Source organism: Brachybacterium sp. SW0106-09 (assembly GCF_001293905.1).
GTDB lineage: Bacteria > Actinomycetota > Actinomycetes > Actinomycetales > Dermabacteraceae > Brachybacterium > Brachybacterium conglomeratum.
Genome location: NZ_BCAK01000001.1, coordinates 169,068 through 226,502, shown reverse-complemented (window position 1 = coordinate 226,502; position 57,435 = coordinate 169,068). Strand labels below are relative to the sequence as shown.

General features: G+C 72.4%; 50 protein-coding genes (2 of these 50 running past the window's edge). 24 read left to right on the top strand and 26 right to left on the bottom strand.

Translation table 11 applies throughout. From position 1 onward, the window contains the following. On the bottom strand, positions 1–690 hold the 5' portion of the coding sequence (locus Y09_RS01015) for a PAC2 family protein (RefSeq protein ID WP_234695590.1). It extends 366 nt beyond the left edge of the window; 690 of the gene's 1,056 nt are visible here — the first part of the coding sequence; its start codon is at positions 688–690; its stop codon lies beyond the left edge, outside the window. A gap of 116 nt (positions 691–806) precedes the next feature. After that, positions 807–1,610 (bottom strand): TSUP family transporter, encoded by an 804-nt coding sequence (locus tag Y09_RS01010; protein WP_053915801.1) that lies wholly within the window; start codon positions 1,608–1,610, stop codon positions 807–809. A gap of 54 nt (positions 1,611–1,664) precedes the next feature. Here Y09_RS01010 and Y09_RS01005 point away from each other — a divergent pair, with 54 nt between their 5' ends. Further along, on the top strand, positions 1,665–2,279 hold the full coding sequence (locus Y09_RS01005) for an HAD-IA family hydrolase (protein WP_053915800.1): 615 nt from the start codon (positions 1,665–1,667) through the stop codon (positions 2,277–2,279). Positions 2,280–2,334: 55 nt separating this feature from the next. On the opposite strand, the gene Y09_RS01000 is transcribed toward Y09_RS01005, so the two are convergent. Beyond that, the gene (locus Y09_RS01000; RefSeq protein ID WP_053915799.1) at positions 2,335–3,138 is read right to left on the bottom strand and encodes a hypothetical protein; all 804 of its coding nucleotides are present in this window, start codon (positions 3,136–3,138) and stop codon (positions 2,335–2,337) included. 96 nt (positions 3,139–3,234) lie between these two features. Here Y09_RS01000 and Y09_RS00995 point away from each other — a divergent pair, with 96 nt between their 5' ends. Then, a complete protein-coding gene (locus Y09_RS00995; RefSeq protein WP_053915798.1) occupies positions 3,235–3,807 on the top strand; it encodes a hypothetical protein in 573 nt (190 codons plus the stop codon). A gap of 89 nt (positions 3,808–3,896) precedes the next feature. On the opposite strand, the gene Y09_RS00990 is transcribed toward Y09_RS00995, so the two are convergent. Then, on the bottom strand, positions 3,897–4,832 hold the full coding sequence (locus Y09_RS00990) for a LysR family transcriptional regulator (protein WP_053915879.1): 936 nt from the start codon (positions 4,830–4,832) through the stop codon (positions 3,897–3,899). Positions 4,833–4,938: 106 nt separating this feature from the next. Between Y09_RS00990 and Y09_RS00985 the strand changes: the two genes are divergently transcribed. The 6 genes from Y09_RS00985 to Y09_RS00960 all read left to right on the top strand — a co-directional run bounded on the left by Y09_RS00985 (position 4,939) and on the right by Y09_RS00960 (position 13,843). Next, entirely contained in the window at positions 4,939–6,237 is a 1,299-nt protein-coding gene (locus Y09_RS00985) for an SRPBCC family protein (RefSeq protein ID WP_053915797.1), read from the top strand. Beyond that, entirely contained in the window at positions 6,234–7,613 is a 1,380-nt protein-coding gene (locus tag Y09_RS00980; protein WP_200716736.1) for a flavin reductase family protein, read from the top strand. Before Y09_RS00985 ends, Y09_RS00980 begins: the two co-directional genes overlap by 4 nt. A 19-nt stretch (positions 7,614–7,632) precedes the next feature. Then, positions 7,633–10,167, top strand: coding sequence for an FAD-dependent oxidoreductase (locus tag Y09_RS00975; protein ID WP_053915796.1), 2,535 nt, complete (start codon positions 7,633–7,635; stop codon positions 10,165–10,167). Positions 10,168–10,536: 369 nt separating this feature from the next. Then, positions 10,537–11,469: a carbohydrate ABC transporter permease gene (locus tag Y09_RS00970; RefSeq protein ID WP_148639473.1), complete on the top strand. Its 933-nt coding sequence runs from the start codon at positions 10,537–10,539 to the stop codon at positions 11,467–11,469. Continuing rightward, on the top strand, positions 11,466–12,401 hold the full coding sequence (locus Y09_RS00965; protein WP_053915795.1) for a carbohydrate ABC transporter permease: 936 nt from the start codon (positions 11,466–11,468) through the stop codon (positions 12,399–12,401). Before Y09_RS00970 ends, Y09_RS00965 begins: the two co-directional genes overlap by 4 nt. A 74-nt stretch (positions 12,402–12,475) precedes the next feature. Beyond that, positions 12,476–13,843 (top strand): ABC transporter substrate-binding protein, encoded by a 1,368-nt coding sequence (locus Y09_RS00960; RefSeq protein WP_053915794.1) that lies wholly within the window; start codon positions 12,476–12,478, stop codon positions 13,841–13,843. Positions 13,844–14,019: 176 nt separating this feature from the next. Here Y09_RS00960 and Y09_RS00955 read toward each other — a convergent pair whose 3' ends face one another. The 6 genes from Y09_RS00955 to Y09_RS00935 form a co-directional block, all read right to left on the bottom strand. After that, positions 14,020–15,447: a multidrug effflux MFS transporter gene (locus tag Y09_RS00955; protein ID WP_053915793.1), complete on the bottom strand. Its 1,428-nt coding sequence runs from the start codon at positions 15,445–15,447 to the stop codon at positions 14,020–14,022. Between the two features lie 77 nt (positions 15,448–15,524). Beyond that, positions 15,525–16,352 (bottom strand): CPBP family intramembrane glutamic endopeptidase, encoded by an 828-nt coding sequence (locus Y09_RS00950; RefSeq protein ID WP_053915792.1) that lies wholly within the window; start codon positions 16,350–16,352, stop codon positions 15,525–15,527. A gap of 49 nt (positions 16,353–16,401) precedes the next feature. Then, positions 16,402–16,584 (bottom strand): hypothetical protein, encoded by a 183-nt coding sequence (locus Y09_RS17025; RefSeq protein WP_148639472.1) that lies wholly within the window; start codon positions 16,582–16,584, stop codon positions 16,402–16,404. Positions 16,585–16,806: 222 nt separating this feature from the next. After that, on the bottom strand, positions 16,807–17,577 hold the full coding sequence (locus Y09_RS00945) for a queuosine precursor transporter (protein WP_053915791.1): 771 nt from the start codon (positions 17,575–17,577) through the stop codon (positions 16,807–16,809). A 105-nt stretch (positions 17,578–17,682) separates the two neighbouring features. Continuing rightward, entirely contained in the window at positions 17,683–18,486 is an 804-nt protein-coding gene (locus Y09_RS00940) for a GH25 family lysozyme (protein WP_053915790.1), read from the bottom strand. 163 nt (positions 18,487–18,649) lie between these two features. Beyond that, entirely contained in the window at positions 18,650–19,315 is a 666-nt protein-coding gene (locus Y09_RS00935) for a TetR/AcrR family transcriptional regulator (protein ID WP_053915789.1), read from the bottom strand. 165 nt (positions 19,316–19,480) lie between these two features. On the opposite strand from Y09_RS00935, the gene Y09_RS00930 reads away from it, so the two are divergent. Next, positions 19,481–22,246, top strand: a complete 2,766-nt coding sequence (locus tag Y09_RS00930; RefSeq protein ID WP_053915788.1) for an MMPL family transporter — start codon at positions 19,481–19,483, stop codon at positions 22,244–22,246. After that, positions 22,243–24,915 (top strand): YhgE/Pip domain-containing protein, encoded by a 2,673-nt coding sequence (locus tag Y09_RS00925; protein WP_053915787.1) that lies wholly within the window; start codon positions 22,243–22,245, stop codon positions 24,913–24,915. The genes Y09_RS00930 and Y09_RS00925 overlap by 4 nt, the downstream gene beginning before the upstream one ends. Before the next feature lie 6 nt (positions 24,916–24,921). Here the strand turns inward: Y09_RS00925 and Y09_RS00920 are convergent, their stop codons facing one another. From Y09_RS00920 to Y09_RS00905, 4 genes are all read right to left on the bottom strand, one after another. Beyond that, positions 24,922–28,347 (bottom strand): error-prone DNA polymerase, encoded by a 3,426-nt coding sequence (locus tag Y09_RS00920; RefSeq protein WP_053915786.1) that lies wholly within the window; start codon positions 28,345–28,347, stop codon positions 24,922–24,924. 108 nt (positions 28,348–28,455) lie between these two features. Further along, entirely contained in the window at positions 28,456–30,237 is a 1,782-nt protein-coding gene (locus tag Y09_RS00915; protein WP_053915785.1) for a DNA polymerase Y family protein, read from the bottom strand. After that, positions 30,237–31,064 (bottom strand): hypothetical protein, encoded by an 828-nt coding sequence (locus Y09_RS00910; protein WP_053915784.1) that lies wholly within the window; start codon positions 31,062–31,064, stop codon positions 30,237–30,239. The genes Y09_RS00915 and Y09_RS00910 overlap by 1 nt, the downstream gene beginning before the upstream one ends. 176 nt (positions 31,065–31,240) lie before the next feature. Next, entirely contained in the window at positions 31,241–32,758 is a 1,518-nt protein-coding gene (locus Y09_RS00905; protein WP_234695589.1) for an HNH endonuclease signature motif containing protein, read from the bottom strand. Between the two features lie 234 nt (positions 32,759–32,992). Between Y09_RS00905 and Y09_RS00900 the strand changes: the two genes are divergently transcribed. Together Y09_RS00900 and Y09_RS00895 are read left to right on the top strand one after the other, a co-directional pair. Further along, the gene (locus Y09_RS00900; protein WP_053915782.1) at positions 32,993–34,024 is read left to right on the top strand and encodes an NAD(P)-dependent alcohol dehydrogenase; all 1,032 of its coding nucleotides are present in this window, start codon (positions 32,993–32,995) and stop codon (positions 34,022–34,024) included. Then, positions 34,021–34,773, top strand: coding sequence for an HAD family hydrolase (locus Y09_RS00895; RefSeq protein ID WP_053915781.1), 753 nt, complete (start codon positions 34,021–34,023; stop codon positions 34,771–34,773). The genes Y09_RS00900 and Y09_RS00895 overlap by 4 nt, the downstream gene beginning before the upstream one ends. Here Y09_RS00895 and Y09_RS00890 read toward each other — a convergent pair. Next, positions 34,712–35,137: a hemerythrin domain-containing protein gene (locus Y09_RS00890; RefSeq protein ID WP_148639471.1), complete on the bottom strand. Its 426-nt coding sequence runs from the start codon at positions 35,135–35,137 to the stop codon at positions 34,712–34,714. The genes Y09_RS00895 and Y09_RS00890 overlap by 62 nt on opposite strands. 203 nt (positions 35,138–35,340) lie before the next feature. On the opposite strand from Y09_RS00890, the gene Y09_RS00885 reads away from it, so the two are divergent. Beyond that, positions 35,341–36,084, top strand: coding sequence for a class I SAM-dependent methyltransferase (locus Y09_RS00885; RefSeq protein WP_053915779.1), 744 nt, complete (start codon positions 35,341–35,343; stop codon positions 36,082–36,084). A gap of 84 nt (positions 36,085–36,168) precedes the next feature. After that, complete coding sequence (locus Y09_RS00880; RefSeq protein ID WP_053915778.1) at positions 36,169–37,365, top strand: MFS transporter; 1,197 nt, start codon at positions 36,169–36,171, stop codon at positions 37,363–37,365. A 90-nt stretch (positions 37,366–37,455) separates the two neighbouring features. On the opposite strand, the gene Y09_RS00875 is transcribed toward Y09_RS00880, so the two are convergent. After that, positions 37,456–38,343, bottom strand: coding sequence for a helix-turn-helix domain-containing protein (locus Y09_RS00875; protein ID WP_053915876.1), 888 nt, complete (start codon positions 38,341–38,343; stop codon positions 37,456–37,458). A 23-nt stretch (positions 38,344–38,366) separates the two neighbouring features. Continuing rightward, positions 38,367–39,269, bottom strand: coding sequence for an aldo/keto reductase (locus Y09_RS00870; RefSeq protein WP_053915777.1), 903 nt, complete (start codon positions 39,267–39,269; stop codon positions 38,367–38,369). 226 nt (positions 39,270–39,495) lie between these two features. On the opposite strand from Y09_RS00870, the gene Y09_RS00865 reads away from it, so the two are divergent. Then, positions 39,496–40,503, top strand: coding sequence for an Abi family protein (locus Y09_RS00865; protein WP_053915776.1), 1,008 nt, complete (start codon positions 39,496–39,498; stop codon positions 40,501–40,503). A 32-nt stretch (positions 40,504–40,535) separates the two neighbouring features. Here Y09_RS00865 and Y09_RS00860 read toward each other — a convergent pair whose 3' ends face one another. Both Y09_RS00860 and Y09_RS00855 read right to left on the bottom strand, forming a co-directional pair. Then, positions 40,536–41,366 carry an RNA methyltransferase gene (locus Y09_RS00860; RefSeq protein WP_053915775.1) on the bottom strand — a complete coding sequence of 277 codons (831 nt, stop codon included), beginning with the start codon at positions 41,364–41,366 and terminating at the stop codon, positions 40,536–40,538. 4 nt (positions 41,367–41,370) lie between these two features. Beyond that, positions 41,371–42,165 carry an ABC transporter ATP-binding protein gene (locus Y09_RS00855; protein WP_053915774.1) on the bottom strand — a complete coding sequence of 265 codons (795 nt, stop codon included), beginning with the start codon at positions 42,163–42,165 and terminating at the stop codon, positions 41,371–41,373. A 106-nt stretch (positions 42,166–42,271) separates the two neighbouring features. Between Y09_RS00855 and Y09_RS00850 the strand changes: the two genes are divergently transcribed. Together Y09_RS00850 and Y09_RS00845 are read left to right on the top strand one after the other, a co-directional pair. Continuing rightward, entirely contained in the window at positions 42,272–43,819 is a 1,548-nt protein-coding gene (locus Y09_RS00850) for an RNB domain-containing ribonuclease (RefSeq protein ID WP_053915773.1), read from the top strand. Then, positions 43,816–44,601, top strand: a complete 786-nt coding sequence (locus tag Y09_RS00845) for a hypothetical protein (RefSeq protein WP_053915772.1) — start codon at positions 43,816–43,818, stop codon at positions 44,599–44,601. Before Y09_RS00850 ends, Y09_RS00845 begins: the two co-directional genes overlap by 4 nt. Before the next feature lie 45 nt (positions 44,602–44,646). Here the strand turns inward: Y09_RS00845 and glgA are convergent, their stop codons facing one another. Beyond that, complete coding sequence (gene glgA / locus Y09_RS00840; protein ID WP_053915771.1) at positions 44,647–45,840, bottom strand: glycogen synthase; 1,194 nt, start codon at positions 45,838–45,840, stop codon at positions 44,647–44,649. Positions 45,841–45,967: 127 nt separating this feature from the next. Here glgA and glgC point away from each other — a divergent pair, with 127 nt between their 5' ends. Together glgC and serB are read left to right on the top strand one after the other, a co-directional pair. Continuing rightward, complete coding sequence (gene glgC / locus Y09_RS00835; protein WP_053915770.1) at positions 45,968–47,209, top strand: glucose-1-phosphate adenylyltransferase; 1,242 nt, start codon at positions 45,968–45,970, stop codon at positions 47,207–47,209. Then, positions 47,206–47,886, top strand: a complete 681-nt coding sequence (gene serB / locus Y09_RS00830; RefSeq protein WP_053915769.1) for a phosphoserine phosphatase SerB — start codon at positions 47,206–47,208, stop codon at positions 47,884–47,886. The genes glgC and serB overlap by 4 nt, the downstream gene beginning before the upstream one ends. 64 nt (positions 47,887–47,950) lie before the next feature. Here serB and Y09_RS00825 read toward each other — a convergent pair whose 3' ends face one another. Both Y09_RS00825 and Y09_RS00820 read right to left on the bottom strand, forming a co-directional pair. Beyond that, positions 47,951–48,478 carry a histidine phosphatase family protein gene (locus tag Y09_RS00825; protein ID WP_053915768.1) on the bottom strand — a complete coding sequence of 176 codons (528 nt, stop codon included), beginning with the start codon at positions 48,476–48,478 and terminating at the stop codon, positions 47,951–47,953. A gap of 45 nt (positions 48,479–48,523) precedes the next feature. After that, on the bottom strand, positions 48,524–49,249 hold the full coding sequence (locus Y09_RS00820; RefSeq protein ID WP_053915767.1) for a beta-ketoacyl-ACP reductase: 726 nt from the start codon (positions 49,247–49,249) through the stop codon (positions 48,524–48,526). Between the two features lie 167 nt (positions 49,250–49,416). Here Y09_RS00820 and Y09_RS00815 point away from each other — a divergent pair, with 167 nt between their 5' ends. From Y09_RS00815 to Y09_RS00795, 5 genes are all read left to right on the top strand, one after another. Further along, positions 49,417–51,351, top strand: a complete 1,935-nt coding sequence (locus Y09_RS00815) for a hypothetical protein (protein ID WP_053915766.1) — start codon at positions 49,417–49,419, stop codon at positions 51,349–51,351. Beyond that, a complete protein-coding gene (locus Y09_RS00810; protein WP_053915765.1) occupies positions 51,348–51,878 on the top strand; it encodes a hypothetical protein in 531 nt (176 codons plus the stop codon). The genes Y09_RS00815 and Y09_RS00810 overlap by 4 nt, the downstream gene beginning before the upstream one ends. Next, positions 51,875–52,861, top strand: a complete 987-nt coding sequence (locus tag Y09_RS00805; RefSeq protein WP_053915764.1) for an SURF1 family protein — start codon at positions 51,875–51,877, stop codon at positions 52,859–52,861. The genes Y09_RS00810 and Y09_RS00805 overlap by 4 nt, the downstream gene beginning before the upstream one ends. Beyond that, positions 52,833–53,645 carry a glycerophosphodiester phosphodiesterase gene (locus Y09_RS00800; protein WP_053915763.1) on the top strand — a complete coding sequence of 271 codons (813 nt, stop codon included), beginning with the start codon at positions 52,833–52,835 and terminating at the stop codon, positions 53,643–53,645. The genes Y09_RS00805 and Y09_RS00800 overlap by 29 nt, the downstream gene beginning before the upstream one ends. 142 nt (positions 53,646–53,787) lie before the next feature. Then, a complete protein-coding gene (locus tag Y09_RS00795; protein ID WP_010551569.1) occupies positions 53,788–54,138 on the top strand; it encodes an RNA polymerase-binding protein RbpA in 351 nt (116 codons plus the stop codon). 84 nt (positions 54,139–54,222) lie between these two features. Here the strand turns inward: Y09_RS00795 and Y09_RS00790 are convergent, their stop codons facing one another. The 4 genes in view from Y09_RS00790 to Y09_RS00775 are tightly spaced (at most 55 nt apart) and all read right to left on the bottom strand, a layout consistent with a single transcriptional unit that may run on beyond the window. Beyond that, a complete protein-coding gene (locus Y09_RS00790; RefSeq protein ID WP_053915762.1) occupies positions 54,223–54,828 on the bottom strand; it encodes an FxsA family protein in 606 nt (201 codons plus the stop codon). A gap of 34 nt (positions 54,829–54,862) precedes the next feature. Continuing rightward, positions 54,863–55,621 (bottom strand): polyprenol monophosphomannose synthase, encoded by a 759-nt coding sequence (locus Y09_RS00785; protein ID WP_053915761.1) that lies wholly within the window; start codon positions 55,619–55,621, stop codon positions 54,863–54,865. 55 nt (positions 55,622–55,676) lie between these two features. After that, a complete protein-coding gene (gene lnt, locus Y09_RS00780; RefSeq protein WP_053915760.1) occupies positions 55,677–57,314 on the bottom strand; it encodes an apolipoprotein N-acyltransferase in 1,638 nt (545 codons plus the stop codon). Next, positions 57,311–57,435, bottom strand: the 3' end of a protein-coding gene (locus tag Y09_RS00775; protein ID WP_053915759.1) for a hypothetical protein. The gene runs 658 nt beyond the window's last position; the window shows 125 of its 783 coding nt (coding positions 659–783); its start codon lies off the right edge, out of view; it ends in the stop codon at positions 57,311–57,313. Before Y09_RS00775 ends, lnt begins: the two co-directional genes overlap by 4 nt.

Below are 57,435 nucleotides of genomic sequence, written 5' to 3'. Positions count from 1 at the left end.
GAGCGCGTCGGCCCCGATCCGGGGCCCCCGCTCCTCGCCGACCGCGGTCAGCAGCGCGATCGCGGCATCGGGGAAGGACATCTCGTGGAGGTACTGGGGCACGTGCACGGTCAGGCCCACCACGTCGTGCCCGCCCTCGTCCAGCCGCATCGTCAGCAGCGCCGTGAACGGGGCGCGGAGACGGAAGGTGCCCGGCATGGTGCGGCGCACCGCGATCGACTCCGGATCGCCGGCGAAGCGGGTCACGGGCAGCTCGCGAGTGTGGGGCACCGGAGCGGGGAAGCCCTGCAGCAGTAGGGTCCGCTCGATGCCGAGCTGCTCGACCACGATCCGCAGCGCGCTCGCGACGCGCTCCCACTGGAAGGACGGCTCCGGACCGGTCAGCAGGAAGAAGGTCTCCCCCTCCTCGTCGGTCACCTCGTGCAGCAGGATCTCGGGCTTCTCGTAGTCGTCGAAGTGGTCCAGCTGCAGCGTGACCTCGGGGCGGCGCCCGGCGTAGTCGTGGACCTGGTCCATGTCCAGCCGTCCCACGACACGGCTGGAGAGCGTGTTGAGCAGGTGGTCGTCCAGGAGCCGCTGCGCATCGCCCGCATCGGTGAAGGCGCCGAGGGTGACCAGCAGCGTGCTGCCGTGGAGGGCGCGCGAGTCGACATGGCGCTCGTAGCTGAACAGGGTCGTCGGATCCATCATGACCTCCAGGGCGACAGGACGGCCTCGGCGGGCCGCGGGTGGGTGACCTCCTGGTCAACGGCCCCTCCGTCGGAACTATTCCGCCCTCGGCACAGACGGACCGGAGTTGGCGCACCTCACAGCAGCATCAGGGCCGTGTCCACGGCGAGCCGCGCCGCGAACGCCCCGGTCACCACCAGGAACACGATCCGCACGAAGCGCGATCCCAGGCGCAGCGCGAGCCTCGCGCCGAGGAAGCCGCCGCTGAGGTTCGCCAGCGCCAGCACGCCGCCCAGCAGCCACCACACCTGGCCCTGCAACCCGAAGACCAGCAGCGCCCCGACGTTGGTGGTGAGGTTCGCGAGCTTCGCGTGGACGCTCGCCTCGAGGAAGCCGTAGCCCAGCAGGGAGACCATCAGGATGATGAAGAAGCTGCCGGTGCCGGGGCCGAGGATCCCGTCGTACACGCCGACGCCCGCCCCGATCCCGCCCGCGCGCAGCAGATGGGAGCGGCCCTGGTGGCGCGGGGCGTGCTCGAGCCCCATCGACGGCTTCAGCAGGGTGTACGCGCCGACGGCGAGCAGGGCGACCAGCACGATCGGGGTCAGCCACGGCTTGGGGATCAGGCTCGCCATCGCCGCTCCGGCCGCGCTCCCGCCCAGCGCGCACACCACCAGCGGCCCCGCGGTCGCGGCGACCGGGGTGATCCGTCGGACGTAGGTCCAGGAGGACACCGCCGTCCCCGCCGCGGAGGCGATCTTGTTCGTGCCGAGCACGGCGCCGCTGGAGGCGTCGGACGGCATGGCGGTCAGCAGCGCGGGCAGCTGGATCAGACCGCCGCCGCCGACGACCGCATCCACCCAGCCGGCCACGAAGGCGGCCCCGATGAGCAGGACGAGGGTCAGGGCGGAGAGCTGGGTGAGCTCGGCGAGCAGAGGCACCGCACCAGTGAACCACCGCCCCGGCCCGGCGTGCCGGGCTGACACACTGGGGCCATGCGCGCGCTCATCTGGGACCTCGGCGGCACGCTCGTGGACACCTATCCGGACGTCGACCGGGCGCTCGCCGAGGCGCTGCGCGCGGAGCCGGACCAGGAGCTGCTGCACGAGGTCGCGGTGCTGACCCGGCGCTCCAGCTCCGAGGCGATCACCGAGCTCGCCGCCCGCCATGAGGTGCCCGAGGCGCGCCTGCGCGCCGCCTACGAGGCGACGAAGGAGCAGTGGGCGCGCAGGCCGCCGCCGCTGAAGGACGGCGCCCGGGAGGTGCTGGCGGCCGTGCGCGAGCGCGGCGGTCCGAACCTCGTGGCAACCCATCGCGATCGCGAGAGCGCCGCCGCCCTGCTCGACTCGCTCGGTCTGGAGGTCGACGACATGGTGTGCGCGCCCGACGGCCACCCCCGCAAGCCCGCCCCCGACATGGTGCTCGCCCTGCTGGTCCGGCACGAGCTGACGGCGGGGGAGTGCCTCGCGGTGGGGGACCGGCCGGCCGACGTCGAGGCCGCGCGGGCGGCCGGGGTCGAGGGCGTGCTGCTGGAGACCCCCGGGATCCCGCTCGAGGCGCCGGGGGCGCGCCGCATCCACTCGCTGCGCGACCTGATCCCGATGCTCTGACCGCCGGCGACCCGGACGGCCCACGTGGTGCTGCTCGCCCGCACCGGCGCGGCACTCATGGCGCGCCTGGCCGGCGCGGAGCCCTCCGCTGCACCGCCGGATCCAGCCGGTAGTGACCGCTGGCCGGATCGTGCTGGAAGAGGCTGATCAGCGCCGCCAGCGCGAGGGCGATCCCGCTCGTCTCCAGCAGCTCCTCGATCATCGTGCCGTAGATGTAGCGGTTGTCGACGATCCAGTCCGATGCCGCCAGATGACGGCCGTTCAGGCTCTCCACCCCGACCGCGCCCACCAGGAACAGCGCCCCGCCCAGCAGGATCCCGATCAGCGCCCGGCGGGGGAGCGAGAGCACCAGGCGCAGCAGGAGCAGCCCGATCACCAGCGCGATCGGCGCGCCGACGAGGACCCAGGTGAACCCGACGTCGAACGGCAGCAGCGCCGCGAGCCGGTCGCCAGGCACGTCGAAGCGCTCGTGGATCTCGAGGTACTCGTCGACCGAGGCGAGCAGCGCCACCACCGCCAGCAGCCACCAGGAGCGACGGAAGGACGGCCCGGCCAGGGCGATCATCGCCGCGAGCCCGCCCAGCAGCAGCCAGAGGCCGGAGTTGTACCAGGTCGCCATGTTGTACTCGCGCCCCACGTCGAAGTACCAGAACACGGTGTGGAAGTTCTGCGAGGTGACGCCGGTGGTGCGCTGATGGGCCAGCAGCGTCACGAGCGCGACGAGGATGATCAGGACGGCGACGAGGATCAGCCGTGCGGCGATGCGGGGGAGCGGGAGCGGGCGGAAGCCGGCCCCGTCGGGAGCGGCGGCGTCGATGGCGCGCTCGTCTGCGGCGTGCTCGGCGTTGGGAACGGTCATGTCGACACCCTATGAACTCCCGATGAGATCTCGGTGAACCCCGGATGTGGACGCTCTCATGCGTGTCGCGGCACGTCGGGGGACTACGTTGGGGACATGGCGATCATCTACAAGGCAGAGCTCAGCCCGACGAAGCCCGAGGTGCTGCGAGAGCTGCTCACCTCCCGCCCCTGGGGCGAGGACGGGGCGCTCCAGGTGCTCGGCGCGTACCGCTTCGACGACCCGTCCGGCGAGGTCGGCGTCGAGTGCCACCTCGTGCGTGTGGGGGAGAGCATCTACCACCTGCCGCTGAGCTACCGCGGCGCGCCGCTCGAGGACCCCGCGGCGCAGCTGGTGACCACGATGGACCACTCGGTGCTGGGCACCCGCTACGTCTACGACGGCCTCGAGGACGAGCTCGCGATCGAATGCTTCGCCCGGGCGCTCGCCGGCGAGCAGCAGCAGGCGGTGCAGGAGATCTTCGCGCCCGACGGCACGCCCGCCGGGACGCGTCCGCAGTCGGTGGAGCTGACGCTCGAAGTCGACGAGGGCGAGGTCGCGCCGACCCTCGAGGAGCTGCTCGACGGCGACGAGACGTTCACGATCGCGCGCACGGTCGACGGGCTCGACGGCGCAGTCCGTCTCGTCGCCGCCTGGGACGGCGGGCGCGGGGTCGTCGCGGCCTGCTGAGGGCACGAGGCGACCGCTCCCGGTCCGGGCGACGGGGGAGCAGTGCCGCGGGCTCCCCGTGATCCCGCCGCACGGCAGGGCCCGCCGTTCTAGTCGCCCTCCCCGGCGAGGTGGGTGTCGAGGACGTCCTGGGCGATCTCGCGCAGCAGCTGGATCGAGTCGCGGGGGAGCTGGGCCTCGGCGCTGCCGGCACGCATCGCCGCGATGATGCGCCGGCTCAGACGGCCCGGGCCCGCCAGGCGCACACGACGGACGCCGGGGGAGTCCGAGAGGCTCACCAGGCGGGGGAGCAGGCCGACCCCCGCCCCGGCGCCGACGAGGGCGATGGCCGTCCCCCACTCCGTGGCCTCGTGGGCGATCCTCGGCGTGAGGCCTGCCGCCGTGAAAGCCGCCGTGAACATCGCGCGATAGGCGGAGCCGGGCTGGTCGGTCACCCACGGATCGGCGACGAGCTCGTCCAGCGACACGCGCTCCTGCGCCCCGAGCGGGTGGTCCGCCGGCACCATGACGTCCAGGGGGTCGTCGAGCAGGGTGATCTTCTCGAACCGGGGATCGGCCTCGAGCAGCACCTCGCCCTGCATCGAGACGACCACCGCCACGTCGATGCGCTCGGCCACCAGCAGGTCGAAGCAGCGTGCCGGGCTCGCCTCCATCACCTGGACCTCGACGGAGGGGTGCAGGTCGCGCAGGCGGGGCAGGAGAGGGGCGATGAGGTGCGAGGCCGCGGTCGAGAAGCCTCCGATGCCGAACTGCCCCGGTACCTGACCGTCCGCGCTCGCGCTCGCGGCCCGGATCTGCTCCCACTGCGCGAACAGCGCGTCGCTGCGGCGCACGAGCTCCTTCCCCGCGGCGGTCAGGCGCAGCCCTCGGCCGTCGCGCGTGAGCAGCGTCAGCCCCAGGGACTGCTGCAGCTCTCTCAGCTGCGCCGACACCGCCGAGGGGGAGTAGCCCATCAGCTCCGCGGTGGCCGCGACGGTGCCGCATCGGGCGAAGGTGCGCAGGGTGACGAGGCGAGGATCGATCATGCGGAGATTCTGCACTGCACTCGTCGACGATTCGCGCTTATCGTGCATGATCCGCGGCGCTAGCCTTCTGCGTATCCGCTGTCATCCCCCGACGATGAGTGAGAGCATGTCCACGATCGACGCACGACGCGCAGCACCCTTCGCGACGGCCGCCATCGCGCCCGAGAAGCGCTCCGAGCTCCAGGCGCTCGTCGACTCCCGTCGGCCCGGCTTCTCGCTGACGGCCCCGTTCTACACCGACAGGCAGCTGTTCGACCTCGACATGCGCGCCGTCTTCGGACGGCACTGGCTGTTCGCGGGGAGCATCGCCGAGCTGCCCGAGCCGGGCGCCTACATCACCGTCGACTTCGGCCCCTATGCGCTCATCCTGCTGCACCACGACGACGGCTCCGTCAGGGCCCTGCACAACGTGTGCCGCCACCGCGGAGCCCGGATCCTCACGGAGGACTCCGGGACGACGGGGAACCTCGTGTGCGGGTACCACTCGTGGACGTACGCCCCGGACGGTGCGCTGATCCACGCCTCCGCGCCCGGCGAGATCGACTTCGACGCCGGCTGCTTCGCGCTCAAGCGCGCGCACTGCAGGGTGGTGGGCGGCCTGATCTTCGTGTGCATCGCGGCGAAGCCGCCGGGGGACTTCGACGAGGTCGCCGAGATCTTCCGTCCGTACATCGAGCCGCACGAGCTCGGCGCGACGAAGGTCGCGCACCAGCAGGACATCGTGGAGCAGGGCAACTGGAAGCTCGTGATGGAGAACAACCGCGAGTGCTACCACTGCGACGGCCACCCCGAGCTGGCGTGCTCGCTGTTCCCCACCTGGGGCCTCACCGACGAGACGGTGCCGTCCCACCTCGCCGACGTGTGGAGCCGCAACCTCTCGGCGAGCGCCGCCCTCGAACAGCGGTGCCGTCGGTACGGCCTGCCGTTCGAGGTGGTCGAGGAGCTCGACACCCGCGTGGCCGGCATCCGCATCTCGCGAGAGCCGCTCGACGGCGAGGGGGAGTCGTTCTCGGCCGACGGCCGTCGGCTGTCGAAGAAGCTGCTGGGGGACCTGCCCGACTTCCGGCTGGGCCGCTGCTCCATGCACCTGCAGCCCAACAGCTGGTTCCACCTCCTCGGCGATCACGTCATCACCTTCGCGGCGTTCCCCCTCGACGAGGGGCGCACGCTGGTGCGCACCACCTGGCTGGTCGCCGACGACGCCGTCGAGGGCGTCGACTACGACCTCGAGACGCTGACCCACACGTGGAAGCAGACCAACCTGCAGGACAAGGCGTTCGTCGAGCTTTGCCAGCGCGGCGCCGCCAGCCCTGCCTACGAGCCCGGCCCCTACATGAAGAGCGAGTACCAGGTCGAAGCGTTCGTGAACTGGTACATCACCCGCCTGCGGGAGGCGCTGCAGTGAGCTTCGAGGTCGACGTGGACAGGGGAGCGGTCTCGCTCGCCCTGCGCACCCGCGGCCTCGAGATGCCGTGGAACCGTGTGCTCGCGGCGGTGGCGGGGCCGGCGCACGCCGCGACGGCGCTCGGCCCCTGGTACCCGGAGGAGTTCCAGTCCGAGTGCGTCGAGACCATCCCCGAGTCCCAGGACTGCACGACCTTCGTGTTCCGACGGCTCGACGGCGCGCCGCTGGCGTTCCGTGCGGGCCAGTACCTCAACATCGACTTCCCCGTGGACGGGGAGGAAGCCGAGCCGGTCAGCCGCAGCTACTCGCTCTCCAGCGCTCCGACCTCTCCCTGGACCTTCGCCGTGACGGTGCGCCGCGACCCGGCGGGTCTGGTGTCCTCGTGGGTTCATGCCAACATGCGTCCGGGCATGATCCTCGACATGCTGGGCCCGGTCGGCGCGTTCCACCTGCCCGACTACGACCGCCGGGCGCGCTACCTGTTCCTCGCCGCCGGATCGGGCATCACCCCCCTCATGTCGATGATCCGCACGATCCACTCCCTGCCGGGACAGGCCGACGTCTGCCTGCTGTACCACGGCTCGTCCCCGGATCGCTTCGCCTTCGTCGACGAGCTCGACTTCCTCGAGAAGGCCGACTTCCGCATCCGCGTGGTCTACTCGCTCGGCGACCGCGAGCGGCCCGAGGGGTGGGGCGCCCGCGTGGGACGCATCTCGGCGGAGATGATCGACGCCGTCGCGCCCGACGCCAACGGTCGCCAGGTGTACGCCTGCGGCCCGCAGGGATACCTCGAGCAGGTCCTCGACTGCCTGCCCGCGGTCGGCGTGGACGACACCTCGGTGTTCGTCGAGAGCTTCACCGGAGACTCCGCCACACGGCGCGAGTACGCGGCCGAGCTCGCGGCCGCCACGGGGTTCGCCGAGGACCTGCAGGTCGCCGCCGAGGAGAGCACGGAGCACCAGAGCGCGGTCCTGGACGTCTACGACCTGACGGCGGCAGACCTCCCTGCGCTGGCGCACGTGGAGCCCACCGTGGCGGTCGACGCCGAGGCGAGCGCGCCCGTTCCTCGCACCCCGGTCGCGCCGGAGGGGGAGCGCCAGGTGGTCGGTGCCGGCGCGCTCACGATGTCCTTCGTCCGCAGCGGGCTCGACGTGCGCATCGACCCCGAGCAGAACATCCTCCAGGCGGCACGGGCCTCCGGCGTGCGCATCGGCGCCAACTGCCAGGAGGGCATGTGCGGCTCCTGCAAGATCGTGAAGCTGGAGGGCGACGTCGACATGCACCACCAGGGCGGCATCCGCGCACGCGAGATCGCCGCCGGGAAGTTCCTGCCCTGCTGCTCCACCGCCGTGACCGATCTCGTCATCGACGCCTGACCCCTCGAGAGAGAGCCCCATGTGCACCGCACCCCGCATCGTCATCATCGGCGCCGGCATCGTCGGCGCGAACCTCGCCGACGAGCTCGCCCAGCGCGGCGCCACGAACACGCTCGTGCTCGAGCAGGGCCCGCTCGAGACGCCGGGCGGGTCCACCTCGCACGCTCCCGGCCTCGTCTTCTCGACGAACCCCTCGAAGTCGATGACCGCGTTCGCGCGGCAGACCATCGAGAAGTACACGCACCTGAGGGGACCGGACGGCACTGGGTCGTACCTGGCCGTCGGCGGGCTCGAGCTCGCGACCACCCCCGAGCGGCTGCAGGACCTGCATCGTCGTGCCGGCTGGAACCGGTCCTGGGGAGTCGAGGCGCAGGTGGTCGACACCGACGAGTGCCGGCGACTGTTCCCGATGGTCGATCCCGAGCCCGTCCTCGGCGGCCTCTGGACGCCAGGGGACGGCCTCGCGCTCGCGCTGAAGGGAACGCGCCTCGTCATCGAGCGCGCTCGGAGGGCCGGGGTCGAGTTCCGCGACCGCACCACCGTGACGGGGATCGACACCTCGGGCGGCCGCGTGCGCGCCGTGCTCGTGGGGGAGGAGCGCATCCCGGCCGACATCGTCGTCTCCTGCGCCGGATTCTGGGGCCCGAGGATCGGCGAGATGGCCGGGGTCGACGTGCCGCTGCTTCCGCTCGGCCACCAGTTCGCGATCACCTCGCCCGTGCCGAGCCTGCGGGGGAAGAACGAGCTGCCCAAGGGCGCCTCCGCCCCGATCCTGCGCCATCAGGACCACGATCTCTACTTCCGCGAGTGGGGCGACCGGATCGGGATCGGCTCGTACGCGCACCGCCCCATGCCCGTCGCCCTCGACGACCTGCCGCAGTACCGCGCCGAGGAGATCACCGACGAGGCGATGCCCTCGAGCCTCCCGTTCACGCCGGAGGACTTCGCGGCCGAGTGGGAGGAGTCGCAGAGTCTGCTGCCCGAGCTGCGGCAGACCTCGGTCGATCGTGCCTTCAACGGCGTCTTCTCCTTCACGCCGGACGGCGGATCGCTGGTGGGGGAGTCCGCCGGGGTCAACGGGTTCTTCATGGCCGAGGCCGTGTGGGTGACCCACTCGGTCGGCATCTCGCGAGCCCTCGCCGAGGTGATCACGACGGGATCCTCGGAGACCGACCTGTCGGGCCTCGACGTCAACCGGTTCGAGAAGATCCAGACCACGCGCGCCTACGTGGACGAGACGAGCCAGCAGAACTTCGTCGAGATCTACGACATCCTGCATCCCCGCCAGCCGCGGGTCTCGCCGCGCGACCTCCGGCTCAGCCCGTTCCACCGACGCCAGGTCGAGCTGGGCGCCTTCTTCCTGGAGGCGCACTCCTGGGAGCGGCCGCACTGGTACGAGGCCAACGTCCCTCTGCTGGACGAGATGCCCCCCGAGTGGGCGGCTCCGGCGCGCGACGACTGGTCGGCGCAGTTCCACTCGCCCGTCGCGGCGTGCGAGGCATGGAGGACGCGCACCGCGGTCGCTATGTACGACATGACGGCGCTGACGCGCTTCTCGGTGACGGGGCCTGGTGCCGCCGACCTGCTCGACCGTCTGACCACGTCGTCGATGCGGCGCAGGCCCGGCGCGGTCAGCTACACGCTCCTGCTGGACCGGGCGGGCGGCATCACGAGCGACATCACCGTCGCGATCCTCGGCGAGAACGACTACCAGGTGGGCGCCAACGGCAGCATCGATCTCGCCTATCTCGCCCGCGAGGCCAGGCACCAGTCGCAGGAGGACCCCGCGAAGTGGGTCGAGGTGCGCGACATCACGCCCGGGACGTGCTGCATCGGGCTGTGGGGCCCGCTCGCGGGCGAGGTGGCGGCGCGGCTGACGGACGAGGACCTCGGCGCCGAGGAGCTCGGCTACTTCCGCACCCGCAGCGTCACGCTGGCGGGGATCCCGGTGACGGCCATGCGGCTGTCGTACGTCGGCGAGTTCGGCTGGGAGCTGTACACCTCGGCGGACCTGGGGGAGAGGCTGTGGGATGCGATCTTCGCGGCGGGGCAGGAGTCCGGCATCGTCGCGGCGGGGCGCGAGGCGTTCGAGTCCCTGCGCCTGGAGAAGGGCTTCCGCTCCTTCGGGACGGACATGACCACGGAGCACGAGCCCGTCCAGGCCGGGATCGGCTTCGCGGTGAAGGCCTCGAAGACGGCGGACTTCGTGGGCAAGGACGCGCTGGCCGCGCGTGCCGCCGCGGCGACGACACGACTGACGTGCCTGACCTTCGACGAGCCGACATCGATCGCACTCGGCCTCGAGCCGGTGTTCCTGCCCGGGTCCGAGACCGCCGCCGGGCACGTCACCAGCGCCGCCTACGGCTACACGCTCCGTCGTGCGATCGCGTACGCCTGGCTGCCCGACCACCTGACGGTCGGTGACGGCGTCGAGGTCGAGTACCTCGGCACGCGCTTCGCGGCGACCGTGTCGGAGGAGCCGCTCTACGATCCCGCCATGGACAGGATCCGTCCCGAGAAGGCGGCACAGGTGCCCGCGGGCCGGTCAGCGTGAGGGGGAGGGCAAGCAGCCCGGGCCTCTCACCGTACTTTACATAACGTGCATTATCGGCGGTGCCAATGGGGTGGCGGTGCGGAGTCGCGGAGGGTCTGGGTGGTGGGCTTCCGGGCGGTGTCCGCGGAACGTCCGGCGAACCGCATCGACTCCGGACGTTCGTCCAGAAACTGTGCCCGACCAGGAACTCCTCGGGGTCAAGGGCGAATTGTGTCGGCACCGTCACAGCCCGTGACCCGAGTTCACCGGGAGTTCCCGGAATCGCGGCGTGCCGGACACCGCCGGGACGCCGCGACGACACCGTCGTGGCCTGGGATGGTCCGCGGCCGTCCGCAGGGTCGGCCGTTCCGTCCAGTGAACGAGGTGTCCATGTCGAGCACGAGCACCGTGCCGGAGGCGCGGGCCCAGCGGCCACAGCGCCGGCTGTCGTCCAGGAACCGCCGCGAGGCGCTGTGGTTCCTGGTTCTGGCCCTGCCGAACATCGCCCTCATCATCCTGTTCACGTACCGGCCGCTCGTCACCAACGTGTACTACTCGATGCTCGACTGGACGCTCGGCTCCACGAAGGCGACGTTCATCGGCCTCGGCAACTACGTCGAGTTCTTCACCTCGCCGCAGGGCCTGAGCTCGATCCGGATCACGATCGTCTTCACCGTCGTCACCGTCGGCGGGGCGATGGTCCTCGGCCTGCTGCTGGCCCTGGCGCTCAACGTGAAGATCCCCGGGACCACGCTCGCGCGCTCCGCCGCGTTCGCCCCGTACGTGCTCTCCGGCGTCGGCGTCGGGCTCGTGTGGCTGTTCATCTTCGACCCGAACTTCGGCGTGCTCGCCTGGTTCCTGCGGCAGGTCGGCCTCGCGAGTCCCCAGTGGACTCTCGATCCGACGATGGCGCTGGTCATGGTCATCATCGTGTACGTCTGGAAGAACCTCGGCTACTGCGCGATCGTCTACCTCGGCGGCCTCCAGTCGCTGCCGCTCGAGGTCATGCAGGCCGCGTCCCTCGACGGCGCCGGTCCCCTGCGCCGCCTCTGGTCGATCAGCCTCCCGCTGCTCTCCCCCACGACGTTCTTCCTGCTCATCACCACGATCCTGAACAGCCTCCAGGCGTTCGACATCCTCAAGGTCATGACGCCGACGGGCCGCGGCACCAACGCGATGATCTTCGAGAGCTACCTCCAGGCGTTCGGCGGCTACTCCCGCGCCGGCTACTCCGCCGCGATCTCCGTGGTCCTGTTCATCATGCTCCTGGTCATCACCGTGGTGCAGATCCGCTTCGTCGAGAAGACGGTGCACTACGCATGAGCACCACCGCCACCGCTCCCTCGCCCTCGTCGGCCCCGCAGGGCGGTACCGCCGCCCCGTCGGCCGTCCTCCCCCGCCGCAGCAACGGACCGTTGTCCGCCCAGAACCTGATCGCCACGATCACCACCGGGTACATCCCGCTGCTGATCTCCACCGCCGTGGTCGTGCTGCCGCTGCTGTGGATGGTGATCAGCTCGTTCAAGGCGCCGTCCGAGATCCTCACCCAGGACCTCGTCGTCCTCCCCTCGGACCCGACGCTGCACAACTACCGGGTCGCCATGACCACCGTCCCGATCCCCCGGTTCTTCCTGAACTCGGTGATCGTCACCGCGATCGGCTCGGCACTCAAGGTCGTGCTCGCGATCATGACCGCCTACGCGCTGGTGTTCCTGCGCTTCCCCGGCAAGAACTGGATCTTCATCGGCATCCTCGTGGCGCTCATGGTCCCGCCGCAGGTGGCGATCCTCCCCAACTACGTGCTGGTCGCCGGATGGGGCGGCGTGAACACCTACTGGGGCATCATCCTGCCCGGACTGGGCACCGCCTTCGGCACCTTCCTGCTGCGCCAGTACTTCCTCACGATCCCGCCGTCGATCCTCGAGGCCGCGAGCCTCGACGGCGCCGGCCACTGGCGGACGATGTGGCAGATGGTCGTCCCGATCGCCCTGCCCTCGATCGCGACAGTCGCCCTCGTGACCATCGTCGGCGAGTGGAACGACTACATCTGGCCGCTGATCATCACGACGAGCACCGACATGATGACCCTCCCCGTCGGCCTCACCTCGCTGCAGAACTCCGAGGGCAACACCGGCTCCGGCCGGGGGATCCTCATGGCCGGCACCGTGCTGGTCATCGTCCCCGTGCTGATCATCTTCGCCGCGCTGCAGCGCTACATCGTCTCGGGCCTCACCCAGGGCAGCGTCACCGGCTGACCCCTGCGCCCGAGCTCCCCGCAGGACCGCGCGACCCGCAGCACCCACCCCCACCCGTCCCGAAAGGACACCCCATGACCCGTCTGCCCCGCACCCCGCAGCAGCTGACCGCGTCCCGTCGCTCCCTCCTCGGCCTCGGCGCCGCCGGAGCCGGCGCCCTCGCCCTCGCCGCCTGCGGCGGCCCCTCCGTCGGCGGCGGCTCCGGCGCGAGCGACGCAGGCGGCGCGGAGGAGGTCGACTTCTCCTCCATCGAGCCGGCCACCGAGATCGCGTTCTGGACCAACCACCCCGGCGGCTCCAAGGAGGTGGAGGCCGAGCTCATCGCCGCCTTCACCGAGGAGACCGGCATCACGGTCAACCACGTCACCGCGGGCTCCAACTACGAGGAGATCGCCCAGCGCTTCCAGACCGCGCAGGCCGCCCAGGACGAGCTGCCCGCCGTGGTCGTGCTCTCCGACGTGTGGTGGTTCCGCTACTTCGTCAACGGAAACATCACCGCCCTCGACCCGATGATCGAGCAGCTCGGCATCGACGTCGCCGACTACCGAGACTCCCTCGTCGCCGACTACCAGTACGACGGCAAGCAGTGGGCGCTCCCCTACGGCCGCTCCACTCCGCTCTTCTACTACAACAAGGACCACTTCAAGGCCGCGGGCCTCCCGGACCGCGCTCCGGAGACCTGGGAGGAGTTCGAGGAGTGGGCCCCCAAGCTCACCCAGGGCGACGTCGCGTACATGTACCCCGACCTCGCCGGCTACGCGGGCTGGACCCTCCAGAACGTGCTCTGGGGCCGCGGCACCTCCTGGTCCGAGGACTGGGACCTCTCCCCCATCACCTCGCCCGAGACCGTCGAGGCGTTCCAGTGGGTCCAGGACTCGGTGTACTCCAACGGCTGGGCGCGGGTCTCCTCGAGCGACTCCGCCGACACTTTCGCCGCCGGCGTCTGCTCCACCACCATTGCCTCCACCGGCTCCCTCGTGGGCGTCCTCGAGGCGGCGTCCTTCGAGGTCGGCGTGGGCTTCCTGCCCGGCGGCCCGGTCGACGGCCCCGTCTGCCCCACCGGTGGTGCGGGCCTCGGCGTCCCCGCCTCCATCACCCCGGAGGAGCAGCTCGCGGGTGCGATGCTCATCGAGTTCATGGGCCGCCCCGAGTCGACCGTCGCCTTCTCCGGCGCGACCGGCTACATGCCGATCCGCAAGAGTGCCGACGTCACCGAGCTGCTCGCGACCACCCCGCAGATCCAGACCGCCATCGACCAGCTCGAGGCCACGCGCACCCAGGACTACGCCCGCGTGTTCCTCCCCGGTGCTGACCAGGAGATGGCCAACGCCGTGGGCACCATGCTCACCGCGGAGGGCGACGTCGAGCAGGCCCTGACCGACCTGCAGGCCACCCTCCAGGGCATCTACGACTCGCAGATCGAGCCGAACCTCCCCGCCTGATCCTCTCGGTCAGCCCGGCAGGCAGCGGTCGGGAACCTGGCGGCGCCCCCGGAAATCGGTTCCGGGGGCGCCGCCCTTCGTCCCGGCCGCGGCGCCGTTCCCTCGGGCTCAGGTGGTGGCGGGATTGGGCCTAGCTGGGCGGGCTGCGGCGGCTCCCACGGCGGAAGCTCGCCCTCTCAGGCCGCGCCCGGGAGGCGTCCGTCGTCGCCGCCGCTCCCCCGGCCCGCCAGGACGAAGAAGCTCGCCGAGATCGCGCAGCCCAGGACCATCGCGATCGCCATCGGCAGCGACGAGTGCGTGCCGGCCACGCCCACCAGCGGTGCCGCGATCGAGGCCGCGAAGGAGAAGCCGAGACCCAGCATCGCCGAGCCCGTCCCGGCGAATTCCCGCGCCTGATCCGAGGCGAGCGCGCCGCCGTTGCCGAAGATCATGCCCTGCGGTGCGACGGTGAAGAAGAACGCCGGCAGCACGATCCACGCCGGGGTGTCCAGGAACAGGCTCCCGATCAGCAGGGAGAAGCTCGCGAGCGACACCACGATCAGGCCCACCCGGATCAGCCTGCGCGGATGGATGGTGCGGGTCAGCCGCGCCGAGAGCAGCGACATCGCCATCATGCCCATCGAGTTGATCGCGAAGCTGATCGAGTACTCGCTCGAGGAGAAGCCCAGCATCTCCTGCACCACGAAGGACGACGCGGAGACGTACGCCATCAGCGCGAAGGCCGAGAACGCGTTGACCAGCATGTAGGCGACGAAGATCCGTCGGCCCAGCAGCGTGCGGCAGTTGCGCAGGAAGGTGCGGAAGCCGCCCGAGTGGCGCCGGGAGACCGGCAGTGACTCCGGGATCAGGAAGAGCACGCCGATCAGCGAGATCAGAGACATCACCGAGATGACCACGAAGATCTCGCGCCACTGGCCGAAGACCAGGATGATCCCGCCGAGCAGCGGGGCGACGATCGGGGCGACGCCGCCGACGCCCTGCATGATGTTCATGATCCGGAAGAGCTCCGGGCCGTCGGTCATGTCGATCAGCACCGCGCGGCCCAGCACCATGCCGAAGCCGCCGCCGATCCCCTGCAGCACGCGCAGCACCAGCAGCACCTCGACCGAGGGCGCCAGGGCGCAGCCGATCGAGGCGAGCAGGCACAGGATGATGCCGATCAGCAGCGGGCCGCGCCGCCCCATGCGGTCCGAGAGCGGACCCGCGACGATCTGGCCGCTCGCGGTGCCGAGGAAGAACGCGGTGATCGTCAGCTGCATCCGCGAAGCGGTGGTGCCCAGCTCCCCCGCGACCTCCGGGAAGGCCGGGATGTACATGTCGGTCGCGAGCGGGCCGATCGCGCTCAGCGTGGTCAGCACGACGATCACCATCACGGTGACCTTGGCGCGGGTGCGGCTCAGCTGCTCCTCGTCGGGCAGGTGCGCGAGCTCGCGATCGGCGGGGTCCTCGAGCACGGGGATCGCGCCGGTGATGGTGGGGATCGATCCGGTGACGGTGGGGACGGAACCGGTGGAGGTGGGGACCGGGCCGGTGGAGGTGGTCGGCTCGGGGCGAGGGTCCTGGGCGGGATCCTCGCGGGGGATGTCGTCGGCGGCGGGGGCCACGGTGCTCCTTCAGGGGATCGGCAGACGACGAGCCGGGAGGAGATCACAGGGATCCCACCCGGCTCGATCGCACCATCCTAGGGACGCTGTGACCTCTCGTACAGCCACACCAGGCCGACCGCCACGAGGTCCACCACGATGAACACGAGCATGAACGGCCCGCCCATCCCCACACTGCGGTCGATGACGATGCCGCCGCCTCCGGCGAAGAGCGCACCGACGACCATCATGATCAGGTTGTTCATCACGTGGAAGGCGATCGGCGCCTCGAGGCCGCGGCTGATCACGGCCATCGCCGCCATGCACAGCCCGAAGATCGCGTAGTAGCTCAGCAGCCAAGGATCCACCGACATGTGCACGAGGCCGAAGACGATGCTCGAGGCGATCATGCCGAGGACGAGCGCGGGCCTGACCGCTCGGACCCAGGAAGCGAGAAGCGGCATCATCGCCCCGCGGAACAGGAGCTCCTCCCCTGCCGCCTGCAGCGGGGTGGTCAGCAGTGCGACCAGGACCAGCCCGATCGTGGTCGAGGTGATGGCGAACTGCCCGATCCCCGCGGCCGACGGGTCGATCAGGGCGGTGAGCGCGAGCGCCACGCCGACGAGCGCCGAGAACGCTCCGGCGTACACCAGGCCGCGACGCAGGCTCGCCCGCCGTGGCGTGGCGATCAGCGAGCGCCAGGGCACGCGTGCCACCAGCGCGGTGACCAGGATCGCCAGCGGTCCCATGGCGGCGAGGCTGAGGTTCATCACGGCCATCATCAGCGGGCTGATGGTCGCGTCCATCGGGTCGCGCCCGAAGGCGGCCATCTCCACGAGGACGACGATCAGCGTCAGCACGGTCTGGAGCACGACCATCGTCACGAGCAGGCCGGGGATGATCAGCAGCGGCTTCCACCAGGCCATGCGCAGGTGTGCGCCGAAGGGACGCTCAGGATCGAGGCCCGAGCGGGGTTCAGGGGCGGAACCGGGTGCAGCGGCGGGACGGGGGGGCGGTATCAGCGGCGACGGGAGCGCCCGACGGCTCGGCGGCCGACGGGCCGGCGGCCGACGGGCCGGCGGCCGACGGGGCCGCGGCGGACGGGACCCGGCCGGCGGGATCGCGGGGCGGGGGCGAGGAGGTGTGCGTCGTGCTCATGGGACCACCCTCCCCGCCCTCGCACCGCCGAGGAAGTGCCGCTTCGTCGGCGCCTCGGCCGACCATCGTCGAGCCCTCGGGCGCCGCCCGTGACCTTCGTCGGGCGGGACGAGGGCCGCAGGTCGGTAGGCCGATGCACCCCTCGGCGAGGACCCGGCGAGCACGAGCCTCCGGGCGGGGCCGACGATCGCCGCGGTCCACCGGGCGGCGCGGGACGGTCGCTCAGGCCGCGCCCGTCCCCTGCTCCGCCAGTCGGCGCTGATAGGTGGGGTCCGTGCGCTTCAGCCAGCGGATCACCGCGGAGGTCACCGGGATCATCGCGTACTGGACGAGCACCTTGTAGAGCACGCCGAGCACGGTGTACTCCACGTACTGCTCGAAGGTGGTGATGCCGATCGCGACCGAGGCGATGGCGCAGAAGATGATGGTGTCCACGAGCTCGCCCAGGCCGCTTGAGGTGAACAGGCGCGCGATCAGGCCCCGCTCCCCCATCCGGCGCTTCATGCGGGAGACGACCAGGGAGTTCAGGGTCTGCCCGGCGAGGAAGCCGGCGAGCCCGGCGAGCACGACGATCCAGACCGGCCCGAGCGCGAGCTCGAGGGCCTCCTGCTTGGCGAGGCCGTACTCGTCGGGGAAGGGCGGCAGCGCGATGATCACCTGGTAGCTGAGCGAGGCGAGGATGCTCACGGCGAAGGAGGTGAGGATGGCGCGGCGGGCGCTGCGGGGGCCGTACAGCTCGGTGATGATGTCGCCGAGCACGTAGGCGAGGGGGAAGAGGAAGAAGCCGCCGTCGGTGATGATCTCGAATCCGGTGCCGGGCACGTCGCCGAAGCTGACGCCCTTGGCGGCTCCGATGCCGGAGAGGATCACGACCGTGACCATGGCGGCCAGGAGGATGTCGAAGTGGGAGGAGCCCCGGTCGGCGTAGACGGCGCCGGCCGGGCGTCCAGACGGCGGGGCGGCGGGAGCGGTGCGGTTCTGTTCAGCAGTCACCGGGGAAGGGTACACATCACGGGGCGGCCCCGGACGGTCACGGGACCGGCCGGGGCGGCGCGGGGGCCGACGGGGGCTCGCCGGGAGGCGAGGACGTCGGCGGTGTCAGATGCCGGCGGCGTCGTAGTCTGCGTCGGCGACGAAGCTCTCGAACTGGCTCTCGCTGCCGTACCAGAGGTTGGAGTCGCCGGCGAAGGGGCCGGAGTCGGAGTACTGCCACAGCTCCCAGCCCCACCAGCGGCCCGGCAGGGTGCTGGGGCGGGAGGAGCTGTAGGAGGCGAGGAAGAGCGGCGAGTTCGTCGGGGTCCAGTCCCCGACCACGTCGTTCCACCAGTGCAGGTTGGTGTAGATCACCGGGCGGCGCCCGGCCTGGTCCCGGTAGCGGATCGAGAAGGCGGAGATCCAGTCCCGCATCTCCTGCTGGCCGAGCCCGTAGTTCCGCGGGAGCCCGGAGTAGGCCTCGAAGTCGACCATGCCCGGCAGCGTGATCCCGTCGCCGGTCCAGCCGCCGCCGTTGTTCAGGAAGAAGTCCACCTGCTCCTCGGGGCCACCGGAGTCGGGGCGGGCGAAGTGGTAGCCGCCGCGCACGAGCCCCGCGCCGCCGGCGCCGGTGTACTGGTGGGAGAAGGCGGGGCTGCGGTAAGAGCGGCCCTCGGTGGCCTTGACGTAGGCGAAGCGGGAGCCGGCCGCGGCCTGGGCGGCCCAGTCGACCTCCCCCTGCCAGCCGGAGACGTCCTGGCCGTAGATGCCGGCGGCCTGCGCGGCGGGTGCGGCGAGGGCGGCGGTGCCGGTGCCGAGCGCCATGGCGCCGAGGGCTCCGCCGCGCAGCACGCTGCGGCGGGACGCTCCCGAGGCGGGGCCGGCGGTCGGGGCCGGAGGGGCGAGATGGCGGGGACGGTAGGACGACATGGGGACGCTCCTGGGGAAGGGGACAGCTGCACTGCGAGGGGGAGTGCGACGGGGATCACACCGTGTCCACCGTAGAGGGGTCCCCCGGGATCGCGCCACCGCCCGCTCCTGTTCCGGCGTGTCGCGGCGAAACGGGCGGAAGGTGCGCAGTGCTGCGAAGCGGTCAGTCCGTCTTCGGGGCGATGAAGGCCCGCAGGGTGCCCAGGATCGTGGTCGCCGCGAGCTGCGTGACGTCCCGTCCTTCCAGCTGCTCGCGCACGAGCAGGTCGATGAAGATGCCCATCAGCAGCTGGGCGAGGTCCTCGACGGGCAGCAGCGCCCGCTCCCCCGAGGCCTCCAGGCGTGTGGTCAGGAGCGCCCCGATCTGGTTCCGCATCCGCTCCCGCTGCTCGGCGAGCTCCGCGCGGAGGGCCTCGTCGCGCAGGGAGCGGGCGATCGCGTCGGAGTACAGCAGGTACCACTGGCGGCCGAAGGGGCGGATCCCCTCGAACACCGCGAGCATCACCTGCGCGTCGTCGGCCTCGAGGATCGAGCAGCTCTCGTCGGCCTCGACGTCCGCGACCGCGCTCTCCACGGAGCTGTTCGCAATCGCCATGAGTTCGGCGGTGACCTCGTCGAACAGGGCGATGAACACCTCCTCCTTGCTCGAGAAGCTCGAGTAGAAGGCGCCGCGCGTGAATCCGGCCGCCTTCACCAGGTCGTCGACGGTCGCGCCGTCGATGCCCTTCTCGACGAAGATGTCCAGCGAGGCGCGCACGAGCTTGGCGCGGGTGTTCTCCTTGCGTCGCGTGCCCGCGGACTCGGGCAGTGGCTCGAACAGATCGGTCATGGCTCCTCGGATGCGCGACTGAGAGGCATCTCACGCGGTGACGCCGTTTAAACGGGGGGCGGCGGGACCGATAGTATCCCATCGATACATTTTCGTATCGAATTCGCGGGCGTCTCGAGCAGGGGTCCGTCGTCGCCCTCGTGCTGAGCTCGTCCTGGAGGCCGCGTGTCCTCGTCCCTGTACCGTCTGGGCCTTCTGATGGCCTCCCTGTGCTGGAAGATCGTCGGCGCCTGGGTCGCTCTGCTGGTGATCGTCGGCGGACTCGCCGTCGGCCTCGGTGGCACCTTCACCGCCGACATCGAGATCCCCGGCACCGAGGGGCAGCGCGGCATCGACACCCTCGCCAAGCGCTTCCCCGAGATGGGCGGCGCCGCCGGGCAGGTCGTGCTGGTGACCGAGGACGGTGGGAGCGTCGATGAGCACCAGGACGAGATCGACGCGCTCATGGAGGACATCGCCGAGGTCGAGGGCGTCGCGGCCGCCCCCTCCCCCTTCGACGACCTCTCCCCCGGCACGCGCACCGATGACGACACCGCGATCATCGCCCAGTTCCAGATGGAGGGGCAGACCGGCGCCTTCCCGGAGAGCTCCGTCGAGGAGATCCGCTCGCTCGTGGAGGAGGCGGGCACGCCGAGCCTGGAGACGCACCTCGGCGGGCAGGTGCTGCAGAGCGCGGAGGTCCCCTTCGGCGCCGGCGAGGTCTTCGGCATCATCGCCGCCCTGATCATCCTCGCGGTCGTCTTCCGCTCCCTGATCCCCGCCTTCATCCCGATCGTCACCGCGATCGTCGGCGTGGGCGTGTCGATGCTGGCGCTGGTCGCGCTGTCCGCCGGGGTGGGCATCCCCTCGGTCACCACCGCGCTGGGCGCCATGCTCGGCCTCGCCGTCGGCATCGACTACGCCCTGTTCATCCTCTCCCGCCACCGCGACCAGCTCGCCCAGGGCGACGACGTGCACGAGTCGATCGGCAAGTCCCTGGCCACCTCCGGCAGCGCCGTCATCTTCGCCGGCCTCACCGTGATCATCGCGCTGGTGGGCCTGTTCATCACCGGCATCCCCTTCCTCACCGTGATGGGCGTCGCCGCGGCCGCGACCGTGGCGCTGTCCGTCGTGGTGGCGCTGACCATGCTGCCGGCGCTGATGGGCATCCTCGGCGAGCGGCTGCGGCCCCGCAGGATCCGGCGCCTGATGGCCGAGAACGACGGCGCCCTGCCCGAGCCGGACCCCGCGCAGCGCCCCCGCCGCTCCTTCGGCCGCACCTGGGTGCGCCTGGTGACCAAGATGCCCGCGCTGACGATCCTGGCGGTCGTGATCGGTGTCGGCGCGCTCGCGATCCCGATCAAGGACCTCGAGCTGGCCCTGCCGGACCTGGGCACCGAGCCGGTCGGCACCGACGCGCGCGACACCTACGACCTCGTCTCCGAGGAGTTCGGCCCCGGCTACAACGGCCCGCTGCTGGTCACCGCCGACATCATCAACACCACCGATCCGCTCGGCGTCGTCGAGGAGCTCGAGAGCGACATCTCCGAGCTCGACCACGTCAAGGAGATCCAGCTGGCGACCCCCAATCAGGGCGCCGACATGGCCGTGGTGGTCGTGATCCCCGAGGGCGGTCCCACCGAGCAGTCCACCAAGGACCTCGTCGCCGATCTGCGCGACAGCGCCGAGGGCTGGGAGGAGGACCTCTCGATCTCCGACGTCACCGTCACCGGCGCGACCGCGATCGGGATCGACGTCACCGACAAGCTCTCCGCCGCGCTGCTGCCCTTCGCGCTGTTCGTCGTCGGCCTGTCCCTGATCCTGCTGACGCTCGTCTTCCGCTCCCTGTGGGTGCCGCTGAAGGCGTCGGTCGGCTATCTCCTCTCGGTCGCCGCGGCCTTCGGCGTCACCTCGATGGTGTTCGAGTACGGCTGGTTCAACGGGCCGCTGTTCGTGGACGTCAACGGGCCGGTCGTCTCCTTCATGCCGATCATGGTGATGGGCGTGCTGTTCGGGCTCGCGATGGACTACGAGGTCTTCCTCGTCTCCCGCATGCGCGAGGAGTTCGTGCACACCGGCGACGCGAAGCACTCCATCGAGCGCGGCTTCACCGCCAACGCCCCCGTCGTCACCGCCGCCGCGCTGATCATGGTCTCCGTGTTCGCGGGCTTCGTGACCTCGGGCTGGTTCATGCTGCAGCCGATCGCGGTGGCGCTCGCCGTGGGCGTGCTGGTGGACGCCTTCGTGGTGCGGATGACCTTCGTGCCCGCCGTGCTCGCGCTGCTGGGCCGGCACGCCTGGTGGCTGCCGCGCTGGCTCGACCGTCTCCTGCCCACCGTCGACGTCGAGGGCGAGGGCCTGGCCGGCGTGCTCGAGCACAGGCACTGGACCGAGGAGAACGGCCGGCACTCGCTGCGCCTCGAGGACACCGTCGCTCCCCTGCTCGGCGAGAAGGGGACCCTCGGCCCGCTCACCGGCGCGGTCGCCCCCGGCTCCCTGCTGGTGGTCCGCGCCCCCGACAGCGCCGCCCGCGCGACCTTCCTCGGCCTCGTCGCCGGCCGCGTCGCCCCGGTCTCCGGCGTTCTCGCCGTCCACGACCGGCTCTCCCCCGACGACATCGGGGCCGTGCAGGCCCAGGCCCACTGGATCGGCGCGGACGCGCCGGTGGCGCGCCGCCTCGAGCAGATCGACGGCCGACGCGTCGGCCGCTCCGTGATCGTGATCGAGGAGCTCGAGGACCTCGTCCACGCCGCCGTGTCCGTCGACGACACGCTCGTCGAGCGCCTCGACGCGCTCCTCGCCCGCGGGGCCACGATCGTGGTCGGCTCCCGCGCCGAGCACGCCACCGACGCCGAGCGCCGCCTCCACGCGACCCTGCGGGACCCGCGCCGCATGCTCGCCCTCTCCGTCCAGCGCTCCACCGCCCAGACCCCCGAAGGAGCTCTCGCATGAAGCGCCTCGCCCACCCCCGCACGTTGATCGTCGTCCTGGTGCTGCCCTTGCTCGTGGCGGCGCTGGGCATGTGGGCGCTCAGCGGCCGCGTGGACCGGCTCGATGCCGTGCCCGCCGCTGTGGTCAACCTCGACGAGGGCGCGGAGGTGACCGACGCGGACGGAGAGACGCAGACGGTGCCCTTCGGCCGCCTGCTCGCCGGCTCCCTCACCCAGCCCGGCACCGTCGAGGGGCAGGACGCCCCGGAGACCACCGGCTTCGACTGGCAGCTGACCAGCCAGGAGGACGCCGAGGAGGGGCTGAAGGACGGAAGCTACTCGGCCGTCGTCGTCATCCCGAAGGACTTCTCGAAGCACCTCGCCACCCTCGGCACGCCCGAGGCGTCCCGGGCGATCCTCGAGGTCACCACCAACGACGCGAGCGGCCAGATCAACGCCCTGGTGGGCACCGCCGTCGCCGAGGCCTCGGCGAACACCATGGGCGGGCAGATGGCGGAGCAGTACCTCGACCAGCTCTACGTGGGCTTCAACGACCTCGGCGACGGTTTCTCCGATGCGGCCGACGGAGCCGAGGAGCTCGCCGGGGGCACCTCCGAGCTCGCCGACGGCACGGAGGAGCTCGCCGGCGGCACGCGCACCCTCGCGGACGGGACCACCGAGGCCGCCGAGGGCGCCCGGGAGTTCTCGGGCGGCGTGTGGACCTTCGCCGACGGCACCTGGCAGGCCGCCGACGGCAGCCGCACCCTCGCCGACGGGCTCGACGACCTCGCCACCGGCAGCGAGGAGCTCGCCGGCGGCATCGGGGAGCTGCAGTCCGGGATGCGCGGCATCGAGGGGCAGCCGGGCCTGCTCACCGGCGTCGAGCAGCTCGCCGCCGGGGTCGAGGGCGACGGCACCGCCGAGAACCCCGGCCTCGAGGCCGGCGCCGACCAGCTCGCCACGGGCCTCGAGCGGTTCGCCGGCGGCGTCGAGCAGACCGGCACCGCCGTCGCGGGCGACGGCACGGAGCAGAACCCGGGCCTCGCCCCCACCGCCCGCCAGGTGAACGAGGGAATGACCGAGCTCGGCCAGGGCGCCCAGCAGGCGGCCGACGGGCTCCGCGGCACCGAGGACCAGCCCGGCCTCGTCCAGGGCGCAGAGGGCGTGGTCGCCTACGCCGATAGCGTGCAGGGAATCGTCGACGGTGACGGCACCGCCGAGAACCCGGGAATGCGCGAGCTCGCGGAGCAGATGGATGCGACGGCGGACGCGATGCTCGCCGAGGACCCCGAGGATTCCGCGGCCCAGGGCATGAAGCAGCAGGCCCAGGCCATGCTCGAGTACGTCGACGGTCTCACCACCGTCGTCGACGGCGACGGCACCGCGCAGAACCCGGGCCTCGCCGCGACCGCCCAGGGCGTCGGCGAGGGCGCGACCGCCGCGGCCGACGGCGTCCAGCAGATCGCCGACGGCATCAACGGCACCGACCAGCAGCCCGGCCTCGTCCAGGGCACCGGGGGCATGGTCACCTACGCCGAGGGGATCGAGACGGCCTTCGCCGGGGACGGCACCGCCCAGAACCCGGGCCTCACCGAGTCCGCGAACCAGCTCGCCACCGGCGCCCGCGCCAGCGCCGACGGCGCCGGCGAGCTCGTCACCGGCGTGACCGGTCTGCGCGACGGGCTCACCGAGTACGCGAACGGCGTCGACCAGCTCGCCGGCGGCGCGGACCAGCTCGCCGAGGGCACGCGCGGCGCCGCCGACGGGGCCTCCGACCTCGCCGACGGCAGCGAGGAGCTCGCGCTCGGCGCCGGTCAGCTCGCCACCGGCGCGGACCAGCTCGCCGGCGGCAACCAGCAGCTCGCGGACGGGGCCGGCGAGCTCGCCGACGGCACCGACGAGCTCGCCGAGGGCTCCGGGCAGCTCGCCGAGGGCAGCGAGGAGCTGGCCGGCGGCCTGCGCGAGGGCGCCGACGGCGTGCCCTCCTACAGCGAGGCCGAGCGCCAGCGCATGAGCGAGATGGCCGCCTCCCCCGTCGGCACCGACGCGCAGCGGCAGAACGAGGCGAACGGCGCGGACACCGCGACCTTCCCGTTCGTCACCTCGCTCGCGCTGTGGCTGGGCGCCTTCGGCACCTTCCTGCTGCTGCCGGGGCTCTCGCGCCGCCTGCTGGACCGGGCGATGCCGATGTGGAAGGTGGTGCTGCGCTCCCTCGCCCCGGCGCTGCTGATCGCGGTGGTGCAGACCGTCGCGGTGCTCGCCGTGCTCACGGCGATCGGGATCTCCCCCGTCTCGCCGCTGTCGGTGGGGGTGGTCGCCTTCGCGGGCGCTGTGATGTTCGCGGCGCTGCACCAGGCGCTGCTGACGGTGCTCGGCGACCGGATCGGGCGGATCGCCTCGATCGTGCTGATGGTGCTGCAGGTGGTGACGCTGGTGGGGATCGTTCCCGTCGAGACGGCGCCCGAGCTGCTGCAGTCGGTGGGCTCGCTGATGCCGCTGTCGATCGTCACCCAGGGCCTGGTCCATGCGGCGCTCGGCGGCAGCCTGGTCAGCACCACCGGGACCCTGCTGGCGATCCTCGCCTGGGCGGCGGTGTCGCTGCTGGTGACCTTCGCGGCCTCGCGCAAGGCGAGGATCGCGCGACGCTCCTCGCACGTGAGCGTCGTCGGCGCGGTGCCCGCCGCGGCCTGATCCCGCCTACTGGAAGTCCCTGGACCGGCCCGCCGCGGCCAGGTCCAGGGGCTCCACCGCGTCGGCGACGAGGTTCACCGCGCCGGTGCGGTTCTCGACGATGCCGCGCAGCACGATCGCCCGCGCGGTGCGCAGCAGCGCCCGGTGCCGCACCCAGAACCCCTGGGAGCAGACCACGTTGAGGATCCCGGTCTCGTCCTCGAGGCTGAGGAAGGTGACGTTCCCGGCGGTCGCGGGGCGCTGGCGGTGCGTGATCACCCCGGCGACGTGGATCCGGGAGCCGTCCTCCGCCTCCCGGGTGCCGATGATCGAGAGCACCCCGTCGGCCGTCATCCGCTCCCGCACCAGCGCCATCGGATGGTCCGCGAGGGTGATCCCGGTGGCCCAGGCGTCGGCGGTGGCGAGCTCCGCATCGCTCATCCCCGGCAGCATCGGCGCCTCGGCGCCGACGGCGAGGTGCGGGAGCGTGTCCGGGGACTCCTGCGCGGCGGCGCCCGCCGCCCACAGCGCCTGCCGGCGCGAGCTCGCGAGGCTGTCCAGCGCCCCCGCGGTCGCGAGCGCCTCGAGCTGGCGGGCGGTCAGCCGCACCCTCCGGGCCAGGTCCGGGACGGAGGCGAAAGCACCTCCGCGCTCCCGCTCGGCGACGATCTGCTCGGCGGTCTCGGTGGAGATGCCGCGCACCTGGTCCAGGCCCAGCCGGATCGCGGGACCGCTCGCGGCCCGCTCCCCCTGCACCTGCTCCCCCGGGGTCTCGAGCCGGTACCCGACGTGCTCCTCGTCGGTCTCCAGGTCGGTGCGGGCACGGGAGGCGAGCACGTCCGGGCCGTGGGTGAGCACGCCGTGGCGCCTCGCGTCGGCGACCAGGGACTGCGGGGAGTAGAAGCCCATCGGCTGGGAGCGCAGCAGCGCGGCGGTGAACGCGGCCGGGTAGTGGCACTTGAGATAGGAGCTCGCGTAGACGAGATACGCGAAGGAGTAGGCGTGCGACTCGGGGAAGCCGTAGTTGGCGAAGGCGAGGAGCTTGCGGTGGATCGCCTCGGCGTCCTCCCCGGTGATGCCGTGGCGGGCCATCCCCTCGAACAGCGCATCGGACAGCTCGAGCATCTTCTGGGTGGAGCGCTTGGAGCCCATGGCGCGGCGCAGCTGGTCGGCCTGGGCGGGGGTGAAGTCGGCGACGTCGACCACCATCTGCATCAGCTGCTCCTGGAACAGCGGGATCCCGAGCGTGCGGCCCAGGGACTTCTTCAGCTTCGGGTGCAGGTAGGTGACCTCCTCCTCGCCGGCGCGGCGGCGGATGTAGGGGTGGACGGACCCGCCCTGGATGGGGCCGGGCCGGATCAGCGCCACCTCGACCACCAGGTCGTAGAACACCCGCGGCTTCAGCCGGGGCAGGGTGGAGATCTGGGCGCGGGACTCGACCTGGAAGACGCCCACGCTGTCCCCGGCGCAGAGCATGTCGTAGACGGCCGGGTCCTCCTGCGGCAGGGTGCGCAGCTCGAAGTGCTGACCGTGGTGCTCGGCGACGATCTTCAGCGCATGGTCGAGCGCCGTCAGCATCCCCAGGCCCAGCAGGTCGAACTTCACCAGGCCCGCGTCGGCGCAGTCGTCCTTGTCCCACTGCAGCACGGAGCGGTCCGCCATGGCCGCCCACTGCACCGGGCACACCTCGATCACGGGCCGGTCGGCGAGGACCATTCCGCCGGAGTGGATGCCGAGGTGGCGCGGTGCGTCCCGCAGCTGCTGGGCGAGGGCGACCACGTCGTCCGGCACGTCGGCGTCCTTCAGCGAGGAGAAGGAGCGCTCGATCCGCTTGGCGAAGGCGTCCTGCGCGCCGGGGTCGTAGCCGAGCGCCCTCGCCGCGTCGCGCACCGCGAGCTTCGCCCGGTAGGTGATGACGTTGGCGACCTGCGCGGCGTTCTCCCTCCCGTAGCGCTCGTAGACGTGCTGGATCACCTCCTCCCGGCGGTCCGAGGCGATGTCGATGTCGATGTCCGGCGGGCCGTCCCGTTCCGGGGCGAGGAACCGCTCGAACAGCAGCTCGTGGCCGACGGGTTCGACCGCCGTGATCCCCAGCGCGTAGCAGACCGCGCTGTTGGCGGCGGAGCCGCGGCCCTGGGCGAGGATCCCCTCCCCTGCGCAGAAGTCGACGAGCTCGTGGACGATCAGGAAGTAGCCGGGGAAGTGCAGGTCGGTGATGACCTTCAGCTCGTGGTCGATCTGCGCCCACGCCCCGGGGATCTTCTCGGGACGGCCCGGTGCGGGCCGCGGCCCGTAGCGCTCGCGACCCTCGATCTCCACCAGCTCCACCAGCCAGCTCGCCTCGTCGTGCCCGGCGGGGACGGGGAAGGGAGGCAGGTCGGGGGCGAGCAGGCGCAGGTCCAGGGCGCAGTCGCGGCCGAGCTGCGCCGCCTGCGTGATCGCGGCGGGATAGCGGGGCAGCAGCTGCGCCATCTCCTCGCCGCTGCGCAGGTGCGCGGGGCGGGAGGCGAGATGGGGGTCGGCGCTCTCCAGCGACCCTCCGGCGCGCAGGGCGGCGTGGGTGTCGGCCAGGCGCTTGTCCGAGGGGCGGGCGTAGTGCGCGTTCGTGCTCGCCACCAGCGGCAGCGAGATCGCGTCCAGCCCGTGCGACTCGCGCACCAGGCGGGCGCCCTGGGCGAGCGCGTCGTGGAGCTCGTCCGCCTCTCCCCCGCCGCCGACGATCAGCTCGACGGCGACGTTCCCGGGACCGAACAGCTCCACCAGACGCGCGATCTGCTCCGCGGCGGTATGCGCGGCGCCTTCGAGGTCTCCCTCGGCCAGGCGCGCGCTCACGGCCCGGGGCACGGCGCCCTTGCGGCAGCCGGTGAGGATCAGCCAGTGCCCCTCCCGGGCGATCCGCGACAGCTCGGCGAGACGGTAGCGGGGCGCGGCCTTCTGCCCGCTGCCCAAGTGGGCGCGGGCGATCGCGGCGGAGAGCCGGCGGTACCCGGCCTCGTCCCGCACCAGCACCAGCAGGTGCTCCCCCTCGGGGTCGGGCGTCCCGGTGCGGGGTGCGGAGATCACGGGGGTGCTGCTCGCGGTCTCGGCCCCGGGCTCGAGGCCGAGGGTCAGCTCGGCGCCGAACACGGTCGCGATCCCCGCCTCGGCCGCGGCCTTCGCCGCCTGCACCACCCCGGGCAGCCCGTCGTGGTCCACCAGCGCGATCGCGCCGAGCCCGAGCCGGGCCGCCTGGATGGCCATGTCCTCGGGGCTGGAGGCGCCGTCGAGGAAGCTGAAGTGGGAGTGGGCGTGCAGCTCCGCGTACTCGACGTGACGGGCAGGGCGGTACGGATCCTCCGCCTGCTTCCCGGTGTGCTCGACGACGATCGGCGGGGAGACCAGCTCGGCGGGACGGTCCGAGAGGACCGCCTCGAGGTCCTTCCACGCGGGCGGGCCCAGGAACCAGCGGGCCATCAGTCGGCACTCCCTCGCTGCGCTCCTGCCGCTCGTTCCTCGCGGCACGTCGCCTCAGCAGTGCTTTCCGACTGCGCTCCTGCCGCTCGTTCCTCGCAGTACGTCGCGCTAGTCATAGAGCCCCTCCAGCGTCCACTCCCCCGCCCGGGACAGGGCGAGCACGGCGACCTCCTCGGCGCTCGCTCCGCGCACCACGAGCTGCAGGCGCGCGGCGCGCCTGCCGTCCCGCGCCCACCAGCGCTCGTCGAGCACGACGGGAGCGGCATGGGCGAGCACCTGGCAGCCGGAGCCGGCGCGCAGCCCTGCCCGCTGCAGCGCCGGCGCGCCCGGGGCGAGGACGAGCAGGCGGGCCGGCGCGCCGCTCAGCAGACCACGGGCGGTGACCACGACGGGACGGCCCGCGGTGTCCTCGAGCCGCACTGCGGGCGGGTCGCGGAACACGGTCGCGGGCACCGGGCGGGGCAGGGCGCCGGGCCAGGGGCCCTCGCGCCGTTCGGGCTTCTCGCTGCGCCAGGGCACCAGGGCGACCTCGTCGGCCAGCAGCCTCCCCCCGACGAGGGCCGGGACCTGCACCGCCTCCTCCCCCGCCAGGCCCTGCGCGCGGGCGAGCGCACGGGAGGCCCGCTGCGCCGCCTCCCCGGCGCTGCCCCACAGCGCGGGCGCGTTCTCCCCCGCCGGGGCCAGCTGCAGAGGGTGCAGCCCGATCCGGGTGATCGCCCCGGTCGCAGGACCGCCGAGTCGCGCCCGGGTGATCCAGCCGTCGCACTGCCAGCGGATGCGGTCCACGACGTCGGCGACGGTCAGCGCCCCGTCGTGCCGCCAGGTGCGCTCCATCTCCTCGCCGCCCTCGGTGCGGGCCACGATCCGCAGCCTGGTGCACACCAGCCCTCGTTCGACCAGCATCGCGTGCAGCTGCTCGGCCAGCGGACGCGCGATGAAGGCCGCTTGGTCGGTGCGCACGAGCGGGGTCTCCAGCGTCGTCTCGGCCAGCAGCGGCTGGGTGGGGTGGTGCGCGGCGGGCGGGGCGGGCTCCTGCCCGCGCGCGAGCAGGTGCAGCGTCGCGACATCCGGGCCGAAGCGGTCGGCGACCGCGGACGAGGGCAGTGCGGCGAGATCGCCGAGGGTCGTGATCCCGAGCCGCTGCAGCAGGTCGACCGTCTCGGCGAGGTCGAGGCGTCGTTCGGGACGGCCGGCCGAGGGCTGACCGCGATGGCCCCAGCCGGGGCCGACGGGCGCGCTGCGCAGTGCGTCGATCGGGTGCGGGGCGAGGTACTCGGCGCTGCGGCCCTCGTGCACGATCCGGCCCGGCCCGGAGGCGAGCAGCGCGGCGAAGGGACCGTCGGCGATCCCGACGGCGCAGTCCCAGCCGGTGAGGTCGGCGACCGCGTCGAGGATCCGCTCGGCGAGTCGCCCCTCCCCGCCCTGGTGGCGGGACGGCCCTCGGGCGGACATCAGCAGCACCCCGGGGCGCAGCACGTCCACCCCGGCTGCGATCGTGTCCACCGCGGCGGCGACCAGCTCGAACAGCGCGGTCTCCTGCTCGCGGTCGGCCTCCAGCACGAGCGCCTCGGGACAGGCGGCCCGGGCGGCGCGGCGCGTCATCCCCGGGCGCACCCCGGCCTCGAGGGCGGCGGCGCCGGCATGGGTGACGCGGTGCTGGTCGAGCAGGATCACCGGGACGGCGGCGAGATCGAGCGGGGCCGGCGCGGGGGCGTCCTCCTCCCCTGCGGCGGCCTCGAGGCGTCGCTGGTGGCGGTCAAGCGCGGCCAGCAGCGGCCAGTCCGGGACGGTCACCGCGACGGTGCGGGTCGCCCGGGCGGTGACGGCGTCGACAGCAGCGGGGCCGGCCGCGGCGGGGGCGTGGAGGTCGGCGGGGGCGTGCACGCTCATCACCCGGCCCTCCGCACGCTCGGCAGGAGCTGCATCGCCGGACGCCGCTCCGAGACCGCCGCCGGACGGGCCGCAGCCCCCGCCGGCGCACCGGCGGGAATCGCTGCGAGCATTCCGTCCACCTGCGGCAGCAGCACCTCGGCCGACCGGCGGCCGGCGATGCCGCGGCCCTCGGCGGTGACCTCGAGACGGCGCCGACGCAGTCGTCCCGAGCCCTGGCCGAGGCCGGACCATCCCCGAGCGGTGGAGCGCAGCGTGAGGTCGGCGCGGCCGGGCGGGGCGGCGGCGAGGACGAGGGTGTCGGCGGTGCGGGCCCGGCCCAGCAGGCTGCGCCAGAGCGCCGGGGCGAGGTCCAGGTCGGGGCCGAGCACGAGCACGCCCACCCCGTCGGCGAGGGCGGAGAGCACCTGGGGACGCTGCTCGCCGTCCGCCGGAGCGAGGGCGAGGCGGCAGGGATCCAGGCCCGCGTCCATCGCGGAGCGCAGCCCCAGATCGGGCATCCCGGCGATCGCGCACCAGGAGTCCTCCCCCGCCGCGGCGACCGCGAGGGACAGCAGCAGCGAGGTGCTCGCGGCGCCCTCGAGCGCCACGGAGCTGCCGGCGCGCAGGCTCCCGCGCGGGAACAGCGTCCGGAGCGGCCCCGGGACCGGCAGACGGGTGCCGAGCCCGTCGTCCGCGGACTCGGAGACGGGGCGCGCTGAGGGCTGCAGGGCGGTGCGGTCGATCCGTCCGCCCCAGCGGGCGGCGGAGCGCTCGGCCGCCCCGAGCGCGGCCCGGGCCCGGGACAGCCGCTCCTCGCGGTCCTCGATCTGCAGGGCGGTGCCCATCGCGCTCCTCCTTCCGGCCCTCGCCGTTCCTTCGCATTCCCGTTCGAACAGGAGTTCGAACTGTACGCCTCGGCGGGGTGGCGCTCAAGGCGCCCAGGTCGTGACATCGAACGTGCATACGAAGGTTCGGGGAGGGGTGTGACAGACGAGAGGCATGAGGAAGTCGTCCGCCCGGCTCAGAACGGCGGGGGCGGTGCGGGCGGTGGATCCTTCCGACGCTCGAGCGAGCGTCGTCGACCCTCGCGTGCGGCCTCGTAGCGCGTCCAGGATTCCATGAGCTCCCTGGTCATGGCCGGGCTCGCGAGGTCGGTGCCGTCGCGGACCATCACGCTCACCCGGTCGTGGATCGACCAGGCGGTCCGTCCCGGCAGCCCGGGCGTGCAGGGCAGGCGGGCGGGGTCGAGCAGGCCGGCCGTCTTCGCCCTGTGGTGCTGCCAGCACAGCAGGTGCAGGTTCTCGAGCTCGGTCAGGCCGCCGCGCTCGGGGTCCTCGTGGCAGTACTCCTCGATGTGGTCGGCCTCGGAGGCCCAGGAGGTGGAGCGGGTGCAGCCCGGCACGGCGCAGGTGCTGCTGCGCAGTCGCAGATGCTCCAGCATCGCCCGGGTCGGGGTGTAGCGCTCGGCCGGCAGGGGCAGGAACGCGCCGGTGCACGGGTCGGTGAGCACCCGGTACCAAGTAGTGCTCTGACCGGCCAGCTCGCGGGCCATCGCGGGAGGGATCGGGATGGTCCCCTCGAGCATGCCGGGCTCCTCGGAGCCGCCGAGCAGGGTCAGGACGGGAACGGTGACGTTGAGGCGGAAGCGGGGCCGCGGGACCGGGATCCCGTCGGTGTCGAGGGCGGCGCCTCCCAGCAGGTCGTACTGGAGCAGGGCGAGGGAGGCGACCTTCCCCGTCTCGGCGGCGGTGCCCCGCGGGTCCAGGGGGATCCTCTCCCCGGTCTCGAAGGCGCGGCGCTGGGCGGCCTGGACCGCGCGGGCGGCGGCATCGAGCCGGCGGGCGAGGTCGAGGATCTCCGGTGCCGGCCCGATCACGCGCAGGCAGCCGATCCCGTCGTCCCGGGTCGGAAGCAGCTCCACACGGCGCCGGCCTTCCGGGGTCATGTGCGCAGGGCTCTCCTGCTGGGACTCCAGCCGGGAGAGGAGGCGGGAGAGGCGCAGCTGGAACTGCTCGGCGGTGAGGCTGACGGGCCAGTGCACGGTGGCAGCGTCCACGTCCTCCATCCGGGCCGCGGTCAGGTGCCGGGTGCGCCGCAGGATCCTCTCGAACCAGGCCGCCGGGAACTCCCCGGTCTCCAGACGTTCCAGGGTGCGGGGCAGCTCGGTGACCGCGCGGTGCGCATCGCGGACGATCCTGGCGGCGACGGCACGGGTGCACCGCAGGGCGAGGGCCGCGGCGAGCAGCTCCGCCTCGGCCTCGTCCTCGTCGGTCCCGTCCTCCGCGGGGTCGAGGAACGACGGGGCGAGGGCCCGGAAGCGCACGGCGAGCCGGCGGCTCTCCTCGAGCGAGGCCTCGTGCACCGCGCGCAGGCGCGACGGCAGGACGGGGTGTGCGGGCGTCGCGGACCGTCGGCCGGGGACGGCGGAGCCCGCGTCCTCGATGCCTCGAGGCCGCGCGTGCTCCGGCGCGTCCTGCTCGAACTCGCCCATCTCCCCCACCTCCTTGCGGCTCTCCCGCCGTCCGGGTCGTCGGCTCACTGCCTGGTCGTGCACTCCTCTCGACCCTAGGGAGAGCGCCCCTGCGGCGACAGAGGCACCCGGTTCCTGTGGACCCGGAGCCGTTGTGGAGGAACGATCGACGCCGTCGACGACATGGGTCGGCACTCCAGGCGCCGTCGGCCGTGCCGGTCCCGATGCCGTCGGACCTCCCCTCCTCCCCCGCCGCTACTCTGCGATCATGAGACGGACCACACATCGAGGGAGAGGACTGGGATGCGAGCGCTGGTGCTGCACGAGAAGAACCGGATGTCGATCGAGGAGGTCGAGGCGCCCGGCGCTCCCGGCCCCGGCCAGCTGAGGATCGCGATGCACACCGTCGGCATCTGCGCCTCCGACGTGCACTACTGGACCGACGGGAAGATCGGCCCGTTCGTCGTCGAGGCGCCGATGATCCTCGGCCACGAGGGAGCCGGCACCGTCCTCGAGCTCGGCGAGGGCGTCACGGATCTCGCCGTCGGCGACCGTGTGGTCATGGAGCCGGGCGTCCCGGACCCCACCTCCCGCGCGGTCAAGGAGGGCAACTACAACGTCGACCCGGGCGTCGAGTTCTGGGCGACCCCGCCCGTGCACGGCTGCCTGGCCGACGAGGTGCTCCACCCCGCCGCCTACACCTACAAGCTCCCGGAGTCGATGAGCTTCGCCGAGGGCGCGCTGATCGAGCCCTTCGCGGTCGGCATGTTCGCCGCGACCAAGGCGGAGATCTCCCCCGGCGACGTCGCCGCCGTGGTCGGCGCCGGCACGATCGGGATCATGACCGCGCTCGCCGCGCTCGCCGGCGGTGCCAGCACCGTCTTCATCTCCGACGTCCTGCCGGAGAAGCTCGCGCTGCTCGACGGGATCGACGGCATCGTCACCGTCGACGCCACCCAGCAGGACCTCGGCGAGACGGTGCGCGACGCGACCGGCGGCTGGGGCCCGCAGGTCGTCTTCGAGGCGACCGGCGCCGCGCCCGCGTACAAGGCCCTGTGGTCGCTGCCCGCGCCGGGCGGGCGGATCGTCCTGGTGGGCATGCCGGTGGATCCGGTGCCCTTCGACATCGCCACCGCACAGAGCCGCGGCATCTCGCTCGAGACCGTGTTCCGTTACGCGAACGTGCACCAGAAGGCGATCGACCTCGCTGCGAGCGAGGCCGTGGACCTCTCCCCCTTCGTCTCGGAGACCTTCGCCTTCGACGACTCGGTCGCCGCCTTCGAGCGGTTCCTCGAGGGGCGGCCGACGGACGTGAAGATCCAGATCACGCTGTGACCCCTCGCCGGCGGGTCCTGCTGGACCTCGACGGGACGCTGGTGGACCGTCAAAGCGCCTTCGAGCGCTGGGCTGAGCGGCTGATCGCGTCCGTCCGCGGCGACGAGGAGGACCTCGCCTGGCTGATCGCGGAGGATGCCGAGGGGTACCGTCCGCGTCGGGAGCTCGCCGACGCGATCACCGCACGTCTCCCCGCGGGTGGGAGGCCTGAGCGACTCGAGCGGCAGCTCCAGCTAGGTGTGATCGAGAGCATCGCCTGCTACGAGGGCGTCGTCGAGGGGCTGCGGCGGCTCCGTGATGCCGGAGTCGAACTCGTGCTGGTCACCAACGGCACGGTGCGCCAGCAGACCGCGAAGCTCGAGCGCACCGGACTCGACGCGCAGCTGGACCGGGTCGTCATCTCCGAGGAGATCGGGGTGAAGAAGCCCGATCCGCGGATCTTCGCGGCGGCGCTGGACGGCGTCGCAGCAGACCCCGGGACCTGGATGGTCGGAGATCACCCGTCGGCCGACGTGGGTGGCGCACGCGCAGCGGGCCTGAGCACGGCGTGGGTCTCCCATGGACGGCCATGGCCGCACACGTGGAGGCCCACCCTCAGCGCGACCACCACAGCCGAGATCCTGAGGTCGCTCGCCCGCAGGGCATGTGAGGTCGCGGGCGGGGTCGACGAGCGCTCGGATCCGGCCCTCACAGCGTCCCCAGCGCCTCCCTTGAGTCCGCATCGAGAGCGAGGCCCTCGAGCACGGTGAGCAGCTGGCGCTCCTCGTAGCGGAAGTGGCTCTCCATGATCGCGGCGATGCCCTCGAGGTGCCCGGCGAGGACCTCCGGCGAGGAACGGGCGTCCGTCGCCGCCTGCAGTCCGCCGAGCAGGTGACCGATCATGGAGTGGTCCTGCTGCAGGTTCCGCAGCACGAGCGCGAGGTCGGGGCGGGCGGCCTCGATCGCCGGGAACAGGGTGCGGTCCTCCCCCGTGTGGTGCGCGTCCAGCGCGCTGCAGAACCCATGGCAGAACAGCAGCAGCTCACGAGCGGGGGGCTCGGCGCTCTCGCCGCGGTCTGCGGCCTCGCGGGTGACCCTCAGGGCCTCGCGCAGGCGCGCATGCACGCGTCTCATCTCATGGCTCCAGGCGATGAGCCTGGTCGTCTCGCGCTCAGTCACGCGCGGACGAAGGGTGCGACGGGATCATCGTCGGTCTCCTTCGGTTCGGCGCCTCCATGCCTGACACGGTCTGCCACCGGCACGCGACGCTGGCGGGAACAGTAGCAGAGCGCAAGAATCCGCTGTACGAACCCGCCGGTCGGTGCGAGTCTCGGGCGATGAGCGCCCATGAGCACACACGCGCCGCCGGGGAGGACGCCTCGCAGAAGCGCGTGCGGGAGTACGCCGAGCATCTCGAGATGGCCCGCACAGCGCGTCTGCTGCCGGTCGAGGAGGAGGTGCTCGGCCCGCTCCTGCCCGGCGCGGAGGTGCTGCACCCGCAGAGCGGGCACGGACTGGACGACCATGCGCTGCTGAGGCTGGGCGCCGCCTCAGTGCAGGGCCTCGACTACAGCCCGACGGCGGTCGAGGCCGCCCAGCGCCGCGCCGATGAGCTCGGCGTGCCCTGCCGCTACGAGCTCGCAGAGCTTCCGCGCACCGGGCTCGCCGACGGCACCTTCGATCTCGTCTACACCGGCAAGGGCGCACTGATCTGGCTCGAGGACCTGCACGCCTGGGCACAGGGGATGCGACGCGTGCTGCGCCCGGGCGGGCACCTGTTCGTGCTCGAGGCCCATCCGCTGGTGCCGCTGTGGACTTGGGACGCCGACGAGGCACGCGTGCGCGAGGACCGCAGCTACTTCGCCGCCTCCCACCTCAACGACACCTTCCCCTCCCGCGGCGCGACCGAGCACCAGCGCACTCTCTCCGAGATCGTCATGACCGTGCAGGACGCGGGCTTCGTGCTGCTGCACCTGGCAGAGCATCCCGAACCGTTCTGGCAACCCGACGGGGAGGAACCGGCCGCCGCCTGGGACGGGCGGCTGCCGAACACGTTCAGCCTCCTCGCGCGCCGGAGCTGAGGGGTGCCCTGGCAGTTCCTCCCGGCGAGGACGGCGGCGGCATAGCGTGCCGGGAGCTCGACCTCCGAACGATGAAGGATCTCCATGCCCTCAGACGCCCCGCGGCGCCCCCTCGCCTCCCGCCTGCTCGTGCCGTCGGCGGCGCTGCTGTGGGGGCTGCACTCCTCGCTGCTGAGCCCCGCGCTCGCGCTGATCCTCGCCACGCTCTACGACGCCTCCACCGCGGACATCGGCTGGTCGCTGGCGATCTACAACGCCGGCGGCTTCATCGCCTCGATCGTGCTGCCCGCCTGGGCGGACCGGCGCCGCACCTACCTGCCGATGCTGATGGCCGCCGCGGTGCTGACGATCGCGCTGGCCGCAGCGCTCGCCGCGGTGAGCACGCTGCCGCTCGCGACGGTGGCGCTGGTGGTCCTCGGCGGCCCGGCGGGGCTCGGCACCACGATGCTGTTCGCCCATCTGCGGGACGTCGGCGCGGCCACCTCCACGATCGTCGACACCCGCGCGATCATCTCCGCGGCCTGGATGGGCGGGCCGCCGCTCGCGACCGCGATCATCGGCTGGGCCGGGGCACGCGGGATCCTGCTGGCACTGGTGGTGATCGCGGTGGTGAACATCGTGATGACCGCGGTGATGATGCGGCAGCACCGTTCCGCAGCTGCGGAGGCGCCCGAGCCGGCCCGCTCCCCGCACGCGCTGCCGCCCGGCAGCGGGCTCGCGACCGTAGTGATCATCGGCGCGTTCGTGCTGTTCCAGGCCACGAATGCGACGGCGATGACGTTCATGGCGCTGTACGTCACCGAGACGGTGGGCCTCGGCGTCATGTGGGCGGGGATCGTGCTCGGCGTCGCCGCCGCGCTCGAGGTGCCGGCGCTGATGATCATCGGGCGGCTCGGCGACCGCATCTCGCACCTGACCCTGGTCGCGGTCGGCGCCGTGCTCTCGGCCGTCTACTACGCCGGGCTGATGCTGGTCACCGAGCCGGTGCTGCTGCTCGTGCTGCAGATCCCGAACGCTCTCGGCTTCGCCGCGATCTCCGGGATCGGACTGACCCTCTTCCAGGACCTGATCCCGGGGGCGGGGATGTCCACGGGACTGTTCATGAACGCGAGGCGCGTCGGCGCGATCCTGTCCGGGCCGATCATCGCCGCCGGGGCGCTGCCGTTGCTGGGACAGCGCGGCATCTTCGCGATCTGCGCGGTGCTGACCGTGCTCGGGCTCGGCATGATCCCGCTGGCGAAGCGCCTCGCGGCGCGGCCCGCGGAAGCGGCGCGAGCCTGAGCCACGTGAGCTGGGACGGCTGATCCGGGAGCACGATCGCCACGCGTCCGGTCCCTGTTCGGCGGGCCTTGCCAGGCCTCGGCGATGCGCTCAGCCGGCCGCGGTGGAGCGCCCGTCGGCGGCCGTGCGGGCCCCGTCGGCCGACTCCTGCGCGAGGCTGCCCAGCAGCCGCAGTCGCTCCTCGCTCGGTGAGCCGGGCGCGGCGGTGTACCCGAACATGAACCAGTCGGGATGGGCGGGGAAGTCCATCGCCTCGTAGCCGAGCTCGAGGTCTCCCACCTCCGGGTGGTGGATGCGCTTGAGGCCGGTGCGGTGGTGGCGCACGTCGTGCGCGGCCCAGCGCACACGGAAGTCGTCGCTGCGGGTGGCGAGCTCGCCGATGAGGTCGCTGAGCCGCTTGTCGCGCGGGGACTGGCCCGCATACGTGCGCAGCGTCGCGACGATGCCGGTGGCGTTGTCCTCCCAGTCCGGGAAGAAGCTCTGCGACGCGGGGCTGAAGAAGACGAAGCGGGCCGTGTTCCCGCGGGCGGCGGGGTCCTCCAGCACCGGGGCGTACAGCGCGCGGCCGACGGGATTCGTCGCCACCACGTCCATGCGACGGTCTCGCACCCACACCGGCACGGAGACGGCGTCGACGAAGCGCTGCAGGGTGTCCGGGAAGGGCTGTTCGGCGTGACGGGGCCGCCGCCGGGCCGGTGGCCCCGCGGCCTCGGCGAGGTCGTGGAGGTGGTCGGTCTCCGCCTCGTCCAGCAGCAGGGTGCGAGCGAGCGCGTCCAGCACCTCCGTGGAGACGCCGCGCAGGTCTCCGCGCTCGATCCGGGCGTAGTACTCGACGCTGATCCCCGTGGCCGCGGCGACCTCCTCGCGACGCAGCCCGGGCACGCGGCGACGCGTGTCGCCGAGGATCCCCGCCTGGGAGGGCGTGATCCGGTCCCGGCGCGTGCGCAGGAAATCGCTCACCTCTGCTCGATGGTCCATGGTCACACCGTATTCCTCCCCGCTCACGCCTCCGGGATCTCGCGGCCGAAGGTCTCCAGTGTGATCGCATCGGGGTCGGGGCCGCCGCGCTCGCCGGTCTCCAGCGCGTCGATCCGGGCGACCTCCTCGTCGGAGAGCTCGACGCGGAACACCTCGAGGTTCTCGGCGATCCGCTCGGGGCGCACGGACTTCGGGATGACCGAGCGGCCCTGCTGGAGGCCCCAGCGCAGCATGACCTGCGCCGGCGTGAGGCCGTGCGCGGCGGCGATCTCGCCGATCACCGGGTCGGTCAGGGTGGAGCGCTCCACGTCGCCTCGGTAGTGGGTGATCCCGCCGATCGGGGACCAGGCCTGGGTGACGATGCCGTGGCGGGCGTTCGCCTCCTGCACGTCGCGCTGCGCGAAGTAGGGGTGGGACTCGACCTGGTTCACAGCGGGGGTCACATCGGTCGCCTCGAGCAGGCGCTCGAGCACATCCGGCATGACGTTGCTGATGCCGATGGCGCGCACGCGCCCGTCGGCCAGCAGCGTCTCCAGCGCCTTGTAGGCGCCGATCGTCTTCTCGAACTCGCTGGTCAGCGGCTGGTGCAGCAGGAGCAGGTCGATCTGGTCGACACCGAGCTTCGCGGCGGACTTCTCGAAGCCGTGCAGCGCCTGGTCGTAGCCGTAGTCGGTGATCCACAGCTTCGTCTCGAGGAACACCTCGGAGCGGTCCACGCCCGAGGCGCGCAGCCCCTCCCCCACCTCCCGCTCGTTGCCGTAGGAGGCGGCGGTGTCGATGTGGCGGTAGCCGATGCGCAGGGCCTCGGCGACCGCGGCGGAGGTCTCCTCCGGCGGGGTCTGGAACACGCCGAGGCCGAGGGCCGGCATCGTCACGCCGTTGTTCAGGGTGAAGGAGGGATTCGGTGCGGTGAGATCGATCGTCATGCCGACCACGCTAGGAGCGGGGGCGACGGGACGGGAGGAACTGGCAGTTCCCCCCTTCGGAGATCGTGCTGCTCTCAGTGACTCGGGGTGGAGGTCACGACACGCCGGCACTGCGGGGATCCGGATCGGCCGAGGGATCGAGTGCTACGCTTGGTTCACTACATCCCCCACGCCTCTCGACGATGCGCACTTGGGGGATTTTCTTTGCCAGCAGCAAGGACTCGACATGGATCGCTACGCCCCGAATCGTCATTCGCCGCGTTCACGGGGCGCGCTCGTCTACGACAAGCCGCCACTCACCCTCGACGAGCTCATCGAACGGCTGTCCGAACGTGGACTGGTCATCCCTGAACCGGAGCGGACGGCACGGTATCTGCGGCACATCGGGTACTACCGCTTTTCGCCGTACAACATTCCGTTCCAGCACGGCCATTCCGACCATCTGTTCCGCGAAGGAACCGAGTTCGACGATGTGCTGGATCTTTATGTCTTCGATCGTGCACTGCGGCTCCTGGTCCTCGATGCGCTAGAGCGGGTCGAGGTAGCCGTCCGGGCTGCACTCACCGATCACATGGCGACCTCGAGTGAGAACTCCCACTGGTATATGGACGCTTCTCATTTCCGCGATCAACGCAGGCACGACAGGCTTCTCAAAATCGTCAAGGACAGCTGCGACGAGCGGCTTCGGGGGACGCCGGAAGCCGGTGAGGATTCTCTGGTGCACCGGTCGGCTCTCGAGCATTACCTCACGACGTACAGCGCTCCCGAGTTGCCTCCGTCCTGGCTTATGGTCGAGACCCTCAGCATCGGACAGCTTGCGAGCGCGTACCGCAATCTGAAGCGTCGTGCTGATCGGACTGCGATCGCCAAGAGCATCGGACTCACCGCCCCGGTCCTGGAGTCATGGCTCCAGACCTACGTCCGGGTCAGGAACATCTGCGCGCATCACGGACGGTTGTGGAACGTCGGGCTCGGCGTCTATCCCGCTATTCCCACCTCGCCGTCGATCCCGTGGTTGACAGGAGCGAATGCTCTCCCCGAGCGTTCGAGAAAGCGCCTCTACCCCGTTCTCGTGTCGCTCCAAGCAGTGCTCGAGACCGTCTCTCCCCGTAGCAGCTGGGCGCGCCGCCTGCACGAGCTGATCAGCGCTCGGCCGCGGATGAACCTCACTGGAATGGGGATCCCCGAAGACTGGGCGGACGACGGATTCTGGGCCAAGCATCTGGCCCCGTGAGCACTCTCAGGGTGCCCGGGAACTGACGAGTCTCACCCCTCCGAGAGCATCGCCCGTCGCTGCCAGAAGACGACGGCGCTGGCCGCGGCGACGTTGAGGGAGTCCACTCCCCCGGCCATCGGGATCACCACGTGCTCGTCGACCGCACGGAGCGTCGCGGGCTTCAGGCCGTGGCCCTCCGCGCCGAGCACGAGGGCGACCTTCCGCTTCGGGCCGAGGTCCACTCCGTCCAGCGGCGCCGCCCCGTCGGTCAGCGCCAGGGCGAGCACGTCGAAGCCGGCCTCGTGCAGCCCCTCGATGCCCGCGGCGGGCCAGGAGGTCAGCCGGGTCCACGGCACCTGGAAGACGGTGCCCATCGAGACACGGATCGAGCGGCGGTACAGCGGGTCCGCGCACTGCGGGGTCACCAGCACCGCATCCACGCCCAGCGCCGCGGCGGAGCGGAACATCGCCCCGACGTTCGTGTGGTCCACGATGTCCTCGAGCACGGCGACGGTCCGCGCCCCCTCCAGCAGCTCGGCCACACCGGGCAGCTCGGGGCGCTGCATGGCCGCGAGCGCGCCGCGGTGGAGGTGGAAGCCGGTGAGCTGCTCGAGCAGCGCCCCCTCCCCCACGAACACGGGCACCTCGGGGAAGCGCTCGTACAGCGGCGCGAACTTCTGAAGCCATTTCTCGCTCATCAGGAACGAACGCGGTGCCATCCCGGCGTCCATGGCGCGGGAGATGACCTCGAAGCTCTCGGCCATGAACAGGCCCCGCTCCACCTCGACGCGGGAGCGGAGCTTCACGTCCGTCATGCGCAGGTAGTCGTCGAGCGCCGGGTCCCCGAGCTCGGTGATCCGGCGCAGCTGCGCCTCGCTCATGCGCTCAGTCCAGCGAGAGGGAGCGGGCGGTGAAGCGCTCGCCGCGCTGCTCCACCACGAGCGGCAGCCCGAACGTCCTCGTCAGGTTCTGGGAGGTGAGGGTCTCGGCGATGGGGCCGGCGGCGACCAGGCCGCCGTCGCGCAGCAGCGCGAGATGGGTGTAGCCCGGCGGGATCTCCTCGACGTGGTGGGTGACCAGCAGCGTCACCGGGGTCGCGGGGTCCTTCGCGAGCCGCCCCAGGGTGCGCACGAGCGCCTCGCGGCCGCCGAGGTCCAGGCCCGCCGCGGGCTCGTCCAGCAGCAGCAGCTCCGGGTCGGTCATCAGGGCGCGGGCGGCGAGGACGCGCTTGCGCTCGCCGGTGGAGAGGGTGCCGAAGTGACGGCCCGCGAGGTCGCCGACGCCGAAGGCGGCCAGCAGGGTGCGAGCGCGCTCGAGGTCGACTTCGTCGTAGCTCTCCCGCCACCGGCCGACGACGCCGTACCCGGCGGTGACCACGACGTTCTCGGCGGTCTCGTCGGCCGGGATCGTGTCGGCGAGCTCCTGGCTCGCCAGGCCCAGCAGGGGGCGCAGCTCGAAGATGTCCACGCGCCCCAGCTGCTCGCCGAGGATCTCGACGGTGCCGGAGGTGGGGTGCAGCCGTGCCGAGAGCAGGCGCACGAGGGTGGACTTGCCGGCGCCGTTGGGGCCGAGCACCGCCCACCGCTCCCCCTCCCCGATCCGGAGGGTCACCTCGTCGAGGATGGTCTTCCCGCTGCGGGTGACGGTGACATCGGTCAGGGAGGCTGCTGCGACGGACATGGCCCCGAGCCTATCGCCTGGGCACCCTGGTCCGTGGTCGGCCCACCGGGCGCGTCGGCCCCTGCCTAGACTGGCCCAGTCCGACCCCGACCTGCTGGAGGTCCCCGTGGCGCACCGTCCCGTCTCCCTGCTCGCACCGCGCGGCTCGGTCGCCGCCGACGACCTCCGCGAGGGCATCGACGCGCTCCTGGCGGACCACGACGGCGACGTGCCGCTCGAGTTCTCCGCCGACGTGCTCGCCGCCGCCGAGGAGGCCGCGGGGCGAGATGCCGCGGCAGGTGGGGCGCACCGACGCGATCTCACGGACGTGCCCTTCGTGACCCTGGACCCGGCAAGCTCCACGGACCTCGACCAGGCGATGCACCTGGAGCGCACCACGGAGGGGTACCGGGTGCTGTACGCGATCGCGGACGTGCCCTTCTTCGTCGACCTCGACGGTGTGATCGATCATGAGGCTCGGCGGCGCGGGGAGACCCTCTACCTCCCGGACCGACGCATACCGCTGCATCCCGAGGTGCTCTCCGAGGGCGTCGCCTCCCTGCTGCCGGAGCAGACCGCGCCCGCCTTCGTGTGGGAGCTGACGCTGGACGAGCGCGGCGTGGTCGTCGGGATCGGGCTCGAGCGGGCGCTGGTCCGCTCCGTCTCGAAGCTCGCCTACGACCAGGTGCAGCAGGAGCTCGACGCCGGACACGGCCATCCGATGATGGTGCTGCTGCAGGAGATCGGCGACCTCCGCACCGCGCTCGAGGCCGAGCGCGGTGGGGCGAGCCTGAACGTGCCCGAGCAGGAGGTGGTGGCCGAGGAGGACCACGTGCGCCTGACCTGGCGGAGCATGAACCCGATCGAGGACGCGAACGCGCAGCTCTCGCTGATGACCGGCATGGCTGCGGCGAGCCTGATGCTCGAGCACGGCGCGGGGATCCTGCGCACCATGCCGCCGGCGGAGCAGCGCGCCGTGGACCGGTTCCGTCGCCAGAGCGAGGTGCTCGGCGTGCCCTGGCGCGAGGACGTGGAGTACGGGGAGTTCCTGCGCTCCCTGGACTGGCGCGAACCGACGCACCTGGCCCTGCTGAACCACGCCACCTCCCTGTTCCGCGGCGCCTCCTATGCGGCGTTCACCCGTCCCGAGGAGGTGCCCGAGGACCCGGTGCAGGCCGCGATCGCCGCGCCCTACGCCCACACCACCGCCCCGCTTCGTCGCCTCGTGGACCGCTTCGTGCTGCTGGTCTGCCTGGACCATGCACAGGGCCGCAGCCCCTCGCAGGAGCTGCTCGCCGCCCTCGGCGAGATCCCCGAGGCGATGCAGTCCACCGGCGCGCAGGCCGGGAACCTCGAGCGGGCCGCCCGCGAGCTCGTGGAGACCGCCGCGCTCGCCGCCTGGCAGGGCGAGACCTTCGACGCGACGGTGATCGAGCGGCGCGAGGCGAGCGAGGGCAACGGCAACGGCTCCGGCGCCCCGCTGCGCGTCGAGGTGCAGCTGACCGATCCGCCGGTGACCGCCTGGGTGCCGATGGACGCGGAGGTCGGCACCGTGGTGCGGGTGCGGCTGGAGACGGTGGACGTCCCCGCGCGGCGCGCGGTCTTCGTCGCGGCCGACGAGTCGAGCGCGGCCGACGACGAGGCGCCCGGCGGCGCGGACGGAGCCGGCTCGTGAGCGAGGCCGCTGCCGGGCGTGATCTCGTCGCCCTCCCCCGGGCGGCGGTGCTGATGCAGTGGACCGCCGCCTACCTGCGCGGCGACCTCGGGCCCGACGACGCCGCCCGGATGAGCCACGGCGTGGGCCGCTCCGGACCCTCCGGCGAGGGCACGGACCTGTTCGAGTGGATGACGGCGCTGCGCCGCCTGCCGCTCGCCCAGCTGCGCCTGGTGCTGCCCGCCCCCGGCCGGCTCGCGGGACTCGTCGGACCGCCTCCGGTGGTGCCGCTCGCCCTCGAGGCGGAGCAGGCGATCATCGTCACCGGCGCCGGGATCGCCGATCACACCCTCGTCCCGGTGCTGACCCCGGTCGAGGTCGAGGGACGCGAGGTCACCGCGGTGACCTGGGTGAAGGTCGAGGCGCCGCTCGGCGCGCAGGTCCCGCCGGCGGCGACCTCGGGCAGCGCCCGTGAGGAGCTGCTGCGCGCGCTGCGCCGCACGGCCGAGGGGAGCATCGACCTGGACCTGGTGCCCGAGGAGCCGGTCGAGGCCGCCCGCATCCCGCCCAGCTGGATCTCCACCGCCCTGCCGCGCCACGTCGACGGGGCGGCCGCGCACCTGCTGGTCCTCGCCTCCCGCACCCTGCTGCTGACCCGCTCCGAGATCGAGGAGGGCCACGGCCACACCATCGACCTCTCCGAGGCGCTCGCACGGCGGGGCCTGCTCGACGAGCTGCACGAGGCGGCGCGCGCGGCGCTGGTCGAGGCGATCGAGCGGATCGTGCTGGACGAGCTCGGCTGAGCTCGCCGGTCCCGGCGCGCGCCGGGACGGCCGATGGTCAGTCGGTCAGCGGGACTGCTCGATGACGGTGCGGTAGACCTCCAGGGTGCGCTCCGCGATCGAGGTCCAGGAGAAGTGCTCGGCGGCGCGACGGCGCGAGGCCTCGCCCATCTCCTTCGCCCGTGCCGGGTCCGAGACCATCCGCACCAGCGCGTCGCGGGTGCCGGCGATGAACCTCTCCGGGTCCACGGGGGTGCCGGTGCCGTCGCTGAGCTGCTCGAGCTGGACCAGGTAGCCGGTCTCCCCGTCGGCGACGACCTCGGGGATGCCGCCGGTCGCGGAGGCGACCACGGGGGTGCCGCAGGCCATGGCCTCGAGGTTCACGATGCCGAGCGGCTCGTAGATGCTCGGGCACGCGAAGGTGGTCGCGTGGGTGAGGATCTGGGTCAGCTCGTGTCGCGGCAGCATCTCGGTGATCAGGTGCACGTTGCCGCGGGTGGTGGACAGCTCCCTGACGAGCCCGTCGACCTCCTGGGCGATCTGCGGGGTGTCCGGGGCGCCGGCGCACAGCACCACCTGGTAGTCCTCGGGCAGCTCGCGCACCGCCCGCAGGAAGTAGGGCAGGCCCTTCTGGCGGGTGATCCGGCCGACGAACACGATCGTCGGCGCCTCGGGGTCGATGCCGCGGGAGGTCAGCGCCGAGGTGTCCTGGTTCGGGGACCAGGAGTCGATGTCGATGCCGTTGTGGACCACGTGCACCTTCGCGGGGTCGACCGAGGGGTAGGCGCGCAGGATGTCCTCCCGCATCCCGGCGGAGACCGCGATGACCCCGGCGGCGCCCTCGTAGGCGGTGCGCTCGGCGAAGGAGGAGACGCGATAGCCGCCTCCGAGCTGCTCCGCCTTCCACGGGCGCAGCGGCTCGAGGGAGTGGGCCGAGAGCACGTGCGGGATCCCGTGCAGCAGCGAGGCGACGTGCCCGGCGAAGTTCGCGTACCAGGTGTGGGAATGGACCAGGTCCGCGCCGCCGCAGTCCGCGGCGATCAGCAGGTCGGTGCCGAGGGTGGACAGGGCGGCGTTGGCCCCCTCGAGCTCCGCGGGGGTGCTGTAGGAGCTGGTGCCCTCCTCCTCCCGCTCGGCGCCGAAGGCCCGCACCCGCACGTCGATGTGCGGGCGCAGCACCTTGGTGAGCTCGGCGACGTGCACCCCGGCACCGCCGTAGACCTCCGGGGGGTACTCCTTGGTGAGCAGATCGACGCGCATGGGGTTCCTTCTCCTTCGTGCCTCGGCGCGGGGCGCACGACGCGAACCGGTTCGCCCGTTCCGCCCGGTGCGTCCACGCTCTCGGGGATGTGCGTGACGAGTGCCACGATTGGACTATCCTCGCACCATGTCGTCCCAGAAGGTCCTCGCCATCGTCCTCGCCGGCGGCGAGGGGAAGCGGCTGATGCCGCTGACCCTCGATCGGGCAAAGCCCGCGGTGCCGTTCGGCGGCATCTACCGCCTCATCGACTTCGCCCTGTCGAACATCGTCAACTCCGGCTATCTCAAGATCGTCGTGCTCACCCAGTACAAGTCGCACTCGCTGGACAAGCACATCGCCCAGACGTGGCGGATGAGCTCGCTGCTGGGCAACTACGTCGCGCCGGTCCCCGCGCAGCAGCGGATGGGCAAGCACTGGTTCCGCGGCAGCGCCGACGCGATCGCCCAGTCGCTGAACCTGATCCACGACGAGAAGCCGGAGTACGTGGTCGTCGTCGGCGCCGACAACATCTACCGCATGGACTTCTCGCAGATGCTGGACGCGCACATCGAGTCCGGCCGCTCCTGCACGGTCGCCGCGATCCGTCAGCCGAAAGAGCTGTCGGACCAGTTCGGCGTCATCGAGACCGATCCGTCGGACCCCACCGCCATCAAGGCCTTCGTCGAGAAGCCGAAGGAGACCGAGGGCCTGGCCGACGACCCCTCCTCGGTCCTCGCCTCGATGGGCAACTACATCTTCACCGCCGACGCGCTGGTCGAGGCCGTCACCCGCGACGCCGAGGACGACTCCTCCAAGCACGACATGGGCGGGGACATCGTCCCCTCGTTCGTGGAGAAGGGCGACGCGACGGTCTACGACTTCATCCACAACGACGTGCCGGGCTCCACCGATCGCGACCGCGACTACTGGCGCGACGTCGGCACCCTGGACGCCTTCTACGACGCGCACATGGATCTGATCTCGATCCACCCCGTGTTCAACCTCTACAACGACAAGTGGCCCACCTTCACCGGGCACCGCAACGCGCCGCCGGCGAAGTTCGTCCACGCCGGCCCCGGCCGCGTCGGCTCCGCGGTGGACTCCGTCATCTCGCCCGGCGTGGTCGTCTCCGGCGCCTCGGTCTCCAGCTCCGTGCTCTCCCCCGGGGTGCGCGTGAACTCGTGGTCGACGGTCTCGGACTCCGTGCTGATGGACGGCGTCACGGTGGGTCGGCACTGCCAGATCCACCGCGCGATCATCGACAAGGACGTGATCGTCCCCCCGCGCACCCAGATCGGCCTGGACGCCGAGAAGGACCGGGCCCGCGGCTGGGTCGTCACCGACTCCGGCATCACCGTGATCGGCAAGGGCACGGTCATCGAGCCGTGAGCGCCGCAGTTCCCGGGACCACGACGACCTCCCTCGCGACGGGGCTGCTCGTCTCCGACGTCGACTCGACCTTCCTCACGCAGGAGGTGATCGAGCTCGTCGCCGATCACGCCGGTGTGCGTGCCGAGGTCGAGGAGATCACCACCGCGGCGATGCGCGGCGAGCTCGACTTCGCCGCGTCGCTGCGGGCGAGGGTGGCGCTGCTGGAGGGGCTCGACGACTCGGTGCTCGCCGAGGTGCGCTCCTCACTGGTGCCGACGCCCGGCGCACTCGAGCTGGTGCGCCGAGCGAAGGCGGCCGGCTGGGCGACCGCGCTGGTCTCCGGCGGGTTCCACGAGGTGATCGATCCCCTCGCCGCCGAGGCGGGCATCGACCACGTGCGGGCGAACCGCTTCGAGATCGCGGAGGGCCGCCTCACCGGGAAGGTCTCCGGCCCGATCATCGACGGCGCCGCGAAGCGCGCCACCCTCGAGGAGCTCGCCGCGCGGCACGGCGTGCCGGTCGCGCGGATCGTGGCGATGGGTGACGGGGCGAACGACCGCGAGATGCTCGCCGCCGCCGGCACCGGCATCGCCTTCCGGGCGAAGCCCGCGCTGCGGGAGATGGCCGACGTGGTGCTGGACGGGGAGTCGCTGCTGGACGCCTGGCCGCACCTGGAGGCCGCGGCCTCCCGCTGAGCGGCTCCGCACAGCACAGCGCCCGCCCCACCGCGACGGTGGGGCGGGCGCTGTCGCGTCGGCCTCAGGGGCGGACGATGGTGTGCAGGGTGAGCGCGTCCTCGCCGAGGGCCTCCCAGTTCTCCAGGGAGCCGGAGAGCACGGACATGGAGCCGGTCGGCATGCCGATCCGGGCCTGCGCGGTCGCCCCGGCGTCGGAGTCGTCGTCGGCCAGCAGAGCGCTGAGCGAGGAGATGGTCGGCTCGTGCCCGATCACCAGGACCACCGCGTGCCCCGGGGCGACGCCCCGGACCAGCGAGAGCAGCTCCGAGGGGCCGCCGGAGTAGATCTCCTCGTACGAGGTGACCTCGCCGTCGAAGTCCGGCATCTGCGAGCGGACGCCCTCCCAGGTCTGCGCGGTGCGGGTGGAGTCCGAGACGAGCACCCGGGAGACCTCCACGTTCTGCGCGGCGAGGTACTCCCCCACCAGTCGGGCCTGGGACTGTCCGCGCTCGGCCAGCGCACGCTCGTGGTCGGGCTGGCCGGAGCTGTTCTCCGCCTTGCCGTGGCGCATCAGGAGCAGCAGACGACTGGCGGGGTCGGAGGAGGACATCGGGGTGGGTTCACACCTTCACGATCGGTCGGTTCGGGACGGGGATCAGTGTCCCATGCCCAGGCCGCCGTCGACGGGGATGACGGCGCCGGAGATGTACGCCGCATCGTCGCTCGCGACGAACGCCACGACGCGGGCCACCTCCTCCGGGTCCGCGAAGCGCCCGGCGGGGATCGCCTTGCGGTAGCTGTCCTGGAGATCCTCGGAGAGCTGCTGGGTCATCTCGGTGTCGATGTAGCCGGGCGCGACCACGTTCGCGGTGATGCCGCGGGAGCCGAGCTCGCGGGTGAGCGCGCGGGCGATGCCGACCAGACCGGACTTCGAGGCCGCGTAGTTGACCTGCCCGGGCGAGCCGTACAGGCCCACCACCGAGCTGATCAGCACGATGCGGCCCTTCTTCTTGCGCACCATCGACTTGATCACGCGCTGCACCGTGCGGAAGGCGCCGGTGAGGTTGGTGTCGAGCACCGTCTCGAAGGACTCGTCGCTCATCCGCAGCAGGAGCTGGTCGTCGGTGATGCCGGCGTTCGCGACCAGCACCTCGATCGGTCCGTTCTCGGCCTCGACCGCCTTGATCGCGGCGGTGAGGCTGTCGCCGTCGGTGACGTCGGCGGCGACGGTGAGCGCGCCCTCGGGGCCGCCGGAGCCGGAGCGGCTGGTGACCGCGACCTTGTCGCCGCGGCGGAGGAACTCCTCCGCGATCGACCGGCCGATGCCCCGGTTGCCTCCCGTGACCAGGACGCTGCGGGGCTCGGGGGTGCTCTCGGTCATGCGGACTCCTTCGTGTCAGGGGCGGCGGGAGCGGCGTGGAACCGGTGTGTCGGCACGCGGCGGGGACGCCGCCCGATAGGGGTGTGTGCTCTACGATACGGGGCGAGAGAGTGTCGGGACCCGAGGGGGGACCCGGCCCCGCCCACAGCTCCGGAAGGTGCGCCACGATGGCCTATCGCTTCAATCCTCCGCCGAACTGGCCGATCGACGATCCGCAGTGGAGCCCGCCTCCCGGCTGGCAGCCGGATCCGTCGTGGGGCCCCGCGCCCGAGGGCTGGAACTTCTGGGTCAGCGCCGACGACGCCCCGGCAGCCTCGTCGGCCGCGCCGGAGCAGGCTCCGGCCGAGCAGTCCGCTCCCGCGCAGGAGGCCGCGCCGGTCGAGGACGACGCGACGCGGCTGAGCGCCGGCGATGATGCGCAGACGCACGTGGCACAGCAGTCGGAGCAGCCCGTGACCACCGCCTCAGAGCCCGCGGCGGATGCCCAGGACCCCTCCGCCGGCCAGGATGTTCCCGCAGGCCAGGACGCCGCCGGCCAGGACGCCCCTGCCTCGCAGGGCACCACCGGCCAGTACGGCGCGATCAACCCCTACGGCGCCGCTCCGAGCGGTGCCGACGCCGCGCAGGGCGCACCCGCCGGCGCGCACGCCGACGACACCCGTGGGCGGCATGCGGCGGAGCCCGTCGACCAAGGGGCGCCCGCACCGGCGCCCGCCGGGGCCGACGCCGCGCAGCAGTCCGCGCCCGCCGAGGACGCGACGCACGTGGCGGGCACCGACCCCCGCACCGCCGGGACCGACCCCGAGGCCGCCGGCGACGCCGACGGGACTTCCGGGGCCTCGGAGACCGCCGAGTACGCGGGACCCGACCTCGAGGCGGGCCTCGCCCAGCAGGCCCCGTACGAGACCGCCGAGCCGGCGCAGGCCCAGGACGCCTCCGCCCAGGACGCGGACGGCAGCGGTGCGGGCTGGGGCGCGGCCGCGGCCGGCGGCGCCGTGGCCGGTGGCGCCGCGGTCGGCAGCGCATACGCCGCCCAGGGCTCCTCCGACGACTCCCAGGGCTCCGCCGACGACGGCGCCCCCTCCGCGCCCGTCTACGGCCAGGGACCGGGCCAGGGCGAGGCCGCGTCCGGCTACGGCCAGGAGCAGGGGTATGGCCAGGGCTCCGCCGACCAGGGCTACGGGCAGGCGCAGGCCGGCTACGGCCAGGCCTCCCCGGCCCAGGGCTACGGTCAGGCCTCGGCGGACCAGGGCTACGGCCAGGCCTCGGCGGACCAGGGCTACGGCCAGGCCTCGCCCGCCGACTACGGCGCCCAGGGCTACGGTCAGGGCTCGCCCTCGCAGGGCTACGGCCCCGGCTCCCCCGCCCAGGGCTACGGGCAGGGCTCGCCCTCGACCGACTCCGGGGCCGCATGGACCGCGTCGACCGGCGCCGAGCCGCCGAAGAAGGGCTTCCTCCGGCGCTTCTGGTGGGTCGGCTGCATCCTCCTGATCATCATCGCGCTCGTCCTCGCGATCATCGGCGGCGTGTTCCTGCTGAACCGCGGCGGCGACGAGCCGACCGGCGGCGGCGACCCGACCACCTCCCAGGAGGAGACCACCGACGGCGGCGAGGAGACGACCCCCGAGGAGACCACCGACGACGAGGCGGAGGCGGCCGAGCCGACCCCGACCGACCTCGCCACCATCGACCCCTCCGCGAAGCCGGTCGAGATCGTGGGCACCGACGGCACCGGGACCATGGCCGTGCACATGGAGTACAAGCCTGCCGATCAGCTCGAGAGCGAGTACGGCGGCACCGTCGAGCCCGGCGAACAGGGCGACTACCTCGTGGTCACCGCGAAGCTCACCGTCACCGAGGGCACGTTCGACGGGCTGAACCCCCACCAGTTCACCGTGATGACCCCCTACGGCGGCGGCGTCTCGCCGGCGACCCCGACCTTTGGGCTCAAGGGCTCCGGGGCGAGCTGGACGCCGGAGGAGGGCTTCAAGGCCGGTGACGAATACACGATGACGATTCTGTTCGACGTCAAGCGCGCCGGCGGCAACAAGCTGGACTTCGACTCCTACTCGGACAACTACTCCTGGGACGTCCCTGCGTGACCTCCGCACAGCGCTTCAACCCGCCGCCGAACTGGCCCGAACCCCCGCATGACGAGTGGGTCCCGCCGGCGGACTTCCGGCCCGGCCCCTCCTGGGGGCCGGTGCCGGCCGGGTGGAGGCTCTGGACGGGCGACCGACCCGCCCCGCAGGTCGCGGCGCCGCTGCAGGACTCCGAGGACGTCCCCGCCAGCGGCGCCCGCCCCCGGGCGCGGGTCGAGCAGTACCCGGTCTCCGTCCTCAACCCCGGGATGTGGACCGAGAACCATCTCCAGGACGAGGACTACGGCTTCCCGCCGGCACAGCCCCGCAAGGACCGGCCGCGGCTGCGGCTGGGGATGACCATCACGGTCACGGCCCTCGGCCTGCTGCTCACCGCCGCGACGGTGATCCTCTTCGTGCAGCTGGTGCAGTTCGGGATCGAGGACCTCACCGGCGTGCTCGGCGAGCAGGCGAGCCATCTGCACGGGGCCGGGCACGCGATGCCCGGTGATCACGGGACGGGCGCCGCGGCACCTGATCGCGGATGACCGACCGCTCCGCCCGTCGCCGCATCCTGCTCTCCCGCGACACTCTTCTCGGCCTTGTGGTCGTGCTCCTGCTCGCCGCCGTCTGCGTGTCTCTCGGGCTGTGGCAGTACGGCCGCTTCGAGGACAAGCGCGACCGTGCCGCGGTGATCGAGGAGAACTACGACGCCTCTGCCGTCCCCCTCGCCGAGGCGATGCCCGATCCTGCCGCTCCGCTCCCGGACGCGCAGGTGTGGACCCCGGTCGAGATGCAGGGCAGCTACTGCACCGATCCCGGCTGCGTGCTCTACGTCCGCAACCGCCAGCTCGGCGGCGAGGTCGGCTTCTGGCAGCTGGTCCCCTTCCGCGTCGAGGACGGCACCACGCTGATGGTCGTGCGCGGCTGGGTGCCCGAGGACGCCGACGCCAGCTCCCCCGCCGATCCGGCGCCCGTCCCGGAGGGCACCCTCACGGTGACCGCCCGTCTGCGGACGGCGGAGCCGGTGCTGGACCGGGTCCCGCCGGAGGGCCAGGCCCACTCCGTCAACCCCACCCAGATCGCCTCCCAGCTCGGCCTGGACACGGACGCCGTGGTGATCGGCTCCTTCGGAGAGCTGGTGGAGGAGGAGCCGGCCGCGGACCGCCCGCTGCCGCTTTCGGCACCGGAGACGGGCCTCGGACCGCATCTGTCCTACGCCTTCCAGTGGTGGATCTTCGCGCTGTTCTTCCCGGGCGCCCTGATCTTCCGCCTGCGCCGCCAGTTCCAGGACCTCGCCGCGGAGGAGGCCGAGGCCGCCGCGGGGGCATCGCCCGGCGCCGACGAGGACGGCGCGCCGGGCGCGATCGCCGCGTCGGACCCGCATGCCGCCGCCCCGGCGTCCCGGACCCCGGCGCGGTCCGGCGCACGGGACACCGCAGACCATCGCCCCCGACGCGCCGTCCACGCGCGTCGACGGGGCCAGGACGAGGAGGAAGAGGATGCCCTCATCGACCAGCAGCAGCCCTGAGCGGCCCGGAGCGCCCGCCTCGCGCTTCCTGCCCGGCCCGCGGCCGCGCCGCATCGCCCACCGGGGCCTCGCGCTCGAGGCGCCGGAGAACACCCTCGAGGCTTTCCGCGCCGCCCTCGACGCCGGCGCGGACATGCTCGAGACCGACACCCGCGCGACCCGGGACGGGCTGGCCCTCGCCGTGCACGACGAGGACCTCGCCCGCATCGCGGGCGACCCCCGCCGCATCGACGAGCTCTCGGCGACGGACGCCGGCGCCGTGCGGCTGCCCGGCGACCGGCCGCTCGCGATGCTCGAGGACGTGCTGGACGCCTTCCCGGACGTCCCGCTGAACATCGACGTGAAGAGCCCCTCCGCGATCGGTCCCGCCGTCGCCGCGATCGCCCGGACCCGCAGCGCCGACCGGGTCTGCCTGGCCGGCTTCGACGGCGCCGTGGTGCGCCGTGCGGTCGCCACGCTCCGCGCCGCGACCGGGGTCACCGCCGTGCGCAGCCCCTCCCGCGGCGTGATCGGCCGCTTCCTCGCCGCCCGAGCGCTCGAGGCCCCGCTCGCCGTCACCGACCGGATGCTCGCCCCCTACGGCGCGCTGCAGGTGCCGGAGACCTACAAGGGGATCCCGGTGGTGACCCGGGACACCGTCGCCGCCGCGCACCATGCGGGCTGCGAGGTGCACGTCTGGACCGTGGACGACCCCGTGACCATGCAGGATCTGCTGGTCAAGGGCGTGGATGGTATCATCACCAATCGCGTCGACCTGCTCTCCGAGCTCCTCGACGACGCCTGACCCGCGAGGGCCGTGCAGCTCCCGGGAAGAGATCCGGCCCCGCAGGCGTTGACACCTCCGGGTGTCGCCGCGCACGACACCCCGCAGACCTTCCGGACGGCACCCCGTCCGGCCCCGTACCCCGGCAGGAAGCGAGAACCGCATGAACAGCCGCAGCCTGCGAGGCACCCGACTGGGCTCCCTCTCCATGGAGACCGACGAGGGCGTCCTCGCCGCACCGCGCCAGGAGGCAATCTACGACTGCCCCAACGGCCACCACATCGTCCTCCCCTTCTCGGTCGAGGCCGACGTCCCGGCCGTGTGGGAGTGCCGCTGCGGCCAGACCGCGGTGCTGCGCGACCACGAGAAGCCCGAGGAGAAGCCGGGCAAGCCCGTGCGCACCCACTGGGACATGCTGCTCGAGCGCCGCAGCGAGGAGGACCTCCAGGTCCTGCTCGACCAGCGCCTCGAGCTGCTGCGCGCCGGCAAGCTCCACCAGCGCCGCAACCTCTGAGCCCCCCAGCCCACGGGAAGAGCCCCCGCCACGCCGATCACGGCGGGGCGGGGGCTCTTCCCGTGGGCGGTCTCGCAGCTCGGGTCACTCCGGGGAGGGCGGGTCCTGCACGATCATCGGCGGGACGGCGCCATCCCCCCGCCGTCCATCGGCACCGCCGGAGGCACCGCCGGTGCGACGGTTCTCGACGATGATCTCGCCGTCGATCACGCCGCTGCCGGAGCGGCGGTAGAGCACGGTACGAGCCTGCTCCGAACCGCTGCCCAGCCCCATCGCGGAGACGGCGCGCTTCTGCACCGGGGTGAGCAGCAGCACGAGCGCGGCGAGGTCGGTGAGCAGTCCGGGGAAGAAGAACAGCAGCGCCGAGAGCATCGTGAAGGCGGGACGCGAGAGGTGGTCCTGCACGTCGCCGCTGCCGCGCACTGCACGGAACAGGGAGCGCACGCGCACGAAGGACTGCTGTCCGGCGGCGACCAGCAGCGCCACGCCGACGAGCCAGCCCACCACGACGATCAGCACGGACCACCACAGGCTCGTGTTCACGCCGATCAGCACCAGGATCGCGAGCTCGAGGAGGCCCACGACGACGATCGCGAGCGGGATCGCGCTCGCGCGGCGCGAGCGGCGGCGGTCGGCGGGGTCGGTCGGGCGCCCGGAGGCCCCCGGGGTGCTGTGGGGCGAGCTCGTCACGGCGGTTCCCTTCCTGTGCGAGGAGACGGCCAGGTTAGCGCAGGGCCTTGCGAAGGCCCTGGGCGCGACGTGCGAGTGCCCAGAGGGTCACCTTCACGAGCGCCTCGCGCACGATGTCGGAGGACATCTTGCTGGCCCCCTCGGTGCGCTCGTCGAAGTCGATCGGCACCTCCACGATCACGGCGCCGAGGTCGCGTGCACGGCGGGTCATGTCGACCTGGAAGCAGTAGCCCTGGGAGGCGATGTCCTCCTCCATCAGGCGCGAGAGCAGCCCGGCGCGGAAGACGCGGAACCCCGCGGTGGCGTCGGCGACCCCCAGACCCATCAGCACCGTCACGTACACGTTCGCGCCGCGGGAGAGGAGCCGCCGACGGGCGGGCCAGTCGTGGACGGCGCCGCCGGGCACCCAGCGGGACCCGATCGCGAGGTCGGCGCCGCGACGCACGGCCTCCAGCAGGCCCGGCAGCTGCTCGGGCCGGTGCGAGGCGTCGGCGTCCATCTCCACGAGCTGCTCGTAGCCGTGCTCGAGACCCCAGGCGAAGCCCGCGAGATACGCCGGGCCGAGGCCCTGCTTCCCCGCCCGGTGCAGCACGTGCACGGCCGCATCGCGTCGGGAGACCTCCTCGGCCCACTCCCCCGTGCCGTCCGGGGAGGAGTCGTCCACCACGAGCACGTGCGCCTCCGGCACCGCGCGTCGCAGCCGCTCGAGGGTGCCGGGCAGCGCCTGCCGCTCGTCATAGGTGGGGATCACCACGAGGGTCGGCGGCAGCGGGGCGGTGGACGGGCGGGTCATCGGTCTCCTCGGAGGATCGCACGGCGCGGGCGGGACGGCGGGGTGGCCCGGAGGATCAGCGACGGGCCGCGGGGCGGGCCAGGGCACGCCGACGGGAGGTCAGCGCTCCGAGCAGCCCGGCGACGCCGAGGGCGGAGATCCCGATCGAGATCCACGGCCCGGCCGCCACGGCCGGGGTGGTCCCGGTCCGCAGCGGCACGTCGGCGACCATCGTGCCCTGCTCCCAGTGGTCCACGAAATCGATCTGGCGACCCTCGGGGCTGTAGATCGCGGAATGGCCGACGGTCGAGACGTGCACGACGCTGCGCCCGGAGAGCACCGCCATCACCCGGGCCTGCGCGAGCTGCTGGATCGCCTCGTTCGAGTCGCCGAACAGCGCATTGTTCGACTGCACGACGATCACCTCGGCGCCGTCGTCGACCACGTCCTGCACGAGGCCCTCGTAGGCGATCTCGAAGCAGATCAGCAGCCCGGCGGTGCCCTCGCCCTGGCCGAGCTCGGCGAGGTCCATGGTGCCGATCTCCTCGCCGGCGATCATGTCCCGGGAGACGAGGTCGACCTTGTCGGAGAGCCGGCTGAACACGTCGCGCATCGGGATGTACTCGCCGAAGGGGACGGGGTGGCGCTTGGAGTAGGCGTAGGGGGTCTCGCCCTCCGGGGTGATCAGCACGGACTGGTTCAGCCGCTCCGACTCCCCCACGGGCACCTGTGTGCCGACCAGGACGGGGGCGTCCGCGTCCCGGGCAAGGGAGGTCAGCAGGGAGGAGAGGTAGGGGTCCTGGCGGGGGTCGTAGCCGGTGGAGTCCTCGGGCCAGACGACCAGGTCGAGGTCGGTGCCGTCGGCCGTGGCCTGGTCGACCGCGGTGCGGGAGGCGGTGAGGTGGTTGTCGAAGACGTCGTCCGGCATGGTGTAGCTGCCGGGGTCGATCTCCCCCATCGAGCCCTGCACGGCGGCGACCGTCATCGAGGGCCGTTCGGCCGGGGCGCGGTTGAGGGGATGGGGCACGACGACGGTGGCGAGCACGGCGGCGACGGCGACCGCGAAGGGCCACACGCCGGAGAAGCCGGTCAGCCCGCGGTGGCGGCGCCCCAGGAGGGCGAGAGCGCCGAGCAGCAGCAGCTGGGCCAGCAGGGCGACCACGAGGGCGAGCCCGGCCATCCCGATCCACGGCGCGAGATGCACCAGCGGCGAGTCGGACAGCGCGAAGCCGCTCGCGCCCCACGTCAGCCCGCCCCACGGAGCGCTGCCCCGCAGCGTCTCGACGCCCACCCAGAGCGCGGAGACCACCAGCGCGGAGGAGACGCAGAGGCCGCGGCGCACCATCACCGCACGGGCGGCGAGGCCGAACAGCACGATGTACAGCGCCTCGAAGGCGCCCAGCGCCAGCCAGGGCGCGCTGCCGGCATAGGTGCTGGCCCACTCGGTCAGCGGGATGAAGAAGGCGAGACCCCACAGCAGGGAGACGAGGCCGGCGAGCCAGGCCGATCGCACCAGCAGCCCGCCGCACAGCAGCGCGATCCCCACCGGCAGCAGCATCCACAGGTCGTAGGGCGGGAAGGCGAGCAGTGCGCAGATCCCGCCGAGGATCCCGCAGCCGATCGCGACCGCCCAGGGAGTCGCCTCGTACTCCTCGCGCGGACGGCGGCCCTGCGGGCGCGCGCGCGAGGCGGCGGTCCGTGCGGCGGTGCTCACTCGCCGTCCCCGCCGAGCTCGTCGTGGACGACGCGGCCGTCGACGACGGTGCGCAGGGCGCGCGGGCTGCCTTGGTCCAGGTCGGGCAGCAGCGGGGTGCGGGAGCGGGGGTCGGTGGACC

Coding starts and splice junctions, on each gene's coding strand:
- Y09_RS01005 (WP_053915800.1), top strand. CDS start 1,665: ATGCGCGCGCTCATCTGGGACCTCGGCGGCACGCTCGTGGACACCTAT.
- Y09_RS01000 (WP_053915799.1), bottom strand. CDS start 3,138: ATGACCGTTCCCAACGCCGAGCACGCCGCAGACGAGCGCGCCATCGAC.
- Y09_RS00995 (WP_053915798.1), top strand. CDS start 3,235: ATGGCGATCATCTACAAGGCAGAGCTCAGCCCGACGAAGCCCGAGGTG.
- Y09_RS00990 (WP_053915879.1), bottom strand. CDS start 4,832: ATGATCGATCCTCGCCTCGTCACCCTGCGCACCTTCGCCCGATGCGGC.
- Y09_RS00985 (WP_053915797.1), top strand. CDS start 4,939: ATGTCCACGATCGACGCACGACGCGCAGCACCCTTCGCGACGGCCGCC.
- Y09_RS00975 (WP_053915796.1), top strand. CDS start 7,633: ATGTGCACCGCACCCCGCATCGTCATCATCGGCGCCGGCATCGTCGGC.
- Y09_RS00970 (WP_148639473.1), top strand. CDS start 10,537: ATGTCGAGCACGAGCACCGTGCCGGAGGCGCGGGCCCAGCGGCCACAG.
- Y09_RS00965 (WP_053915795.1), top strand. CDS start 11,466: ATGAGCACCACCGCCACCGCTCCCTCGCCCTCGTCGGCCCCGCAGGGC.
- Y09_RS00960 (WP_053915794.1), top strand. CDS start 12,476: ATGACCCGTCTGCCCCGCACCCCGCAGCAGCTGACCGCGTCCCGTCGC.
- Y09_RS00950 (WP_053915792.1), bottom strand. CDS start 16,352: ATGGCCTGGTGGAAGCCGCTGCTGATCATCCCCGGCCTGCTCGTGACG.
- Y09_RS17025 (WP_148639472.1), bottom strand. CDS start 16,584: ATGAGCACGACGCACACCTCCTCGCCCCCGCCCCGCGATCCCGCCGGC.
- Y09_RS00940 (WP_053915790.1), bottom strand. CDS start 18,486: ATGTCGTCCTACCGTCCCCGCCATCTCGCCCCTCCGGCCCCGACCGCC.
- Y09_RS00935 (WP_053915789.1), bottom strand. CDS start 19,315: ATGACCGATCTGTTCGAGCCACTGCCCGAGTCCGCGGGCACGCGACGC.
- Y09_RS00925 (WP_053915787.1), top strand. CDS start 22,243: ATGAAGCGCCTCGCCCACCCCCGCACGTTGATCGTCGTCCTGGTGCTG.
- Y09_RS00920 (WP_053915786.1), bottom strand. CDS start 28,347: ATGGCCCGCTGGTTCCTGGGCCCGCCCGCGTGGAAGGACCTCGAGGCG.
- Y09_RS00915 (WP_053915785.1), bottom strand. CDS start 30,237: ATGAGCGTGCACGCCCCCGCCGACCTCCACGCCCCCGCCGCGGCCGGC.
- Y09_RS00910 (WP_053915784.1), bottom strand. CDS start 31,064: ATGGGCACCGCCCTGCAGATCGAGGACCGCGAGGAGCGGCTGTCCCGG.
- Y09_RS00900 (WP_053915782.1), top strand. CDS start 32,993: ATGCGAGCGCTGGTGCTGCACGAGAAGAACCGGATGTCGATCGAGGAG.
- Y09_RS00890 (WP_148639471.1), bottom strand. CDS start 35,137: ATGAGACGCGTGCATGCGCGCCTGCGCGAGGCCCTGAGGGTCACCCGC.
- Y09_RS00885 (WP_053915779.1), top strand. CDS start 35,341: ATGAGCGCCCATGAGCACACACGCGCCGCCGGGGAGGACGCCTCGCAG.
- Y09_RS00880 (WP_053915778.1), top strand. CDS start 36,169: ATGCCCTCAGACGCCCCGCGGCGCCCCCTCGCCTCCCGCCTGCTCGTG.
- Y09_RS00875 (WP_053915876.1), bottom strand. CDS start 38,343: ATGGACCATCGAGCAGAGGTGAGCGATTTCCTGCGCACGCGCCGGGAC.
- Y09_RS00870 (WP_053915777.1), bottom strand. CDS start 39,269: ATGACGATCGATCTCACCGCACCGAATCCCTCCTTCACCCTGAACAAC.
- Y09_RS00865 (WP_053915776.1), top strand. CDS start 39,496: ATGGATCGCTACGCCCCGAATCGTCATTCGCCGCGTTCACGGGGCGCG.
- Y09_RS00860 (WP_053915775.1), bottom strand. CDS start 41,366: ATGAGCGAGGCGCAGCTGCGCCGGATCACCGAGCTCGGGGACCCGGCG.
- Y09_RS00855 (WP_053915774.1), bottom strand. CDS start 42,165: ATGTCCGTCGCAGCAGCCTCCCTGACCGATGTCACCGTCACCCGCAGC.
- glgA (WP_053915771.1), bottom strand. CDS start 45,840: ATGCGCGTCGATCTGCTCACCAAGGAGTACCCCCCGGAGGTCTACGGC.
- glgC (WP_053915770.1), top strand. CDS start 45,968: ATGTCGTCCCAGAAGGTCCTCGCCATCGTCCTCGCCGGCGGCGAGGGG.
- Y09_RS00825 (WP_053915768.1), bottom strand. CDS start 48,478: ATGTCCTCCTCCGACCCCGCCAGTCGTCTGCTGCTCCTGATGCGCCAC.
- Y09_RS00820 (WP_053915767.1), bottom strand. CDS start 49,249: ATGACCGAGAGCACCCCCGAGCCCCGCAGCGTCCTGGTCACGGGAGGC.
- Y09_RS00815 (WP_053915766.1), top strand. CDS start 49,417: ATGGCCTATCGCTTCAATCCTCCGCCGAACTGGCCGATCGACGATCCG.
- Y09_RS00805 (WP_053915764.1), top strand. CDS start 51,875: ATGACCGACCGCTCCGCCCGTCGCCGCATCCTGCTCTCCCGCGACACT.
- Y09_RS00800 (WP_053915763.1), top strand. CDS start 52,833: ATGCCCTCATCGACCAGCAGCAGCCCTGAGCGGCCCGGAGCGCCCGCC.
- Y09_RS00795 (WP_010551569.1), top strand. CDS start 53,788: ATGAACAGCCGCAGCCTGCGAGGCACCCGACTGGGCTCCCTCTCCATG.
- Y09_RS00785 (WP_053915761.1), bottom strand. CDS start 55,621: ATGACCCGCCCGTCCACCGCCCCGCTGCCGCCGACCCTCGTGGTGATC.